Raw genomic sequence first — 57,671 nt, 5'->3', positions numbered from 1 at the left:
GAGAGTAGCCATTTACCAGGCGTGATCAGTCGATAACAGAACAGAGAAATCCGTATCGAGGCATCTCATCATAGCAAAAGAAACTTCTGGGTGCTGCTCCGCGTCAGATTCCAGGATAAGCCGCAACCAAGACAGCTCGACGTGGTAAACTTTGCGAGTCTTAAAGTCTGAAGGCTGATATTAAGCCCCAGCGTTTTATCCCTGTTTATCTCTGTGTTTCGGGTCTGCATCTTTCCGGTCGGCGGAAGTGACGCAGTCCGATCGTTCACCCCACTCATTGATTCCCAGAAAGATGCCTGTATCTCGCTTTTCTTCCAATCGTGCCCCCCTGATCCAAGATGCCGATGCGGAGACGCTTGCTAGACTGCCCGCCGCAGAGGATCTGCTGAGCGATGAGGAGCGCGATCTGCTTGTCGCCCAACCCCTGGCAACGAAACCTCCCAGCCCTCCCGGTATTACTCTGATTGGAACCCAACGTGACGATGTACTGCGCGGTAGTGACAACGCCGATCGCATTGAAGGACGGGCAGGCGACGATCGCCTCTTCGGTGAAGGCTCGGATGATGAGCTGCTCGGAGGCACTGACAACGATCGCATTTTTGGTGGACGGCGGGACGATCGCCTCTCTGGCGAAGCTGGACGCGATCGGCTGGTGGGCAATCAGGGAGACGATCAGCTCCTGGGCGGCAGCGATGCAGATGATCTGCGCGGCAATGCGGGCAATGATTTGCTGCAAGGCGGAACGAGTCCCGATACCCTATCTGGAGGGAGGGGCAGCGATCGACTGTTTGGGCAGGGCGCGAGAGATGTGCTGCTGGGCGGACGCGGTGATGACCTGATCGTGGGCGGACTGGAACGCGATCGCATGAGTGGCGGCGGTGGAAGCAATCGCTTTGCTTACAATTCATTCGAGGATCGGGGCGATACGATCGTGGATTTCGATCGCCGTCGCGATGTGCTGGATCTGAGCCGTCTGTTCCAGGGCGACGATTTCACCAGCTCTGATAAATTTGAGGACTATGTAATTGTCGTGCTCGAGGATGAGGATGTCACAATCATCCGGGTGGACGCAGACGGCAATGGCAGCGACGCACCCTTCAAAACGCTGGTAACGCTGGAGAACGTGGAGTTTGATGATATCGAGCGGCGGAATTTCGTGTTTTAGGGAACTGCACTTTAATGCTCGTTAACTCTAATGCTCATTAACTTTAATCCTGATTGAATTTAATGGGCAATTTGTACCCTGATTGCAGACTTAAGCGTTGATCAACCGTGATCGCTCCTGAATTTCATCAAGCGTTGCGCTGGGAATGGCGCGAATGAGCTGGCGGGTGTAGTCGCGGGTCGGGCTAGTATAGATTTGGTCAGCCGTGCCAATTTCTTCGATCTTGCCCTGGTTCATCACCATAATGCGATCGCTCACGAACTTGACCACGCTCAGATCGTGCGAAATAAAAATGTAGGTCAATCCAAAATCTTGCTGAAGGTCTTTGAGCAGGTTAAGCACCTGTGCCTGCACCGAGACATCCAGCGCAGAAACCGACTCGTCGCAGATAATAAAGCGTGGATTGCAGGTGAGCGTCCGGGCAATGCAGATCCGCTGCTGCTGTCCGCCGGAAAACTCGTGGGGCATTCGGCTCATTGCGCTTTCGTCTAAGCCGACTCGTTCCAGGAGAGCTACCGCTTTTTGGTAACGTTCCTGATGGCTATGACCGATATGGTGAATCATCATCGGTTCGATCAGGGCAGAGCCAATACTCTGGCGCGGGTCCATTGAGCCGTAGGGGTTCTGGAAAACAATTTGCATTTCCTGGCGCAGTTTTCGCAGCTCGGACTCGTTGAGCTGAAACACCGATTTGCCGTCAAACATTACTTCGCCTGCGGTCGGTTCTACTAAGCGCAAAAGAACACGGCTCAGCGTCGATTTACCGCAGCCCGACTCGCCGACTAAACCGAGCGTTTCCCCCGGATATACATCAAAGCTGACATCATCGACTGCATTAAAGAAAGTCTTGCGACCAAACAAGCCTGATCGCACCGGATAACTTTTGCTTAAATGGTGGACAGACAGCAGGGGCAATCGCTGAATTAATTGCTGATAGCGATCGGCTTGCTCGGCAGCAGAGACAGGCGTAAAGCGCGGATTATTATCGATGACGCTGCGCGGCTGGGGTTCAATTTGAACTGTGCCCTCTGGAGTCGCTTTTACCTGCATAAAATCAGAAACCGTGGGCAGCCGATGCAAGCGACGTTCGGGCGTGGGGCGACAGTTGAGCAAGCCTTTGGTGTACGGGTGCTGGGGCTGGGCAAACAAATCGTAGGCGTTAGCAACTTCCACCACCTTGCTGCGATACATCACAACGACGCGATCGGCAACTTCAGACACCACGCCCATATCATGGGTCACAAACAGCACCGACATCTGACGGCGAGAGCGAACTTCGCGCAGTAGCTCCAGAATTGTTGCTTGAATGGTGACATCCAGTGCGGTTGTGGGTTCGTCTGCGATCAGCAGCGCCGGGTTGCCGCTGAGTGCCATTGCGATCATGACGCGCTGAATTTGTCCGCCCGAAAGCTGGTGCGGATAGCGTTCCATCATCGCTTCGGGTTCCGGCAGCTTCACTTCGCGGAACAGATCGATCGCCTGCCGATGGGCTTCCTCCTCGGAAACAGGACTGTGTAGCCGAATCGCTTCCACCACCTGAGAGCCGCAGGTATAAACCGGGTTGAGCGAAGTCATTGGCTCCTGAAAAATCATGGCTATTTGTCCGCCCCGGTAAGCCCGGCGATCGTCCGGTGGCAAGCCCAACAGATTCACGGGAGCCGCATTTCGATTCGGATTTTGAAACCAGATTTCGCCGCGCAACTGAGCAGTGGGAACCAGTAGCCCCATAATTGCCAGCGACGTGACCGATTTCCCCGACCCTGACTCGCCAACCACGCAAACGGTCTCTCCCGGCATTAGTTGAAAAGAGACATCTTGAACAGCAGGAATCAAATCTTTTTCCTGCCGAAAATCAACAGACAAATTGCGAATATCAAGAATCGGGGTGGACATAGAAATTTAGAGTAAAAAATTTAGAGTAAAAGACAAAATAAACGGTTAGACCTGTCAGGAAATCACAAGATTTAATACTCTCTTAACATTAGCAAAAGAGCGATTTCGACAGGAATTCTAATCTGCAAGCAGACACAATACTGTTAGAAATCTATCTTTTGAAAGAGATATTTCCCCCTGGTGAATGTGAGATTCTATCGACAAGCCTGAATTCCTTAACCGACCTGCCTTACCAGGAAATTCGCTTACAGTAATAGCCTAACGCAAGCCTAACGCACCAGTTTTTGTTTAATTATTGCTAAGAATTAAGCTGGGTTTGAGCTTACGGCATACTGGTAAAAGCAGATTAAAAGTAAATTGAAAGTAGATTGGGTGGGGTGTTGCGATCGTCCCTCAATCATTCCGATAAACTGATGCTTTTGTAACAGATTGTCAGTTTATTGGGGCAGGACCTTAAAAAAATATCTGCAATTTAGACTGACGTGAATCGCAGTCGCTACTGTTTTCAGGTGTATCAAACTTTAGGTATATCAAATTTGCTTAGAGGTTGCTTAGGTTCGGCTTTGTGTTTCGGCTTTGTGTTTTGAGAACGCTTGAGATAATACAACGCCTTTCGGCAGGATTTTACTTTCTATGATTGGGCGACTTAAACGAGGGTGGCTTGTCCTTTTTGCTTTAGCCGCTACCGTGACCGTAACGCTTTCTAACTGCGGGACGGCTCCCCCTCAAACTGCTGCAAATCCGGCTGCAAATCCGGGGGGCAGTCCTGCCGCCGATGCCAGTACGCTTGTGTTTGGCTCGGTCGGCGATCCCGTGACGCTGGAATCGGGCAACGTTACCGATGGTTATTCGATCGTTGTGCAGCAGCAGATCTATGATCGCCTGTTAGATGCCCAACCGAGGACAACCGAGCTGGCTCCGGCACTGGCAACCGAATACTCCGCTTCTCCAGACGGACGCACCTGGACGTTTAAGCTGCGCGAAGGCGTGACTTTCCACGATGGCACTCCCTTTAATGCTGAAGCCGTCCGCGCCAATGTCAATCGCTGGTGGGACGAGCAAGACCTGCTCGGATTCCGCGATGCAGGCAAAACCTTTGAAACCTGGGTCAGCCTGTTTGGCGGATTCAAAGGATCGCCTGATTCACTGCTGCAAGACCTGAAAGTGGTAGATGACACAACGCTTCAGTTTGTCTTGAAAGAGCCGTTTGCAGCATTTCCCGCAGCGATCGCCTCTGGCTATTTCGGCATTGCCAGCCCGAACGCGATCAAAGCAGCAGGCGCAGACTATGGCATTGCAGGATCTCCGGCAGTGGGAACAGGTCCCTTTCAGCTAAAAGAATGGCGCACAGGCGATCGGGTGGTTCTGGAAAAAAATCCCAATTACTGGCAGGCAGGCTTACCGAAAGCAAATCAGGTTGTGTTTCGCACCATCAAAGAAGCCTCTTCGCGACTGGCAGAACTCCGAGCAGGCACGATCGACTTTTCCGAAAACCTCTCGCCCCAGCAGCGGCAGGAAATTCAGAGCGATCCCAATCTAAAGGAATTGCGTCGTCCTTCGTTTAACACGGGCTATCTGGCACTCAACCCCAGCTATGAGCCGTTGGCAAAAAAAGAAGTGCGGCAGGCAATCGCGATGGCGATCGATCGCAAGCAGTTGGTGGAGGCGTTCTGGTCGGGTCTGGCAACCACGGACGCACACTTTACGCCCCCCTCAATGCGGGAATTCCAGGATGCTAGCCTGGGCGACTACGAGTACAACCCGGACAAAGCGAAAAAGATGCTGGCAGATGCTGGCTATGCCAACGGCTTTGACCTGGAACTGTGGTATCCCGCGATTAACGGCGCATCCTTTCCCAACCCAAAACCGACTGCCGAAGCAATGGCAGCAGAACTGAGTTCGATCGGCATCCGCGTTCAGCTCAACACCAAAGACTGGGCAGGCTACCTTGCTGATCGTCTTAAATCCCCCGGATACCAGGCATTCCTGCTGGGCTGGACGGGTGACTACGGCGATCCGGATAACTTCCTTTACCCCCACTTTGGCAAAGGCTCCACAACCGACATCGGCAACTGGAAAAACGATCGCGTCTTCAGCCTGCTGAGCCAGGCACGGACAACCGCCAACACTGCAGATCGGGTAAAGCTGTACGCCGAAGTCGATCGCATTTTGTTTGAGGAAGCGGTGCGGCTGCCGATCGTCCACTCCGAACCGCTGCTAGCACAGCGATCGAACCTGGTTGGCTGGACACCAAGCCCGTTTGGCTCAGAATCCTGGGCGGCAATTACCAAGCAGTAAATTTCACCTGATTTTTTACTTGATAAGGACAAACGCATGATCCAACGATTTAAACGATGGCAGGCAGCATTGATTGTCCTCACGGCTGCCCTGACCGTTACCCTCTCGAACTGCGCGACTCAGCAGCCCACTGCAACTTCTGGCGCAGGCAGCCCGGCAGCCCAAACGTCAGAGGCCAGCACGCTGGTCTTTGGCTCAGGCGGCGATCCGGCAAATCTGGAACCGGGCAACATTGAGGACGGCAACTCGATCTATGTGCAGCACCAGATCTACGATCGCCTGCTCGACTACAAACCCGGAACCACCGAGCTGGAACCTGCCCTGGCAACCGAATACGCTTCGCCCGACAACGGCAAAACCTGGACGTTTAAGCTGCGCGAGGGCGTGACTTTCCACGACGGCACTCCGTTGAATGCTGAAGCCGTTCGCTTTAACTTCAATCGCTGGTGGGATCCTCAAGATCCCCAGGGCTTCCGCAACGCAGGCAAAACCTATGCAGTGTGGGAAGGGCTATTTGGCGGCTACAAAGGCAGCGATGCCTCGATTCTAAGAGACATCAAGGTTGTAAATGATTCTACAATCCAGTTTGTTCTCAATCAGCCATTTGCCGCCTTTCCGGCAGCGATCGCCTCTGGCTACTTTGGCATTGCCAGCCCGGATGCGATCAAGAAAGCAGGCGCAGACTACGGCATTGCAGGCGCCCAAGCAGTCGGCACGGGTCCGTATGTGTTCAAAGAATGGCGCACGGGCGATCGCATTCTGTTGACCCGAAATCCCAACTACTGGAAGTCTGGCTTCCCGAAAGAAGATACCCTTGTCTTTCGCTTTATCAAAGAGCCTTCGGCACGTTTAGCCGAACTGCGCGCAGGCAACATTGACTTCACTGTGGATATCGCGCCGGATCAGCTCAACGAACTAAAATCTGACACCAACCTGACCGAAGTTCGTCGTCCGCCGTTCAACGTCGGCTATCTGGCACTCAACCCCAGCTATGAGCCGTTGGCGAAAAAAGAAGTGCGGCAGGCGATCGCGATGGCAATCAGTAAACAGCCGATCGTCGATGCTTTCTGGTCGGGACTGGCAACCACCGACGCACATTTCACACCCCCGTCGCTGAAGAACTTCCAGGATGTCAGCCTCAAGGACTTTGAGTACAACCCTGATAAAGCTAAGCAAATGCTCGCCGCCGCAGGCTATCCGAACGGCTTTGATCTGGAACTGTGGTATATGCCTGTGTCTCGCCCTTATTTCCCCACGCCGAAACCGATCGCCGAAGCAATCGCGTCTGATCTGAGTACGCTGGGCATCCGGGTCAAGCTGAATACAAAAGACTGGGCGGCTTATCTAGACGATCGCCTCAAGCCACCGGGCTATCAAGCCTATATGCTGGGCTGGACGGGTGACTACGGCGATCCCGATAACTTCCTCTACTACCACTTCGGCAAAGGCGGCACCAAGGACATCGGCAACTGGCAAAACCCCCAGGTCTTCCGACTCCTCGATCAGGCACGCCAAACCGCAGACCAGACACAGCGGGCTAAACTCTACGGCGAAGCGGAAAAACTCATTGCCGACGAAGCCGTCCGCGTCCCGATCGTTCACTCAGAACCTTTGAACGCTCAGCGAGCGAATGTCAACGGTTGGTCACCGAGTCCACTGGGTTCAGAGTCGTTTGAAACTGTAGAGAAGAGCTAAAGAGGTGAATGGGTGGATGGGTGAATGAGTAGATGGGAGGTGAGGGAGTGAGACATCAGGGAGTTGTGCCGCCCGTATTCCTGGCAATATTGGACAGAACAAAAAGCAACTCAGCCCCACTTAACCTCTACCCCAACCTGCGATCGCATCTAACACTCCATCCAGCCACCCACTCCCCGACCCCTCCACTCACCTAACCTCCCGACCCCTCCACCCTGCTCCCCCAAATGCTCCGCTACATTGCCAAACGCCTCCTCGATCTGTTTCCTGTTCTTTTGGGCATCACGCTCCTCGTCTTCCTCTTCCTTCAGCTCATTCCTGGCGATCCGGCGATCGTTCTTCTGGGTCAACGGGCATCGCCGGATCAGATTGAGGCACTGCGGGAGCGGCTAGGACTGAATCAGCCTTTGCCGGTGCAGTATCTTGCCTTTCTGGGTCGCCTGATTCGGTTTGACCTGGGCAGAAGCATTATTAGCGGCATTCCGATTACTCAGGAAATTGCTACCCGCTTTCCGGCGACGTTTGAGCTGTCGCTCGCGGCGATGATTGTGGCGATCGTCCTCGGCGTTCCGGCGGGAATTATTGCAGCCGTGCGGAAAAATGGCTGGATCGATAACATCGCCATGAGTACATCGCTGTTGGGCGTGTCGATGCCTGTGTACTGGCTGGGGCTGCTGCTGGTGTATCTGTTTGCGGTAAATTTGCAGCTTTTGCCGCCAAGCGGTCGTTTGGGCGTTGCCGTCGATCTTCAGCCAATTACCGGATTTTATTTAATTGACTCGCTGCTGCGGCTCAACTTTCGTGCCTTTAGCGATGTCGTCGCGCATTTAATTCTGCCTGCAATCACGCTAGGCACAATCCCCTTAGCGATTATTGCCCGGATTACCCGCAGTGCCATGCTGGAAGTGCTGTCGCAGGACTACATTCGCACTGCCAGAGCAAAAGGACTCATGGAACGCTGGGTGATCAATAAACACGCGCTAAAAAATGCCCTGCTACCTGTGGTCACGATCGTCGGCTTACAGTTTGGCACTTTGCTCAGCGGCGCAATTCTCACCGAAACGATCTTTTCATGGCCCGGTTTAGGTTCCTGGATTTATAACGGCATTCTCACCCGTGATTATCCGGTTGTTCAGGGAGGCGTTGTGTTTGTGGCGATCGTCTTTGTACTCATTAATCTTTTAGTTGATATCTCCTACGCTTTTCTCGATCCGCGCATTCAGTATAAATAATTGATGATTCTTAAATTATTCATCCTAGAATGTGGCAGTACAGCGTAACGCATCAGTTTCAAGGTTCAATATTTCACATTCAGAGTTTAATGTCTCACATTCAGAATCGTTCAAAAAGATTTATCTAATTTGATCTAATCAATTCATTTGATTACTTCTTAGCTTCATTATTTTAATTAGCTTCATTGTTTCAATTAGCTTCACTGTTTCAAATTAATAGGTTAGAGCTTTTGCCTAACACAGTCTACAGTTTCTCAAAATTATCTCCGGTCGATTCACAGGTTTATTCTCATGGAAACTCTGCCTGCTCGTCCGATCGTTCATCAATCTTCGTTTCAAAAAGCCAGCAAGCGGTTCTTCAGATCGATTTCGGCGCGGGTTGGCTTAATTCTCACGGTGGCGATCGTTCTGCTGGCAATTTTAGCTCCAGTGCTGCGTCCGTTTGATCCGGCAACGGCAAGGGATTTTGCGGCCCGGCTAAGTCCACCCAGCGGCACTCACCTCTTCGGCACCGATGGGCTGGGGCGAGATATGCTGAGCCTAGTCTGGTATGGCATTCGAATTTCGCTGCTGATCAGTATTGTGTCCGTCGGGCTGGGACTGATCATCGGCACGTTTCTGGGGCTAATTGGGGGTTATTTTCGCGGCTGGCTGGAGCGGGTAATTAGCTGGATGAGCGATATTCTGCTGGCGTTTCCTTCGATTCTGCTGGCGATCGCGGTGGCAACCGTCGTCGGACCCAGTTTGCAGAGCGTGATGATTGCGGTGGGCGTGGTGCAGATTCCAATCTTCATTCGCCTGACCCGCAGCATGGTGCTGTCTCTGCGCGAACAGGGATTTGTGCAAACCGTGCGGGCATTTGGCGCGAAGCCAGGACGAATTATTTTTAACCATATTTTGCCTTCCAGTCTTGCTCCCCTGGTCGTTCAGGCAACTTTGGCGATCGGTACTGCCACTCTCGAAGCCGCAGGTTTAGGCTTTTTGGGACTGGGCGCAAAACCTCCCACACCGGAGCTGGGCACATTGCTCTCTGACTCGTTCACTAACGGCTACGCCCTTTCTGCCCCCTGGACTATCATTCTGCCAGGACTGATGATCACGCTGATTGTGCTGGCGTTTAACCTGCTAGGTGATGGTCTACGAGATAGTATCGACCCGCGATCGAATCGGTAGGGTCTCTTTCGATCGCACTTCAAGTTCTTATCTCAAAGTCCCCCAGAATTGGGGAATTTAGGGGGCGACGTAGGGAAGATCATTCGGCTCAAACCGCTTCAAGGACGATGAGTTCGCCGCAACTCCGTAATTTGATCTGCCCGATCGAGTAGCGCAGCAGGCATCTCTGGACCCGTTAAAATCACATCAACCTGAGTAGGACGGTTCTCTAGAAACTCGACGACCTCTGCCTCAGAAATTAAACCAAAGTGGATTGCCAAGCTCAGTTCATCCAGCACCACCAGCGAATACTTGCCCTCAGCGACGATCAAGCGCGTATGTTCCCACAGCTCACGCAGGGCAACGACTTCAGATTCTTCCAGGTCAGGGGTGTCAATACAGCGCGGCAAGTTACACCGCACCCAGTCAAGATTCTGCCCAAGCTGTACCGGATGCTGATAGCCCTGTCGAATCCCGCCTTTAAGAAATTGCACAATCAGCACCGAGGTTCCCTGTCCAGCAATTCGCAGGGCTTGTGCCATAACACTCGTAAAAAAGCTACGGTGCGGAGAGGTAAACACCTGCACCAATCCTTCAACCGTATGGGGCAGGCAATGATTACTGTCACGGGCGGGGACTTCGAGTTGGGAAACCATGAGTCGTTCTGGAATAAACGTTAAACAGTCATGCGGCAAGGGCTAACGCACGATCGATCCTTCTCACCCTGATTTCAAAGCACATCAAGCTTAGTACAAATTTAGTACAAAACGATGAAATTGACCAGAGACAATCGATCGCGGAACAAATATAGCGTATCTCAAATTAGAATTCCAACAACCCACGCTACATATAATTCATTCATCACGCTTATAAAAACTTAGCCGGGCAACTTTCCCAACCCAAAACCACCCTCAAAACTACTCCCCATCCCCTCACCCCCTTACCGACCCACCTATCCTTCCCCCTCAATCACGAGTATCCTGATTAAGAATTGTGAGGCACTTCTCTATGACTTTGCATCGTCCCGATGGTCGGCAAGCCGATCAGCTCCGTCCCGTTCGTTTTGATCGCAGCTTTACCCGCTATGCGGCTGGCTCTGTGCTGGCACACTGCGGCCATACCCAGGTACTTTGTACTGTGAGCATCCAGCGAGGCGTTCCTCGCTTTCTAGAGGGCAGCGGACAGGGCTGGCTCACCGCCGAATACCGAATGCTGCCGAGCGCGACCCAGCAGCGGCAGGCAAGAGAGTTTATGAAGCTGTCGGGACGCACCCAGGAGATTCAGCGACTCATTGGGCGAAGCCTGCGGGCAGCCCTGGATATGCAGGCACTGGGAGAACGGACGCTAACCATAGATGCTGACGTGCTGCAAGCCGATGCCGGAACCCGCACAACGGCAATTACAGGCGGCTATGTTGCTCTCTGTGATGCGATCGGCTCTCTACTCGAATCGGGAGAATTAGAACGATCGCCCATTCGCCATCAAATCGCAGCGGTGTCGGTTGGCTTGCTGGAAGGTCAGCCTTATCTGGATTTGAACTACGAAGAAGATGTCGCCGCAGAGATTGACTGTAATGTGGTGATGAATGATCAGATGAACCTCATTGAGATTCAGGGAACCGCAGAAGCAGGAAGCTTTAGCCGCAGCCAGCTCAATCAAATTCTGGATGTTGCCGAGAAGGGAATTAAGGAGTTAATGAACTATCAGCAGCAGGCGTTACAGTGAAGCAAAGCAACACGCTCAATCATTGATTTTTACGCTCATCTCACTCAAACTTGATGGCTCAACCCTAGCACAGGAGCCAAAGTGAGAACAAAATGAGCTGAATCTCAAACATAAAGTAAAATTTCCCGATCGATTGGAAGGCAGGCTAGCGTTCCGGTTGAGTGGCTGCTAGTAGCTTTTGCATCCAAACCAAGAACTTTCGGCAGTCCGCTCCGACCGGATTGTTATGCCAGTATTGTCTAGTTTACCTAAGGAGCAGAAACGTCTCACCCTGCATATATGGGTGCAAGTGGTTCTCGACAACATAAGGCACAGCACGAGAGAGCCATTCATGTTCCTGTGGGTTGGCACTGAGAAAAGCAAAGTTTTCCACTGTTGAACCGACAAAAAATGCTTCAACAGCGCTTTGATAATTTGCTGGTAATGTCCTAACACTGGAGTAACCCTCGAAGAAATGCCAACGCAATGATGCCTCAACATCTCCAAGCGATTGACCAATATCGTAAAGGTAAAAACCAAAGCCACAGCGCGAAAAGTCAATTGGGCGAACTTCTTTACCACAAAACACGTAATTGCCTTGGTGCAAGTCAGCGTGAATTACGCCCCAAGTGTCGCGCGTTCGATGAAGACTATGCATAAACTCTTGAACTTGCATAGCAGCCTTTCGGAACACTTGGTAATCGTCCAGTGAAATTGTGCCGTTTTGCACCAACATGCCAAGTTGAGACGTTGCGGCTTTTAGCTGCTCTACATCATGGGTGGGGCGAGAAAAGCCAACTGGCAACAACCAACTGCTTGAATGCTGGTGCAATTGCGCCATTAGTACACCCAACTGTCGGATTTGCTGTGCTGTCGGTTCACCATTGAGATGTTCACCTTCTACCCACTGCAATAATGAACAGAATATTGAAGCCCCTAATTTTGCCCCAGCAATGCTCGTTACCCATTCACCCAAACGATTCTGCATGGGTTGAGGCACTGTCAACTCGGTGTCTTGAGCGATCGCATTCAACCATAGCAATTCAGACTGAATCGCGGATGGTGCTCTCCAAACCTCTTGCCAACCCTCGCCAGCAGCCTCAATACCAGCATGAAGGCGAAGCAAAAACTTGTCTTCTGTTGCTGTCTCAACTCGAAATGTTGTGTTTTGGCTTTGTCCCAAAAATGTCAGTTGAACACTCGGCAAATCGTATTGGGTCAGAGCAGCTTGAGCAATTGCTTCATCAATAACCATGTCTAGGACTATTCACAACCTTTTACTGCTTTGAAACGGGACGGAGTAGCATAAGCCCCAAATCCAATTGCTGCAATCAATAGTCCAAAGAGTAGAACAAACCATTGCATCCTGCTTATTCCGTAAACTTACATACGGTTGCGAACGATTTCCACTGCTTCTTCAAAACAGCGATCGCCACTATTTTCACATTCAATAATTTCAATATCGGGCTGTACCCCCTTGCCTTCGATCGCATTGCCCTCAGGTGAGACGGTGTAAGCGATCGGAGCAAGAATAACAAATCCTTGCCATCTCAACTTAAAAACCCCTCCCCCTAAGACTGAGCCACTGGTCCGAGCCCCTAAGATTTGAGCAGATCCATGATCTTGAGCGGCAGCCGCAAATACTTCACAGGCAGATCCGCATCGGTGATCAACCAGTACAAAGTAAGGTCTTGGATCACGTTTGGCTTCAAATCGCGTTCGATATTCAATAAAGTTCTTCTCCTGAGTTAACTTGATTTCAGCAAGACCAATGTTTTTCACAGAGTCATCAAAATATCCTCGAAAAATATAGGGTTCCTGCATACCAATTCCATCTCGCGTTCTCTCTACTGCAAACACTTTGTCAGGACCGATGATGTCTTCAATCAAATAACTAATGGCAGATTGAACACCGCCACCATTTCCACGTAGATCGATGAGAATTGCTTTCGCTTGAGAAAGTTCAGCTTTTGCTTGCTCAACTGCACGTCTGGTAATTTGAGGCGTAACAAAACTTTTGACCTGCAAAATTCCAACTTGATTGCTTATCTGTGCTGAAACAACCTCCGTTTCAGGTGTTGATGGAGATTCCTCAGTAAATAGACGAAACAGTTGTTCGCCCTCTACCGGATCGAATACTCTCGCATGAGAGATAGCAAGCTTCTCCAAATATTGGTTGGTGAGTTGTGTTAACTCTGCCCTTGACCAGCTTGATTTCGTATCAACTTCAGCAATTAATTCCTTGAGGGTTTGTTCTCGAAGATTCTCTTTAAAGGTCGGATCAAAAATATTGGCATCCAGTTTTTGATAAACGTCATTGACAAACAGTTTGGCTTCTGAGGAAGAAACCGGATCTGTATCGCTTAGCGTTGATGAAGTAAACCAGTCTAATGAAACGTCTTCCTCTGTATCCTGAGACATGGAAGATTGCACTGAAGGTTGTGATGACTGCCAAGGGGTAAATCTACTACCCGTGCAGCTTACTAGGTTGAGCAGCATTGCTGTCGTTACAGCAAAAAACGCCATCCTTATCGATTTAACTCGTCTTGATCGCATCTTCAAGTATTCCTCAATCGGAGGATGATTGTCAGATTGCCGCATTTGCAATTTCGATCGCCTTTTCCAGACATTGGTTCCCACCGTTTGCACATTCAGGAATTTCAATATCGGGTTGAACGCCTACTCCCTCAATCAGGTGCCCTTTGGGTGAGATAACCTGAGAGATTGGAACAATTAGGGCAAAGCCCTGCCATCTCAATCTGAGGGCATCACCTCCTAACAGGGCACCCATTGTCCGGACTCCTAAAATTTTGGCGGAGCCATAGTCTTTGATAATTCCTGCAAACAAATCGCACGCTGATCCGCACTGGTGATCAACTAGAATAAAGTGAGGTCTTGGATCGACCTGGGCTTTTAACCGTGTCCGCCACTCGATATAGGGATGGGTTTCTGAAAGCTCAATTTCTGCCTTGGCTTCTGCGTTGATCGCATCATCAAAATACCCTCGAAAAATGTACGGCTCCTGCACCTTTAAACCCTCGCGAGTTCTGTCTCTTGACACTACTTTGTCAGGTCCAATGATATCCTCAACCAAATAACTAACGCTGGACCCAAAACCTCCCCCATTTGCACGAACATCAATGAGAATGACTTGGGCTTGAGCCAGTTGAGCCTTAGCTCGATCAAGTTCTGCCTTGGTAATGAGAGGAACAATGAAGCTTTCGACTCGGAGAATTCCAACCTCCCCCCTCATCTCGGCGGAAACTGATGGAGTCGGTGTGGCATCAGGTAATGGTTTTTGCTCAAAGATGCGAAATAGTGTTGCACCTGCTGTCGGATCTAAAATCCTCAAGTGAGATACTGAAAGCTTGTTCAGTTCATTGCTGATACGTTCAGTCAATTCTGCCCTTGACCAACCTGATTGAGTATCGAGCGTCGCTAAGAGGTCTTGCTGTTGCTGGTTACGCTCTGCTTTCTTGAAGGCAGGATCAAAGATTTGATCGTCGATCGTTTGATAAACGTTATGAACAAATGCTTTTGCTTCAGCAGCAGAAACGGTATCGGTCGGCTTTAGTTGCGAATCTGTAAACCAATTGAGGGAAACATCTGTCTCCTCAGTTGATGTCGCATCGTTAACTTTTAGCGGCTGATTGTTGCTTTGGGAAGGGTTAGAGAGTTGGCAGCTTGTCAAATTGAGGAGTGTAATCAGCAGCACAAGTCTCTTGATAAACTCAGTTTTTTGCATAACTCTACCTGCGATCGCCTAGTGTCTTTGGTGAACTCAACCAAAGGTGTCTATTATCGATATGTTGCTAAACAGTTGTCTGTCAGATTCTTTTGAAATTTATCGAAATTCCTTGATGTTCTATGCCAATGTGTCAGTGAGATCAAAGACATGTCTCCCCAATCAGATTGCCATTCAGCGGAGCTAACTCGCCCAGAGCGGGTGATATCTAGCCAAAGCCTCCACTCAGGCGAATTTATCATTGAACATCAGATTCAGCCTGCTGGCGAATGTGATGTATCAGGCGGATTAACCCATCACGTTCTGCTGCTTGAATTGAGCAACGTTTCACGACAAATATTCTGCATGGATGGGCGATCGCATGATGACTCACTGCACCGAGGCGATCTTCTGTTAATTCCCGCAGGGGTTCCTTTTTCTGCTGCCTGTGCAACACCAGACGAAGTACTAGCGTTCACCATTGAGCCAGCTTTTTTAGAACGATTGTCGCTAGAAGCCGATTATCCTCATGCGATCGAGCTAATCAGCACCTTTAAACATCGCGATCCACACATTGAAGGAATTACACAATCCATTCAACAGGAAATCCAGATCGCAGATTGGGGAAACCGATTATATCTAGATTCATTAGCGAACCTTTTAGCGATTCATCTGCTCCGAAACTACACATCACAACCCCTGAGGCGATCAAAGCCTGAACCGGGGCTGGGGAAGTTGGCGTTAAACCAGGTATTAGACTACATTGATGCTCATCTTGAACAAGAGATCCAGCTAGCTGATTTGGCGCAAGTAACAAATCTCAACCCCTGTTACTTTTCCAGTCTTTTTAAACACTCTATGGGAATTTCTCCCTGGCAATATGTCATGCAGCAACGAGTTGAACATGCAAAGGAATTGTTAAACCAGCACCATTTTTCAATTTCAGAGATTGCTATTCAGTGTGGTTTCAATAATCAGAGTCATTTTACCCATCAATTTCGCAAGCTAACAGGGGTTACACCCAAGGCATATCGACAAAGACGTTGAATTTTTTAAATATCCCCACGTCGATCTCGAAACAGCACTGAGCTTGCCTCTATTAATCTTGAATTATTAGGGATGCATTAGGATAAGCAGAACGCAGCCGCATAACGATCCCAATCACCCGCCGCAGATAGTCCTTAATTTCCACAGATAACCTCTCGACGGTCGGTGTGCATTGAGGTTATTGGGCTACTGGCTATACTTACGTTATGAAACTGGATAGCCTTTCATAAAATTTTTGACATCTTCGATCAACTCCCAAACTTCCTCCTTTGAAGCAGGATTGGCGACTGAATGACTACAACGATTGCGAATATCACCCATTACTTGAATACGACGATGTTGCGTTTGGTCATAAATCTGAGCAGATTTTAGCGTTTCGCTTAATGGATCAATCGTATTGCCACGTAGTTTGAGCGGTGGGTTTTGGCTTTCACACAAGGCTTTTAAGTGCTGCTCAAGGATAACGCCAGCCATTGCACCAGCCGCAGGAAAGTAACCAGTCTTAAAAAGGATTTTTGCTTCAAACAAAGGATCATTCGCCTCTCCTACATTAGCAGGACTACTGAGAATTTCTTGAACAATAGTTTTGAAACCAAACCATCGCGTCTTTGTAGCTTCTGTCCCCGCTGGACGGCGCGAAATTGCAGTGCGAATTTGAGGATTGGTTGCAATGTAGAATTTGTAGGCTTCAAGAATAGATTTCGCTACAGGTTGAACTTTTAAGGGTGCATGGCCTATAAGTGCCGATGCTTGAATGTCGAGAGCAGAGATAGAAAATTTTTTCTCCCATCTTCCTCCCTCTTGTGAAATACCATCATCCACCGAATATAGACGCCCTGCATTCTCACCAAATACAGTATTCACATTTTGCATAGTTTGCCGAAACGTCGTTCCAAGTTCGGCAACTTGTACTTTATCTTTTGGAGCGTATTTCCCCATGTAATCGTTGAGAAATCGCTTTAAATTTCCTGAATAGTGATCAATCCGGTTCGTAAACGAGAAAAAACGTAATATCATTTCACGCTCAACAAACCGTGCTTCTGGAGAATCATGACCTTTTATTTTTCGCCAATTGGCATCTTGCTCTAATTCAGCTAGCAAGTCACAGAATAGACCCCGATAAACACAGTTTCTAATCTCTTGTTCATTCAGTGCCATTGATCCGCGATTTAATCGCTCAAAAATCTCATAGCGTAGATCCTGATTAGTGCCTGCATCAATGACAATGCTACGGATGGGTGCGTCAACAATTTTCTCTTGCTCCTGTTCAGATAAGTCTTGAAACAGTTTGCCGTTCAAGCTACTTAGCTTTTGTAGTTTCTTCAACTTAAACTGGTTTGTGACAAACCGAATTAAAGTTGTTAATCGTTGTTGCCCATCAACTACCTCAATCTTGCCTGTCTCAAGACGTACAAAGTAAAGGGGTGGAATTGGTATTTGTAGCAGCAGTGATTCTATAAGGCGTGATGGTAACTCAGGCTTCTGATCCCAGACATACTCACGTTGGTAATGAGGTTGTACATTAATTTGCCCTCGATCGTACTTATCACGCAGAGTCGAAATAGTCCAATCATGGGGCTGACTGGCGACAGGACGAGCATCAGGCTTGTCAGCAACCTCTTCAACTTCGGGTTCAAGCTCTGCATATTCCTGGTCAATTTCGTAATTTTCTGTCATTTTGCCCTGACTGATGACACTATCCTCTGATTTCTAGCATTTCAGTATAGAACTTGCCAACAATGCTTCACACACCCCAACTACTAGCAGGTACTCTTTACTGTCTTCACCAAGATATGAAGCAACCAACTATTAATAGACTGAAAATTTCCGCATAAGATCCCATAATGGGTGGATAGGCAGAATGATTCTGCATAACACCCCAGATTTACTATTTATGCAGATTATTTCCGCATCATGCTACTGCCGTGGATTAGGGAGTTATGCTGAGCTGTTTGAGTATGATGCTGGTGAGGATCGATTATACCGACCAGAGCGAGTTGAAGCGGGAAGCCGTGAATCCGAATCACTCACAAAATTGTTTCCTGGGAAGCATTCCGGCTGGTGAAATAAACGCTGTCAGGAAAAGGATTAAAAACAGTTACAAGTCAAAAATGGTTACAAGCCACTGAGCAAAATGGGCGATCCGCTATGCTGCTGGGGCGCGATCGCCTGCTCAGCCGTTACTGCAACTTTCGCAACGAGATTGCGCTGTCGATAAACTTCAGGCATGGTAATGGTTTGCGAAAAACTGCCACGATCGTCAACCTGAAATGCTTTGGTTAAAATTGCGCCTTTTGCATCCGTTGTGAAGGGCGCGTTCGGCTGGAGAACAGTCCAGAGAACATAGGTTTGACCCGGTGGCAGCGGCGGTAGGTTTTGAACCGCGATCGTGCCTTCGAGCGTTGCAGGGTTCACCTTTACTGTTGCAGTTGCGGGATTGTTGGCTGCTGTCGCTTGCAGCGAGTAAGCCAGGGCAGCTTGCGTTGCTTGCGTTTCATTTTGTGCAGTTTGAAGTGCGTGCCACAGGCGATAGTTGGCAATCCCTAGTGCGGCAATGAGGGCGGCAGCGGCGACTGCGATTGCTTTTCCCCAAGTTCGCCAAGAGGAATAGCCAGCGGATGGAGTGGCAAACGAATCTGCAGAAGGACCCGCATAAGCTTTTGCCAAGATTGCCGATCGCAGCCGAGCGGGGGGGAGCACTTCGGGCGGCGCATAAGCAAGTTCCAGGGTTTTTTGCATCTGGGCAATTCTTGCGGCGATCGTCGCATCGACGATTAGGAGCTGCTCCAATTCTTTAGCTTCTTCTGAATCGAGTGTGCCGAGAACGTAGCCTGCAATCAATCGCTGTAAGGATTCTGGAGACGACATAGGCAACTAGCGAGTGAGGTGAGCAAGGGTTTGGCGTAATTGAATCAATCCTCTTCTGGCTCTCGCTTTCGCTGTTCCAAGCGGAATGTTTAGGCGATCGGCAATTTGTGACTGGCTCAAACCATCGTAGTAAGCCATCTTCAGAATCTGCTGCTGCTCTTCCGAGAGTTGGGCGATCGCAGCCTGCACTTCCTGGGATTGCTCCTGTTGAAATACGGATTCGAGCAGTGGATCGGATGCACGTTCAGCCTGGCTTCCTTTCCAGCGAGCCAGAAATGCAAGGGTTCTGCTGCGCGATCGTACCCGATCGATCGCCCGCGATCGCGTTAGAACTGCAAGAAATGTCCTGAGCGAGCCACGCTGTGGATCATAAGAACAGCCTCGGGCCAACATCAGAAAAATGTCTTGAGTCAGGTCTTCTGCTTCTTGAGGATTGCCAAGCACTTTGAGCGCAAGCCCATACACTAACCCGGCATGGCGATCGTAGATTGTGCTCAATGCGTCTATTTCACCCGCGCTTAATGCGATGAGTAATTCTGCATCTGTTGGGGCAGCCAGAGCTTCTCTACTAGTCGGTTGTTCAGGACGCATACGTTACAGAAAACCTGTGAGAACGAGTCCAAAAGAGCATTGGATAGGCTGTGAACAGCCTAGTTTGGACATCCTAGTTTAGGACATCATATTAGATTCTCAGTTCGATTCTTAGCGGCTGGCTGGAAAGAGAGCTTGAGTGGCTGGTGAGATTCGGCAGATCCTCCCTAGCCTTCCTTCAAAGAAAGTCAATTCACACGAATCAGAAAGCTGCCCAGACCTCCTTCTAGAGCCTGAGCAGGTCATATTGAACTCAAGCCGTCACTCGCAATCCTTACGTTTTGGGCGTAAGTGAAAGCAGGAGAGCAGGAGATATCAGGATTAGCGCGATCGCTACGGGATCAGCCTTCTCCCTCTAAAAGCGTTCCCTCGGTATTGGCTCCCTCCAGATTCGCCCCGTTTAAATTTGCCTGGTTTAGATCGGCTTCGTGCAAATTTGCCTGTGATAGGTCCGCAACCTCCAGGTTCGCCCCGCTCAAGTCTGCCTGTTCGAGGTTTGCCGCAGATAAATTTGCCTGGCTCAGATTGGCTTCGCTTAAGTGAGCTTCGGTAATGTTTGCCACTGCCATTTCAGAGTGGCTCAAATTGGCATGATCAAGCACGGCTCCCTGTAAAATTGCCCCGTCGAGAATGGCATCTTGCAAGTCGGCTCCCTGCAAATTCGTGTGGCTCAGATTCGCACCATTCAAATCGGCATGTTGCAACCGCACATGGCTTAGATTTGCATGACTCAGGTTTGCACCGTTCAGGTCGGCATGATCCAGAATGGCACCGCTCAGATTGACGCCGACCAAGCTAGTTTCACTCAGGTCAATTCCGGTGAAGTCTCTTCTGCCGTTGGCATATTCTTCCAGGATTTCTACGAGTCCCATTGACTGACCTCCAAAAACGAGTTGTTCTGGTTCAAGCGCAATCGATTAACTCACATTCAACTGATGGTTAACTCTAACTGGTTAACGCCAACTGGTTAACTTGATGGTTAACTCACAGCTGCAAAGTCTCAGATGCAGAATATCAGATGCAAAATATCAGAGCCAGAAGCAGGAATGTTGCCATTCACCCCGGTGGGCAGCACCCGTCCTGTAGTCGTATCGTTACCGGGATCGTTATCGGCAAAGTTGACCCTGCTGCAATCAAAGCAATCGCTCCCATGCCTCTATCAGCCCATCACCCAAAGCCGGACAAGTAGCCAAGCGGCGATCGCAAACCCCATTCCAAAACGGGAATCCGCCCAAAAGAGGAATCCGCAAAGGGAGTTCGGAACACAGTTCGATCGTATTTATCGTATTTACAGTAGCGGTCTGCATAAATAAGCAGCATCTAACCTTAGAAATGGATTAGATGCACAACCTGCCCTTCCTGAGTAGGAGAAACCGCTCAGCAGTTTTTAGTTTGCTGATGGTGCTATAACCAACTGCGCCATATCGGCTGGCGTGAGGCGATCGTACATCACCTGCCCATCGCGGAACCAGACAATGCGCTTCGTTTGGCGGGCAACTTCGGGTTCGTGCGTCACCATCACCACCGTAATACCGCTGGCGTTCAGTTCGCCAAAGATATGCAAAACTTCCTGCGTTGTGTGGGAATCGAGTGCTCCGGTAGGTTCGTCTGCCAGCAAAAGCACAGGACGATTGACGATCGCTCTAGCAATGGCAACGCGCTGCTGCTGTCCGCCGGAAAGCTGAGTCGGTTTGTTGTTGAGGCGGTTTGCCAGTCCTACGCGAGTCAGTGCTTCTGCCGCCCGTTCTCTGCGCTCATTTGTCGGAACGCCTGCATACACCATCGGCAACATCACGTTTTCCATTGCGCTAAGCTGTGGCAGCAAATGAAACTGCTGAAACACAAAACCCAGCTTGCGGTTGCGAATGTGCGCCAGTTCCGAATCGCCAATCTGCGCCACCTCCAACCCATCTAGGTAATAGCTGCCGCTCGTGGGGCGATCGAGACAGCCGATCACGTTCATCGCGGTAGATTTCCCTGAACCCGACGGACCCATAATCGCGCAGTATTCGCCAGACTCCACCACCAGATTCACATCTTGCAGCGCATGGACGATCGTATCGCCTGCGCCATAAGTCTTTTCGATATGTTCGAGTCGGATAATCGCTTGCATCTGTTCTCCCTATGCACTCCGCAGTGCCACGATCGGATCGAGTTTTGCTGCCTGACGCGCCGGAAACACGCCGAAGAATAAGCCAATGCCGCCCGACACACCCACTGCCAGCACGATCGCGATCGGCGAAACACCTGCCTTTAAGGGAGTCACGGCTGAGATGAGCGTCACACCCCCCACTCCGATCGCCGTTCCAACCACACCCCCGATCGCTGCCAAAATAATTGCCTCGATCATAAACTGGGTCAGAATATCCTGCTGCGATGCCCCGATCGCCTTTCGCAGACCAATTTCCTGGGTGCGCTCCCGCACGGAAACCAGCATGATATTCATAATGCCAATGCCGCCGACAAACAGTGAAATTCCGGCAATGGCAGCCAGCATCAGGGTGAGTGCGCCCGTCACATTGCCGACAATCTCCAGCGCGTCCTTCTGGTTGCGAATCGTGAAATCGTCTTCGGTAGTGACTTTGTGCCGGAGCCGCAACAGGTTCGCGATCTGAAACTGTGCCGCATTAATCGTCTTTTCGTCCTTTGCGCCGACCGAGATAAAGGTGACTTCTGTGCCGTAGGGCGATCGAGCACCCGTAATCCGGCTCGACATGGTGGTGAGGGGAATAAACACTGTATCGTCCTGGTTATTGCCCAGAAACGCCCCTTTTGCCTCCATCACGCCGATCACTTCAAAGCTAATGTTTTTGACGCGAATCTGCTGCCCCACCGGATTGGTATTACCAAACAGCTTGCGGGCAGTATCCGCTCCCAAGGCTGCCACCCGGTTACTGCGCTCTACGTCCTGCTCGGTGAAAAAGCGTCCGCGATCGACTTCATAATCTCGCACTTCTGTGAAAGCAGGCGTCGTTCCCAGAATCAAAATACTGCTGCGCTTGCTTCCGGCGGTCACAGGCTGCTGGCTCTGAAGCTGCGGCGCAACAGAAGTCACAGTCGGAACCTGCGTTGCGATCGCTTCTGCGTCTTCCAGGGTGAGCGTTCGGGGAACATCGATCGTGCTACGGTTTGCTTCTTCGCTGCCCGGAATAATAAAGAGCACGTTTGGACCCAGCGACTCAAACTGTCCTGCCGCATATCGCTGCGCCCCCTGACCCACGCCGACCATCGTGATCACCGACGCATTGCCGATAATAATGCCCAGCATCGTGAGCGTACTGCGGAGTTTGTTGGCAGTTAGCGTCTTCACTGCCATATTGACGCTTTCTAGAATATCCATCTCAAAGGATTGATGAAGGTAAGTTAGTCGGAAGGGTCAGGGGTCAAGGTCAGGAGCCAAGGTCAGCAGCACGACTGACGCTATTGACGTTTCGGCTTATTCCACTCAGAGTCCGGCGGAATGTCGGTAAACACCCGCTCTCCAGGCTGAACGCCTTCTAAGATCTGCGTCTGGTCGCCCACTGTGGTTCCCAGCACGACTGGGCGGAACTGGGGCTGTTCCCGATCGTTCGGAACCAGAACTCCCGATTCGCCGTTGTTTGTCACGATCGCCACCGTGGGAACCACGACCGCATTCTTCACCGAATCGCCCAGGAAAGTGGTGTCTACGTTCATGCCCGATCGCAGTTTGTCTAAACCGTTGGTCAGCTCGATCCGCACCTGGAAAGAAGTTACATTTTGCCGTACCACTGCTTCTGGCGCAATCAGGCGCACCCGTCCCTGAAACACCTGATCCGGGTAAGCATCTGCCTGGATCTCGACTGCCTGACCGATGCGCAACTGCCGCACATCCACTTCGGGCACTTCTGCCAGCACTTCCAAGCCTTCTGCCAAAGCGACGATCGCCGTTGAAGTAGCTGAGGTTGCTTCGGAAGCGGACGTGGTGGGGGTGACAAATGCCCCTTCAGTCGCAAACTTCTGGGTAATAATGCCGCTAAACGGAGCGCGAATCAGCGTATCCTGATACTGCACTTCGACGCCTTCCAGATTGCCCCGTGTTTCCTGGAGTTCTGCCTGGGCGGCGGCAATGTCTTCGCTGCGGTTGCCGCTTTGCACCAGATCCAAACTGCGGCGGGCTTCCTGCACACTCGCCTGGTTTTGCTCCAGAGTTGCCTGAATATTAGCGGCATTGCTGATCACTTCATCCAGCGCATCCTGGGAAATTGCACCTTCGTCTGCCAACTGCTGGTTGCGAACTACCCGGTCTTGCGCCAGTTGCAGCCGTGCCTGAGTTGCATTCACCACCGCTTCTGCCTGCCGGACTCTTGCCTCTGCCTGAGCAATTTCCTGCGGACGGTTGCCTGCTCGCTGGCCTGCCAGCCGCGCTTCTGCCTGAGCCACTCTTGCCTGAGCCTGAGTGAGCTGCGCCTGAATGGTGCGAGACTCCATCCGCGCCACCACCTGACCCTGCTGCACACGCTCGCCCTGTTCCACCAGCAGTTCTGCTAAAACGCCAGAAGTTTTCGGACTCAGATTCACCGTCTGGATGGGCTGTACTGTGCCGCTTGCCGTAATTCGCACCCGCAAAGATTGAGACTCGACCGGAACCGTCATGGTCGCAACGTCAGGCGTTCCTGTATTGCGCTGCATGACTGCATAGGTAATTCCGCCTGTACCGAGCAATCCGGCGGCAAGTAACCCGATCGCCCAGGGAGCAGGTTGACGGACTTTACCAATCAAAGGAAGTTGCATAGTCATGGTAGGCGGATTGTATTTTGAGCAGAAACAATACAGATACAGGACAGAAATACAGAAATAAAGACGAAAAAGGTGAAGTCAAAAAGCCAGGGCAGATAAAGCTGCTCTAGCTAGAAAGATTCAGCACAGACTTGCCCTACAAGGTAGCGATACAAGAACCTGAAAGGAATCATCCAAATGACCGGAAACTAATCATCCGATTGATTGGAATGCTGCTCTTTATCCCACCGTTGGTCGAGCAAAGGCAGTTCTCGTTCCCAGAAAGCGTGAATGTCACGCATTTCTTTAAGACGCTCTTTCAGCGGAGAAGGAGCATTGCCCATCAGATCCATTCCGCGCTGAGCCAATTCCTTAAAAGCAGTAATTTGAACAATTCGCTGCTTAGTGAGCTGCGTCCACGCATGGGGCTTGATCTGAAAATAATCGCGTCGATCGCCCGGCAGACTAATTCGTTCAATAAAACCAATCTGGATCAGCAGCCGCGTCATCGTACTGATCGAGCCTTTACTCGCTTTGAGGACATCAGCCAGCTCACTATGAGACTGCTGGGGCGGCTCACAGATCAATAGCCAGCCAAAGATGCGCCCTGCCATGCGAGGAAAGCCAACCAGCTCGAACATCAAGCCAACTTCTTCAATAAAACGAATTTTTTCAAACGGCGGGTCGCTGCTCAAGGGTTCAGAGAGATCATTAACGTTACTTAATTCTAAGGATACCATCTTTAATCCGTTCAGCAAAAACTGAACTTATTGAACGTCGAAGGCTTAAAAAAGCTCCCCACTTCCACTGAACTATAATCTAGCTCAGTCCTCTGCTGTCTCACCTCGCTCTAACGGGCTAGTTATTGTAGGTGAACTTGCTTTAGGCAGCAAGGAAACGTTTGAGAAGTGTTAACAGAGGAACCCGAACCGCCCCCCTAGCCCCCCAATTCTGGGGGAAACCTGGCTCGCTTTAAGGAATTCAAAGTTCCTCAAAGTTGAGAGATTTAGGGGGCAATGTAGGACACTGGATACTTTTCAACCATCCTTATTAGGCTAAGCAGAACTACACACCTACCTGTTTAGTGCCCTGTTTAGTACCCTGCTGGGTGCAAGTTACTGTTTGGTATCAAGTTATTCAGCTCAGGCGGATTTCCCAGCCGCGTCTTCCTCCGGCTCGATCGCCTCATTCTCAAACAGGCGCACCACTTTTTCAGACTTACTGAGTTTCAGCACTGGATCACCTGCATCGCTGCGTTTCAAGAGGGGCACTTTGTCGATCGGCAGTTTCGCAAGGCGATCGTCACTGGTCAGCACTGTGACTTCTCCATTCGGCAACGCTAGCCCAACGGCAGCCAAAGTGTCAGATCGCGATGAGAACTGGATTGCCTGAACGCCCAACCCACCGCGAGACATGAGCTTGAGCGTGGAAACCGGGATACGCTTTGCATCGCCCTGTGCAGTCATTAGCAGCAGATCATCTTCCTGCAGGGCAGTGATGCAGTCTACGAGCTGCTCGTTTTTGTGGAGGCGCATGGCTTGCTGTCCCTGAGCCGATCGCCCCATCAGAGGAATTTGCTCGTCGTTGACTTCGAGCCGCAGCAGTCGTCCGGTTGAAGTTGCCAGAATGAGCTGCTCTCCGGCTTGCGTCAGGCGAACAAAGCGCAGTTCGTCATTTTCCTTGAGCTTGAGGGCAGTAATGCCGCGTGCGGTGAGGTTGGTGAACTCTGACAGAGGCATGCGCTTGATGCGTCCCTCGCAGGTCAGCAGCACCAGATCCAGCCCTTCCAAATCTTCGGGCGCTGAAGGCAGGATGAGCTGAGAGACGATCGCCTCTGGATCGGTTTGCGCCGTCGCAGGCAGCAGCGTCACTAAAGGCGTTCCCTTTGACTGGCGGGCGGTTGCTTGAATCGCGGCAATACTGGCACTGTATGCCTTACCGTCTTTGGTCAGCATCAGCAGCGAGTGTCCGGTATTGGCGGTTTCCGTTTGCACCGGGAAGTCTTCGAGTTCGGTCAGGGTTTGGGTCACGGGAGTTTCCTGCTTTTCCTGCCGTTTCTGGTATGCCTTGGGCGTGAATCGCCGCACATAGCCTTTCTGGGTAAATTCCAGTACGACTTCCTGTTCGGCTGCCTCTTCGTCGCCGCCAAACTGCGCCAGTTCTGCCTGTGCCGATGCTTGCTCGGCTGCAGAGACTAAGCGAGTGCGGCGATCGTCCGCAAACTTACGCTTCAGGGTTCGCAGGTCTTTTTTGAGGGATTTCAATAACTCCTTGCGGTTATTCAGCAGGCGATCAAGTTCTTCCATTCGATTGTTGAGCTGCTGATATTCGTCTTGGATCTTTTGCCGCTCCATGCCAGTCAATCGACTGAGGGGCATTGCGAGAATTGCGCTCGCCTGTCGATCGCTAAAGCCAAACCGTTCCTGCATTTGCAGCTTTGCCGTGGAACCATCAGGCGATCGGCGCAGGATTTCGATCACGCCATCCATATTTTCAAGCGCACTCAGCATTCCTTCCAGCAAATGGGCGCGGGCTTCGGCTTTTTCCAGTTCGTAGCGATACTGGCGGGTGAGCGTTTCTTCCCGGAAGCTGAGGAACTGCTGAAGCAATTCGCGCAGGGACATTTGACGCGGCTGACCGTCGGCGATCGCCAGCATAATCACGCCAAAGTTCATTTGCAGAGGCGTGAGCCGATACAGTTTTTCGAGGATCTGGGCAGGTTGCGCTTCCCGCCGCATTTCGATCACCACGCGCATTCCTTCTCGGTCGCTTTCGTCGCGAAGATCGGCAATGCCGTCGATCTTGCCCTGGTTTACCAGTTCTGCAACTTTCTCGATCCAGCCTGCTTTGTTGACCTGAAAGGGCAGTTCAGTGACGATAATCGCCAAACGCCGATGTCTACCGCGTCCCAGGTTGATTTCTTCCAGCTTAGCCACACCACGAATCGGAATGCTGCCGCGTCCGGTGCGGTACGCCTCAAAAATGCCGGACGTATCGAGAATCTCGCCGCCTGTGGGAAAGTCGGGTGCAGGAATCAGCCGGAATAGCTCGTTGTCGGGCAGTTCGGGGCGATCGATCAGGGCAATCAGTCCATCGACCAGTTCCCCCAGGTTGTGGGGCGGAACATTGGTTGCCATGCCCACCGCAATGCCGGAGCAGCCGTTGAGCAGCAGGAAAGGAAGCTGGGCGGGGAGGACGATCGGCTCTTGCTGCGAGTTGTCGAAGTTGCCGATAAAGTCTACGGTTGCTTCGCCGATTTCCGAGAGTAAGCCTTCGTTGCCCACAGCGGCCAGACGGGTTTCGGTGTAGCGCATTGCCGCAGGCGGGTCGTCGTCTACCGAGCCAAAGTTGCCGTGTCCTTCCAACAGCGGATAGCGGCTCGAAAAGGTCTGCACCATTCGCACCAGGGCATCGTAAACCGCCTGATCACCGTGGGGGTGATATTTACCCAGCACATCTCCGACCACACGAGCACATTTGCGGTAAGGGCGATCGGGGGTTAAACCCAGTTCGTGCATGGCGTAGAGAATGCGTCGATGCACAGGTTTTAAGCCGTCTCGCACATCGGGCAACGCTCGACCCACGATTACACTCATGGCGTATTCCAGGTACGATCGCTGCACTTCGGTGTGCAAGGCGGTGGCAATCACCTGTCCTGAATTTAAGATGTTGAGTTGTTCAGCCATGAGTCAGATTCCTTTGCAATTCGCGAGTCATAAAATCACGACGGTTGAGGCGTGCATTGCCAATGGTCGTGAGCAAGTTGTAAGCGTGTTTTGGGGAAGCAGGGGCACTGTCCCCTTCTGAAGCGGGCTTCTCACACCTCTGCTTCATTTAATTATTCATTGAAACGACCAGATGATTCGACGATCGGACATGACGATCCTCTACGCTTGAACTAAGGTTAGATAAAGAGCTAACAGAGAGAAAAACGATGAAGACCGTTCTAATTGTGGAAGATGATTTGATTAATGCGCGAGTATTCTCCAAAATACTGACAAAACGAGGCGGGCTAGAAGTTAAACATACCGAAAATGTGGATGAAGTTATGAAAATTGCCCAGGCACAAGAGGCAGATATTATCCTAATGGATGTGTCTCTGTCACACAGTATGTATCAGGGCAAGCCCGTAGACGGCATCAAGATCACGCAAATGCTGAAGTCCGATCCTCAGACGGCTAGTTTACCAATCATTTTGGTCACGGCACACGCGATGGAAGGTGATCGAGAAAATTTCCTTCGGCAAAGCGGCGCAGATGACTACATCTCGAAGCCGGTGGTGGATCATCAGCAGTTTGTCGATCAGGTCATAGCATTGCTGCCACAAGACTAATTCTTCAAACAGACGCGACTGGGTCTACGAATGCTCAAACTGAGTATATACGTACTATTCCATTTTGACAAAAGTTTGGCAAAGTGACCGTTCAACCGAGGCTTCAACCCAAGCTTCGACCAGAGCTTCGATCGGAAATTCGTTCAGGTATCTCGTCAAACCATGCTCAAGCGTCTGAAACTTGAGTCGCTCCGTTGCTTCGATCGCAAACAAACTACCTCAGAAACAGTTCGGGCAGATCGCGTGGATTGACAAAAATTGAGTAGTTGAGCTTTGGATAGGCGATCGGCGGACGCTGCCAAAAAAAGGTAAAGCACATGCCACGATCTGCCCCTGTACCAAATACGGTGTGCTCCCAGTGATCGGGTAGAGTCGATGGAGCTTCCAGCAAGTAATAGTGACGGCGAGTGACTCGTTTCGATTTCAGGTCACAGCGATCGACCGTTCCCAGCCTGCGAACAATTTGCAGATCGGTTAGACCGCTTTCTTCTGCTACTTCCCGATACAGGGCTGCTTCGATCGACTCTCCGGGATCAACCCCGCCGCCCGGAATCTGGACGGGAGCCTCCACACAGCGCGGATGGCGAAACAGCAGCAGCTCATACTGGCTACAGGCATTCTGACGCAAAATAAAGGCGCGAACTCGTTCGGAAATTGAAGCGGAATTAGAAAGATTCATGCCGATCGGATTCATGGAATGTAGGGGAATCGGATTCGCTCTAGTCCATTGTGCTATATCGCCTCTGCAAATCCTCAAAACGAAGGAAAGGACAAGCCTTCATAAGCCTTAATCGCTCTACCCAGCCCGTTAAGTACTGATGCAAATGATGAAGACCGTAAAAGCAATCACCAACCGCGCCTACAAACCAGAAGGATTTGGCAACGCGCCAATTGCTAATTCCAAGAAGAGCAAAAAGAAGAAAAAGAAATAGGCTTGGAGGAAGTTTGACTCACGATCGTAATTAAACCACTTCACAGTTCGCTGCTGCCCCCACCGGGAGAAAAGCCATTTTGCGTCGCATCAACCGTCTTTGCAGAGCCAGAATAAATGGGCAGAAGCACCGCAAACAGGGTTCCTTCGCCTGGCTTACTCTTGACGCTAATCGACCCGCCACAGCGCGTTACAAGCTGCTGCACGATCGTTAGCCCCAGTCCCACACCGCTATCTTCTCCGGATTGGCGACCCCGATAGAAGCGATCGAAGATTTTTGGCAGTTCACTGGTGGCAATGCCGACTCCGGTATCGCGAAACTCGATCAAAAGGCGATCGTCTTGCTGTCTGACTCTGACCCAGACCTGACCCCCACCGGGCGTAAATTTGATGCTGTTGTGCAGCAGATTAATCACAATTTGCCGTAGCCAGTGGAGTGAGCAGGCAACCGGAGGAAGTTCTTCTGGCACGGTATAAGCCAACCGCACGCCCTTTTCCTCAGCAAGCGGCTGATAGGTGCTGACCACACCCGGCACGACTTCGCTCAACCGCAGCGGTTCCTGCGCGACTTCGGCAGTATTTTCAATTTGCAGCAGCGACAAACCACTGGAGATCAGGGAGTTTTGTCGATCGCACTCGCGACTGAGCATTTCCATGTATTTTTGACGCTGAGGCGGTTTAAGGCTGGGCGAGTTGAGCAGCGACAGAGCAGTTTTCATGGTGGCAAGCGGCGTACGGAGTTCCTGCCCCAGGTTTTGGACAAAATCATTTTTCTGCTGAAGGAGAGCAAGTAACTGCTGGTTTTCCTGCTGAAGTTCTGCTGCCTGCTTTGCCCGCTGTCGATCGATCGCCCCACTGCGCCACAAGTCTTCCTGTCGCTGCACCTGTTTGGTCAGGAGTTGGGCAAGCAGCAAGGGATCAAGACTCTGAGCCATGCCCTGTGCCTGAAGCTGCTCCCAGGTCAGCGGCATCACTTCCGGCGATCGAGCGGTTTCTTCGCAAATCACCGCCTGATTCACCCCTTGAAGCACGGACTTCAGCAGCGCAGCATCAAACGAATACAGCGTCAGGAGCGGATGCTTGCGTTCCAGCCCTTCGTCATCCTGAATCCCGGCTGGTCTTCCTGCCAGTCGATCCGGCTCACTCCATGCCAGCCTATCCATGCTGCTGTTGCGGTTCAATCGAGGGCGATGCGCCAGAATCAGCCCATAAAAATGAGCCGTCGCTGCCAGCACAAAGTACTCTCGTTTAAGCTGGGCCTCGGCGGCAAGCGTGAGGGAATAAATCTTGACATTGCTGCTGCCCGCTGGCTCAGGGTCGGCTTTGGAAACAGGCGCGCCAATGACGGTTATGTCCATCATGTCGTCTGTCCAGTCGGTTATCTGTTGAGCAGGAGGCTGCGGAGCCGATGCCAATCGCTTTGCATGAACTGATCTGTCTTTTCTGGCTTGGGCGGCTTCCTGCACCATTTCAGCCTGGGTTTGCAGCAGGTAGATCTGATGCGGCAATTGAGCGGTCTGGCAAAAACGATTGAGTTCTGCCTGCCAGGCTGTTCCTCTTGGCAGTTTGACCCAGACCGCCGCAGGGGATGGCTGTTCCAGCAAAAAATCAAACATCAGCCCTACCATCGATTTAAATGTCGTGGGACTGAGTTGCAGCGGCGAGGAAGCAGAGGCAGCCTGACTTGCTAACTCATAAAGCGATCGGTTAACGGGGGGCAAAGCTGTCATGATTATGAGGATAGAAAAAGGAAAGAGATCAAGGGTGGGGCTACCTATACCGATTGTGCAGCCCTCTGGACAAATTCGTACTTTTTCTGTTAACTTTCTCCATCCTTCCCCCTGATCAGCGTTAATGCTGCAAATCTAGTTTTCTTTGCCTCATTAATTTTGCCTTACTGATTTTGCCTCATTGATAAGGACAGCCGCGCCTGTTCTCGATCGTCAAAATGCACCTTTTCCGTTCCCAAAATTTGATAATCCTCGTGTCCTTTTCCGGCAATCAGCACCCCATCTCCGGGCTGCGCCTCCAGAATTGCCGTTTCAATCGCTAAGGCACGATCGGCAATCACCGTGGGTTCTACCGTTTCAGGAATTCCGGCGAGAATGTCCTGCAGAATGCGATTGGGGTCTTCAGTCCGCGGATTATCAGAGGTAACGACTGCCCAGTCTGCTAGCTCGGCGGCAATGGCTCCCATCTTCGGACGCTTGGTTCGATCGCGATCGCCCCCGCAGCCAAACACGCAGATCATCCGCCCCGAAATAAATGGACGCGATGCCCGCAGCAAGTTTTCCAAGCTATCCGGCGTGTGGGCATAGTCCACAATGACACTAATATCTTGCTGGAGATTAGTCTGCACTCGCTCCATGCGTCCCGGTACGCCGCCAAACTGAGGCAAAGCCTGGGCGATCGTCGGAAGATCTACGCCGAGATGCAAAGCCGCACCGATCGCCGCCAGCACGTTTGCAATGTTGTACTGTCCCACCAGCGGCGACTGAAAAGCAATTTCTCCAGCAGGCGTATGCAAAACGCCCCGCACTCCGTCGGATTCGTATTCCAGATCGCTCGTCCATAAATCCGCAGAGGAATCGGTGACGCTGTACGTCCAGACTCGATCGCGCTCAATTTGCTCGATTAAACGACGACCGTAGGGATCATCCTGATTCACGATCGCCCGTCCCTTCAAATAATCAGGGCTAAACAGCAGAGCCTTTGCATTGAAATAATCTTCCAAATCTCTGTGATAGTCGAGGTGATCCTGTGTCAGGTTGGTGAATACGCCAACCTCAAACGGACAACCCCAGACCCGACCCTGTGCCAGCGCGTGGGAACTCACTTCCAGAACGGCAACTTGGGAGCCTGCATTAGCTGCTTCGGCAAGCTGTTCTTGCAGTTCGACGGCAAAAGGCGTGGTGTGAACTGCCGTCTGCTGATAGCCTGCCCACCGAGCATAGAGCGTTCCCAGCAGGGCAACCGGTTGCCGTGCCTGAAGCAGCAAAAACTCAATCAGATGCGTCGTCGTCGTTTTGCCGTTAGTTCCCGTGACCCCCACCAGATTCATCTTCTCAGCAGGAAACTGGTAGAAAGCTGCCGCGAGCCGGGCACAGGCTTGCCACATATCCGGGTAGGGAATGACGCAGTGCGATTCAATGGCTGAAGCTGATTTTTCTGCGGCCCCAGGGGAGACGATCGCCGCAACCGCCCCCGCCGCCATTGCACTGTGCCAAAACTCGCCCCCATCCACACGGGTTCCGGGCATCCCGATAAACACATCTCCGGGATGGCAGGCGTGGGAATTGGTCGTTAATCCTTTGACCTCAGCCTCTAGTGCAGGGTGATTGGGCAGCACAGACAGGGCGGGAAGGTGAGACAGCAGTTCTTTCAGCTTCATATCGACAGCTCCTCCTGGACTGGAATTGCGATTATTCTGCCTTATTTTTCGAACTCTGCAATAGGATCTTTTGCAACAATCGATCGATTTGCTCGATCGAAGCACGGGGCGAAATACGCGGAACCAGAACAGGAGTTGGGTCAGACGAGGCAACCAGATAAAGCACCGGAATTTCGTATTGATATGCCTGAAACCAATCGTCGCGGGTGGTAATGTCGCGCACTTCCAGATCAAATTGCAGGCTCTGGATTTGCTCTAGCTTCTCCTGGAGTCCTTCACAGAGGTGACAGCCCGGCTTGCTAAAAAGAATGAGTTTCATCGTAAGAATAAAGTTAAGCTTTGCGGTAACGTTGTTCCACCTGCAAGCAGGCAAAAGAAAAGAGGCAACATTTGCGGCGATCTTTGCTGGCAAGGCAATCTTCCGGCAAGGCGATCGCTCCTGCAAATGGCAAGACTCCTCAGCACAGATACTTTGCTCTTTTACGCAGATCTTTCATGCAGATCTTTCACGCACACCTTCTACGGAATAGTACAAGTAGCCAGGCAATTAGCCAGGCTCTCCCACCGGGACATACTGCCGCGATCGAAATTCTGGCGGAATCCTGGCGAAATAATCATGGCAGAGAGACAGATAAAGCATGCGCGTTGCATGAGGAATTCTGATCTCTCTCAGCATATCGTTATCAAACTCCTAAGCCGATCGGCTTATGTGCCTTTCTAAGATAAAATAGGTATCAATACACAAGAGTAAATCAGCCTGAAAGAACGGGTTATGACAAGTTATTCCCCTGAAGCCGACGCTGGACAGCACGTTGTCGATATCAGTCAGTTTGATTTGGAGGAGCTAAACCGCCGCTTTGATACCGCTACCCCCCTGGAAATTTTGTCCTGGTGTGCTGCGAATATTCCAAGCGGGCTGGTGCAGACGAGCGCCTTCAATATCGACGATTTAGTGATTACAGACATTCTGTATCGCCAGCTCAAGTTCGTCCCGCCTGTGCCCGTCATCTTTCTGGATACGCTGTACCACTTCAAGCAAACGCTGGAACTGGTTGAAAAAGCAAAGGAACTGTACAGCCTGAACCTCCAGACCTACAAAATTCCAGATGTCGATTCGCGTGAGGCTTTTGCCGCTAAGTACGGCGAGGCTCTGTGGGATACCGATATCGCTAAGTTCCACCAGCTCACCAAGATTGAACCGCTTCAGCGCGGACTGGACGAACTCAATACGATCGCCTGGATTACCGGACGCAGACGCGATCAGGCAGTTACCCGCGCCGATATGCCCGTCTTTGAGCTAGACAACCAGCAGCGGCTCAAGATTAATCCACTAGCAGCCTGGACGCGCAAACAGTCCTGGGAATACGCGATGGAACACAAAGTCATCTACAACCCGCTCCACGATCAAGGCTATCCCAGCATTGGCGATGAACCGATCACGACTCCGGTTGGCGAGGGCGAGGATGAACGGGCTGGACGCTGGCGCGGCACCGGCAAAACCGAGTGCGGTATTCATATCTAGAGATTTTGATTTAGCTCGATTCTGACTTCTATCGCAGGAGTGCTACCGATCGGGTCGAATTACGACTAATTTTCATCAGGTGGGCGGTTGGTCCACCTTTTTTTATGGCAATTTTTATGGCAATTTTTTATAGCAATTAACCAGAGCAAGTTGGGCATCGTACCTCGATCACCTAGCAAACCCATCACGCCCGATCGCATACCCGGTCGCATACCCGATTGCAAAAGTACGGCTCCTACCCGGTTTTGGTGATCCGTATCCCTTAATGCTAGACAGGAATGCCAGATAGAAATGCCACGCAAGCAGGAAATGATCAAGCGTTGGGATTTGTCGCATTCGCTAGGGAACGATAAAGCCACTCTTTCTTTGTCTATCGAGCTATGGCGATCAAAGTTCTGGAGCGGCGGTTTATAGTCAAACAGCTACCATTACGCCTAATCCTAATCATTCCCTTCGTGCTGCAAATCTTTCTGGCAGTTGGCTTGACGGGTTATTTCGCGATCCGCAACGGTCAAAAATCAGTTGAAAAAGCAACATCCCAGTTACGCAGTGAAATTAGCGATCGCATTAATCAGCAAATTCTCAATTATCTGGAAAAGCCCTACATCATTAATCAAGTGATTGCGGCTGGAATTGCAGGAGGGCAGCCTGATGTAACAGACATCCCCGCATTAGAGCATTTCTATTGGCGTTTGGTGAACCAAAACACAGTCGATTTCCTTCAGATTGCCACTCCTAGCGGGACTAACATTCTTATAGATCGCCTGGAAGAGGGACTCATTGTAGCTCGCACAATCGAAGAAGCAAACCGACTCGATCGCCAGAGCTATCGCCTTGATGAACGAGGTAGACGGGCTGAATTACTGCAAACTCAGCCGTTCGACGCACGGACGCGCCCCTGGTACAAAGCTGCGCTGGAAGCGGGTCAGCCTATTTGGAGCGAAATTTTTGTCGGGGCTGCAACCTCAAGAGTTACCATTTCTCTATCTCAACCCATCTACAGCGAAACAGGCAATCTTTTAGGGGTGCAAAGCAGCAACTTTCGCCTTTCACAAATTCATGAGTTTCTAAAAAACGTGGCAGTCGGACAGACCGGACAAACGTTTATTGTCGATCGTACTGGCAATTTGATTGCGAGTTCAAAGGTTGAGCAACCCTTCAAAATACATGATCAGAAACTAGAACTCGTTCCAGCTGAAAATTCTGAAAATCCTGTCATTCAGGCTACCGCAAAAGCCTTGAGCGACCAATTTGGGAGTTTCAGTCAGATTAATCAAATTCAGCAGTTTGAGATTCAAACGGATAGCGGTCGTCAATTTGTACAAATCTCCCCGCTTCAAGACGGGCGCGGAATTAATTGGTTCAGTGTTGTGGTCATTCCCGAAGCGGACTTCATGGCAGAAATCAATGCCAACACCCGCACCACCATTCTGCTCTGTTTCGCTGCACTGATTACGGCAACGATTCTAGGTATCTATACATCAAAATGGATTTCTCAACCCATTCTGCGCTTGAGCCAGGCATCTGAGGCAATTGCAGATGGAGCATTCGATCAAACTGTGAATCCATCGAATGTTCGAGAGTTAGGAGTTTTGGCTCGTTCGTTTAATCAAATGACGCAGCAGCTCCGCGAATCTTTTACTGCGCTAGAGCGAACCAATGAACAGCTAGAACAACGAGTTGAAGAACGCACCACAGAGTTGAGCAATACACTTCAAGAACTTCAGCGCACTCAATCTCAAATGATTCAGGCTGAGAAAATGTCAAGCCTGGGGCAATTAGTGGCTGGAGTTGCTCACGAAATTAACAATCCTGTGAATTTCATTCATGGAAATGTGGCGCATGTAAGCCAATATAGCCAGGATCTTTTAGAGCTGATCCAGCTTTATCAGCAAGAATTTCCGGTTCCACCTTCAGCAATTCAAGCCAAACTTGACGATATAGAGCTGGAGTTTCTCACAGAAGATGTTCTGAAGCTGCTTGCCTCCATGAGAGTTGGAACAGAGCGAATTCAAGAAATTGTCAAATCTCTCCGCACCTTCTCCCGCTTAGATGAAGCGCAGGTCAAAGAAGTCAATATTCATGAGGGATTGGATAGTACCTTGATGATTTTGCAGCATCGACTGAAAGTGAACACCAACCGTCCAGAAATTCAGGTAATTCGGGATTACGGCGAGCTTCCTTTGGTGGAATGTTATCCCGGACAGCTCAACCAAGTCTTTATGAATATTCTGGTAAACGCGATCGATGCTCTCGAAGAAAGTAACACAAAGCGCACTTATCAGGAGCTAAAAGATCATCCGAATCAAATTACAATTCGTACTTCAACTGTCAATACAGATTGGGTAGAAATTACGATCGCGGACAATGGCTCTGGCATGCCGGAAGCGATTCGTCAGTCTATCTTTAATCCCTTTTTCACAACCAAACCGATTGGCAAAGGAACGGGCATGGGAATGTCTATTAGCCATCAGATTATTGTCGAGAAGCATGGTGGTAAATTAGACTGTTTCTCGACGGTTGGAGAAGGAACCGAATTCATAATTCAGCTCCCAATTCAACTGGAAGCCCATAAAACAACTGAACTCACCTCAGCAGAGCGATCGCCTTTACCGCGTTTCTAGAGGCAGGAAAACTGTTAAAATCTCGCCCTGTTGCGGGTGATGCTTCACGATCAGCTTGCCGCCCAACACCTGAAAAAGGTTTTTGGTGACGCTCATATTCAGGCTAAGATTGCCCGTCTCCGGCTGGAACATCAGCAGTTGACCGATCGATTTCAGCGTCGGCACCACGCCAAACTTCATGCCTTCTTCTTTGCCGTCTTTGGATTTGCCTTCCGGGTAAGACTCAAATTGCAGCTTGAGCTGATGTCCTGCCAGGGTGACGCACACATGGATATGGCTTCCCGGCGGCAGGCTGTGGGTAATGCGATCGACCAATCCCGTGAGTGCCTGATCAAGCATTGTGGGATCGGTGATGACCATTGGCAGCTTTTGCGGCAGGCTGACTTCGAGCGTGTGGCTATGCTGAGTGGCTTGCTGCTGCCAGCGATCGATGTTTTGCTGAAGCACCTGTGCCAGGGAAATCGGTGAAAGCGGACTGAGCGGAGCGCGAGTTTGGGTCGTCTCCAGTTCGGCAGCGCGAAAAATCAGGTTAAAGCGATCGATTTGCTCGGTGCATTCGCGATCGATCGTTTGCAGTCGCTTGATCACGTCTGGGCTGAGTTCTTTGCGCTTCAGCAGCAGTCGAGTCAGGGTACGAATCGTAGTCAGGGGAGTCCGCACTTCATGGGCGATCGCCTGAAGCAGTTCGGTATCAGGGCAGGCATTGCCCTGGTTAACAACCGTCTCCGCGGCATGGGAAAGAATCGGCTCAACGGTGAATACCCTCTCACCGGGATACTTTGACTTCTTCCCGTGATGTTTAGGCGGCACAGATACTTTAATCGGCTGAACGGTTTTGTAAGCGGGTGGCTTCACGCTGGGTGCAGCAATGCTCTCAACCCGTTTGCGATCGTCTGCCTCCAAGTCTGCCGGGTCGGGAAGGTGGGTTAGCATCAGCCGCGTGAACTGAATCACTGTGCGATAATCGGGCGCGACCGGAGCAAACTGCTCGACCAGAGATTCCAAATTGCTAAGCGCAGGAGCAAACGCAAGCTTCAGCCTTGCCTGAATCGATCGCCATGCTTGCCATACGGTTTCGGGTTCAAAGGAAAACAGAAAAGTCGGAGTTCCGGCAGGGGTTTCGCCAACGGCCATTACCAAACTCAGGGTCGGGGTAAGCACCAGGCAAAACTGCTCGGCAGCCAGCGGGTCGCTCGCCATCAGTGGCAGGGTAGGCGGCGTGGCATAGGCAGAGTCGATCGGCAAATTCTCAGCAGCCGGAAGCTTTAACCGCTCCTGAGTCGAACTCACCGTTAGCGTCCAGGCAGCAAACTGATGCACCAAACACTGATCCAGCACGGCAACCGGACCCGACAGCACCACCCCTGACACTTCTTTGCCCAAAGCAGCAGAGCCTGAAGCAGCCTGGAGTTGCAGAAGTTCGTTTAAGGCAGCGATCGCCCCACTCCATTCCCGCTCTGCACGCACCTGCTGCTGTGCCGGAAAGCGATTCACAGAGTTTGGATTCGCAGAATTTGGCGCAGAAACAGGCGATGTACTCAACGCCAGAATTTCACTGAGAGTTGGCAGATACCACTTATACACAACACTTTACCTATCTGACCGACGGCAAGAAACAGGCAGAGACACTGGACATTGAATGACACTGGGAAAGCTTGCCGAGAAGCCTGACGATAACGTGGGCTGTCCAGTTCAAAAGAATAATCTTTGTCCTGCTACTACGACGATACCGAGATTTCCGCGATCGAAACAACCTCATAACCGTACTCCTGAGGTCGCAATCTCCCCCCGTACTGTCATTTTGAAGAGCAGGAAGTTACAAAATTAACAGAATTAAAGAAAAAACCAGCAGCTTCAGTACGACTGAGAACAGTTGGCGTTTGGGTAATCCGATCGGTGGTCGTCTTACAAAGAGGACACAGCCGCCGCCTAAATGATCCTGTTCGGCGATCGCTACCTTCATCCAAGTAGCAGCCCGTTTCGTCGCTACCAATCCTGCCGACCCTGCTCCAATAATCAATCGGTCAAAATCAAGCCAAAATCGCAAAACATGAGCTGTCTTTGAATAATGCTTCCGATCGATCGCGCATATTTCACTTTTGTACTGCTTTGGTAAAACTGGATGATGCAAAATCTGATGGTGCAAAAACCGAATCATGCAAAACTCGATGTAGAGCTTGATGGTACAAAAACGAATGCAGAATTAATGCAAGATTGAAACGATATCCAAGGCTCCCTGATACGGCAATGCAAAGCGATTTGGTGTTGCTGCATCGGGGAATGGGCGTTGCTGAATTGGAGTATGATTAGCCTCCCTAGCCCCCCTAGCCCCCCAAAATTGGGGGGAACTGATCCTCAAAGTCCCCCAGAATTGGGGGATTTAGGGGGCGATGCAGGCTCTCAAGTTATGTCTTCATACTTCGATTCAGCAACGCCGGGGAATGAAGGGTTCAGGGTGACATCGTTAGGTAGTCCCCTAAAGGGGTCAATTCTGGGGGGTTGCGCCGGAAGAGCGAGTTTCGTTTGATTCCTACCACGGCAAAGGCTTACCATCTCGAAAAAAGCCGCCTGTGGGTCCGTCATTCGGCAACATCACCGCCCACACTACACTGGCTGCCCCATCTGTCACGGGTCGTCCGCCTGAACCTCCCATGTCTGTCGCCACCCAGCCCGGACAAATTGCATTTACCAAAATGCCAGCATCCTTTAGTTCTGCTGCTAGGGTACGAGTCAAGGCGTTGAGTGCCGCTTTCGAGACGCTATAAGCAGGGGTGCTCTTGCCCATACTGGCGATCGACCCGGCTTCGCTGGAAACATTGACAATGCGACCGTGCTGGCTACGACGAAGCAGGGGCACAAAGGCACTGCACATCCGCCAGGGTCCGAGCGTGTTGGTGTTGAATGCCTCCTGCACCGTATCAAGGTCAGCGGTGCTGGGCTGCTGCCAGGTATCATACAGAATGCCTGCGTTGTTCACCAGCACGTCTATCTTTCCAAACTCCTGGTCGACCTGAGCCGCAAGCTGAGCAATAGTGCCAGAATTTGTGACATCAAGCTGGCGCGGCAGCACTTGTAATCCTTCATCGCTCAATCTTGCGGCTGCCGTTTTGCCTTTTTGCGGGTCACGAGAACCGAGAATCACTGTCATCCCCTGCTGAGCAAGCTGACGAACAACTTCCAGTCCAATGCCCCGATTGGCTCCCGTGACAAGTGCGATGCCTCCTTCGGGAAACTGAAAATCAAGCGATCGAGCTTGGGTCATAGCTTTGCCTTTGGCTCAGGGCTATCCTGATTCTACTGATTTCCAAAATGGTTTCAAGCGATCGGCTATCCCAAGCTGTTCTTCTATCCTAAGAGGCTGTTTGGAAAGCGTTAAATGTTCTATAGTGCCCCCTAATTTGGCGACTTTAAAATGAGGAGGCGATGTTCTCCTCAATTAGCGAACTGGGGGAAGGTACAGTTTAGGCAAAAGTTTAGATACAGCTCAAGCAAAATCCAGGCAAAATCTAAGCAAGATGAACTTAGGCAAATGAACCCAATTCCACGGCAATTACTGCAACTTTACGCTGGAGACCATAAAGGCAATCGAGAACGTCATGCGACCTGGCTAGAACTCTTTTTTGACCTCGTATTTGTCGTGGCGATCGCAGAACTTGCCCATCTGCTTCATGACCATCTCGATTGGGGCGGCATTGCCAGCTTTGCGATCCTGTTTATCCCGGTCTGGTGGCTATGGATTGACTTCAGCTACTATGCCGACCAATTTAATGTCGAGCAAGGCTTTTATCGCCTGATTATGCTGGGCATTATGTTTGGCATGATTGTGCTGGCGTTAACACTGTCAGAGGCATTACAGGTTGAGGGATCAGCCCAATTTGCCAGCGTTTATACAGCACTACGTCTGGTCATTGTTGGCTTATATTTCCAGGCGTGGCGGTTGGTGCCTCAATCACGAGAATTAACAAAGCGGTACACGCTCAGCTTTTCGGTTGCGCTGTTGCTGTGGCTGGTGTCGATCGTCCTTCCTCCGCCGATTCGCTTTTTGCTCTGGGGTATTGCGCTGCTGATTGAAATCATGACAGGACCTATTACCTATGCAACGATTCGTTCTGTGCCCCAGCAGGTCTCGCACATGGATGAACGGTTTGGACTATTCGTGATCATTGTCCTGGGGGAAGCGATTATTGCAGTTGCCACCGGAGTTGCCGACCTTCAGTGGCGGTGGTACGAAGTGTTGACGGCGATCGCTGGATTTATTGCCGCCGTGAGTCTGTGGTGGATGTACTTTGAGCGAGCCGATGACTCTGTTATTCACTCAGCTTTGCGGGGCGATCGCCGGGCGTTGATGCGTTCGTATGTGTATGGCTATAGCCATGTTTTTTTGTTCATGGGTATTGTGGCGATCGGGGTGGGAATTCAAGCGGCGATCGAGGCAGCAGCGGCAGCGGAAGGGCTATCTCCTGCGCTCTCTGTGATTTTGGGTGGCGGAGTGGCGTTATATTTGCTGAGTTTGACGGCAGTTCAGTGGGCGACTCCACGCTCGCTTTCCCGGCGCATCATTGTGCTACGTGGAATCGCCGCGATCGCTTGTGCAGGGCTGGCAGGATTAGGCACTTTCCTCACGCCTTTCCTCATGGTGGGGTTACTTGCCCTCATTCTGATTGGACTGTCGCGGATCGAGTGCCTGCGCTCAAAATGAATTTTCAAGCATCCTACTTTTCAAGCATTCTCATGATGCGTCGGCTCCCAGTGTGAAGCTTGTCTTGAATAAACCCTGTCTTGAACGAACCTTGTCTTGAATTGCCGCAGCAATCATCTACGCTGCCATATCAAACATCAGCACTTCTGCATTCGGGGTCGTTCCTCGCAGCATAATCAAGGGTTCATCTGCGATCGCTGCACCGTCGCCCGCAGCCAATTGCTGACCGTTTAACTCAACCGTTCCTCGCGCCACTTGTAACCAGGCAACTCGTCCATTCTCAAATTGATGGTTAACTTCATCGCCTTCGTGTAGCGTGGCAGCATACAAGTCAACATCCTGGTGAATCGTAATCGAGCCATTTCGACCATCCTGCGAACCAACCAAACGCAACTGACCCTGCTTTTCCGCAGTGGTAAAGGTTTTCTGTTCGTAGCCGGGTGCAATACTCTTACGCTCTGGCAAAATCCAGATTTGCAAAAAGTGAACTGGCTCAGTCTTAGAAGCGTTATATTCGCTGTGCAAAATGCCTGTTCCCGCAGACATCCGCTGCACATCTCCGGGACGAATCACCGATCCTGTACCAATGCTGTCTTTATGTTCTAATGCGCCTTCAAGAACATAGGAAATGATTTCCATATCGCGGTGTCCGTGGGTGGCAAACCCCTGACCGGGAGCAACTTTGTCTTCGTTGATCACACGCAGGTTTGCAAAGCTCGTGTGATTGGGGTCAAAGTATTCGCCAAAAGAGAAAGTATGGCGGCTATCAAGCCAACCAAAATTCGCGGCACCTCTAGCTTCGGCAGGTCGAAGGGTAATCATTTGTTTAATCTCCTGTGATAGGTCACGTCTCCTAGAATGGGTCTTCTGGAATGCGTGGAAAAGGATATCGCAAATCGTGGTTTTGATCGTCCTTTCCTTTTCGGCATACTATGATTATGAACTGAATCCAAACAAAAGACAATACATCATTTTATAAACGCACTGCATCCATTTACTCTACAATGTCAGCATGGATAAGTTTGATAGCCTGCGTGCCTTTACCCAAGTCGTGAACTCAGGTGGTTTTGCAGCGGCAGCTAGAGAAATGGGACTGTCGCGATCGGCGGTCAACAAGCTCGTCATTGCCCTGGAAAACGAATTGGGCGTGCAGCTTTTGCATCGCAGTACGCGCGTTGTCACTCCCACCGAAACCGGGCTCGCCTTTTACGAACGCTCTGTAGAAATTCTGGCGAGTCTAGAGGAAGCCGAGCGATCGATTACCCAGCTTCAAGCAGAACCCAAGGGACGACTGCGCGTGAATGCTCCCATGTCCTTCGGCACGATGCACCTCGCGCCTGCCCTGGCAAACTTTCTGGCGCAATATCCCGACCTTCAGGTGCAGCTCACCCTGAGCGATCGCTTTGTTGATCCGATCGAAGAAGGTTTTGATATCACCGTGCGAATTGCAGAACTCCAGGACAGCGCAAGTCTGATCGCGCATCGGCTCACTTTCGCTGAACGAGTTCTCTGTGCTGCCCCAGCCTACCTGGAAGCACATGGTATTCCCCAGTGTCCCGATGATCTACGCCATCATTCCTGCTTGCATTACGGGCAATTGGCGATCGAAAATCAGTGGACGCTTGTTGGACCAAACGGAGAACAAACCATGACGGTGCGCGGGGCACTGTGTTCTAACAATGGAGAAGTCCTGAGAGATGCGGCATTCGCGGGCTGGGCATTACCCTACTACCGACGTTTATCGTGTCGCAGGAGTTAGAGCAGGGAACGCTGAAGCAGATATTGCCCAACTATCACGCGCCTGAGCTTTCGATCTCGGTGCTTTATCCCGTTAATCGTCATTTGTCTACCAAAGTTCGGTTGCTGGTCGATTTTCTGCAGGAGCAATTTGCTCAGAGCTAGGCGTTCCAGCAGGAAATTCGGTAAGATTTGAGGGGCAATTTTCACCTCAATATTCCGCAGCAAACGATGGCAGACGCATCTCAAAAGAACACAGGGCAGAAAGACCAGCAGCATCCGCTCTGGAGTAGCGATCGGGCGATCGTCAATTCCCTACTGGACGCTGAGCCAACGGATTACAATCTAGCAGAACTGGCGCGGCTGCGAATTCGGTACAACGGGTTTCCGGGAGCAAGGGATATTCAGGCAGATCTCGAGCGTGCTCTAGAGCAGTGGTCGATGACCGAGGAAGAGCTGTTTACCCGGACACGCCAGATTCATCAAGTGGCGCAGGTCTATCGCGGCCGTGGCTCTCAGCGCGACGACTGGAGCTAGGCTGGGGCGATCGCTACTGAATCAACACGTCATAGACCGACAGCAGCACCTCAACCACAATCAGAACGACCACATACCACTCTACCCGTAAGCCCGTATTATGCTGAAGCAGATCCAGCACGGTTTCTGCAGTTTGGGTAATCAGGTTGAGCTTGCGTTCAAGTGCCTGATGGCGTTCGCGAATCTCGTATTCATCTTCAAGACGGAGATACATTCTTTCCAGGTCGGGCGCATCCCAGAGCAAGTCGGGCTTATCGGTAATTTCGACCCGTCCCACCATTCTGTGCTGAATTGAGAGCGTTCTGCCTAATTGCCGCAGCAGTTCTTTACCCCAGCGTTCGTCTTTGGTAGTGCGCTGAAGCCCATCTGCCAGGGGTTCGAGCTGGTCGAAAATGCGGGCGGTTCCCGACTCATAGTGCGCTAACACAACACTTTTTGCCAGCACTTCCGCCACAATTTGCAGTCGCTCAATGCTGAAATCCTGCACCCAGATCACGCCATTTTCGACACGCCCACCGTTCACTACATCGAGCTGTAGCACGGCTTCCTCAGTTTCTGGCTTAGAAAAAGGCTGGGTGACAAACGGCGTCAGGTTATTTAAGAAGGAAGCCTCCTCGACTGGACTCAACCCAAACAGGGTAATGGCACCGTAGCGAAAGAAGACGGCACAACCCTGCTCACCCGCCGGAACGACTAGTGGCAGCTTACCGAGGTAATCGGTGGTTTCTAGTGCTTTAAGTTCCAGGCTTTCGCCCAGAAAGATCGCCCGCACTTTGAGCGTTTCTTTGTCTGTAAAAAGTAGTTTTCGCATATTTATTTTGATTATGAAGCCTCTCCCCCAGAGTAGAAAAGCCTCAATCAGAAAGCTCCTGCACCCACGATCGCAAAACGCGCAGTGCAGCTGCCAAACTCATCGAGTCGCTTTGCTCTAGAAATTGCTGAATGCGATCGGCGGGAAGGAAGGGAAAGTGAAGGCTGTGAGACTGCTCAACGTAGTCTGAATCGTGCAGATGATAAATGTGGAGTTTGCCCTTGAGAACATCATCGCCTGCGGTTGTCAGGTATCGCCAAACTTCGGTAATCCCTAACGTGGCATAGAGCGGCAGTTTTTCGATCGCGCTTTTGGTTAGAGAGACTTCGACCAGCACATCAGGCGGTGGTTCATCAGGAAGCACAATCGCGGGCTTGCGTTTCTGAAGCGCGTTGGTTTGAAGGTAGTAGCCCGTATCGGTTTCGGTTGCATAGCCGTATTCCGGGTGCTTCAGCAGCACAGGCGCGATCGTCGTCAAGGGAATTTGTTTTTCTTCTGTCAGCACCAGCAGCAGCGACTCGATCAGCTTACTGCATCGCTCGTGTGCGTCGATTGGGGTCATCATTTCTAGCTTGCCCCGACAGTAGGTGAGCCGTGTTTGTCGCTCTTTGCCGAGTTCTTTTAAGAGCTGCTCATATTGCGCCCAGTTTACATCTTGCAGGATGACCCGTTGTTCGGTTGCGATCGGTTTTTTGGGCATGACGCATTAGTTCCCTTCGATCGGCGTGGCTGGAACGGTTCTTTCACTTCGCACCCGCCACCAAGCAAGCATTGTACTGGCAATGAAAATGCTGGAATAGGCGCCGGCAAGGAAACCAATAATCAGAGCCAGCGCGAAATACTTCAGCGTATCGCCGCCCAGGAAGAAGATTGCCGTCAAAGGCAGCAGTGCCGTCAGCGTTGTGTTAATTGATCGCGCCAGGGTTTGATTCACGGCATCATCCACAATCTCATTAATCGAACGATCGCCGTCAATCTGAGTTGTCTCTCGAATTCGATCGTAAATGACCACGGTATCGTTAACCGAAAAGCCCACGATCGTCAGCAGTGCCACGATAAACAGGCTGTCTACCTCAATGCCCAGCGTCAGTCCCAAAATGGCAAAAACACCAACTGTAATCAGCACATCGTGAAACAGGGCGACGATCGCAAACACCGCAAAGTCCGGCTGAAAGCGAAAGCCCACATAAACCATGATCCCAACAAACGACAGCACCAACGCCAGCAAACCAGAGGTAAACAACTGCCGTCCGATCGTTGGCCCTACGGTGTCAATCTGAGTTTTTTGGGGATCAAATGCGCCGAGTTCTTTAGATAGCGCATCTTGAAGCTGGGAACGTTGATCAGGACTGAGGAAAGAAGTTCGCAGCGACACGGCTTGCTGATCCTGCCCCACGATCTGAATGCTGCTGCTTGCCAGATTTTGCGACTCTAACACCTGACGCACAATTGCCGGATCGATCGGCTCTGTACAGTTATTGGGCTGAGCGCAATCACGCTCAAGCTGCAGCCGAGTTCCGCCCACAAAGTCGAGACTGGGACGCAGTGGCGCACCGATTTGCTGCCAGGAAATCAGCATGGCAATCAAACCCGCTAGAATGACGACTCCAGAGATTGCCCACCAGATCGATCGCTGTTGAATGACTTTCAGTGTCATGACGTTTTTTCGGCTTGAAGAGAAGGAGAAGCAGAGAGGTTCGGACAGTACCAGTTCCGATTCCGCAGACTGGGCAGACTCAGTGCCAGCAGCAGCAGCGTCCGGCTACAGGTGAGTGCCGTAAACATACTCACGCCTACGCCCAGAGCCAGCGTCAGCGCAAAACCGCGCACCAGTCCAGCTCCCAACCAGAATAGGGCAGCACAGGCAATCAGCGTGGTCACGTTACTGTCGAGAATGCTGGAAAAAGCGCGATAAAAGCCGGATTCGACCGATCGGTACAGCGTTTTGCCTGCTTTTAGCTCTTCCCGCGTTCGCTCAAAAATCAGCACGTTTGCGTCTACCGCCATACCGATGCTGAGAATGAATCCGGCAATTCCTGGCAGGGTGAGGGTCACGCCGAGCAGGTCAAAAATTGCCATCGTAAACAGGGCATAGAGTACCAGGGCAATATCGGCGATTAATCCAGGCAGACGGTAATAAATCACCATAAAAATTAGCACCAGCAGCAGCCCGGCAACTCCGGCATAAATGCTGCGCTGAATGCTGTCCTGCCCCAGGGTTGCGCCCACAGTGCGGTTTTCCACAACTTCCACCGGAACGGGCAACGCACCGCCGCGAAGCTGAACTGCCAGATCGTTGGCAGATTGAGTCGTAAAGTTGCCACTAATGCTGGCAGTACCGCCTGTAATTCCGGTTTCGGCATAACGTGCATCCACGACCGGCGCACTCAGAAGCCGCTGATCCAGGAAAATTCCCAAGCTGCGTCCGGTTCCTGCCACATCTTTTGTAAGCTGGGCAAACTGCTCCGCTCCCTTATCGTTAAACACTAGCACCACTTCCCAAGTATTGCTTCCCTGCCCGAGCGGCTGCGGATAGGCATTTCTGAGACTGTCGCCTGTGAAATCAGTTTTATCAAATAGTTCTGCGATCGCTTTACTGCTGCGATCGATCGCTTCTTTATTCTTCTGAATCGCTTCCTGGTCGTTGCCCTGGCTCAGAGCAACCTGTTCCTGAAGCAAGCCCCGCAAGACCTGATATTCTACGCTCAACTGGGCCTCGGTTCCGGATCGCTGACGCCGGAAGTCAAGCTGCGCCGTTCCACCCAGAACCCGCTCTGCCTGAGCCGGATCGCTCACGCCCGGAAGCTGAACGAGAAGCTGGTTTTCACCCACCGTTTGCACTACGGCTTCGGAAACGCCCAAACCGTTAATTCGGTTTTCGACGACGCGCTTTACGCCGTCCAGCTTTTCAGGCGTAATCTGCGGGACGGCTTCGGTGGTTCTGACCTGAAGCGTAATTTGCGAACCGCCCTGCAAATCCAGTCCAAGCTGGAGCGGCACTTTTATTAGTACGACGATCGCGGCGATTGCCAGCACGAAGATAAATGCGAGGATCGAACGTTGTCTGCCCATATTGACCTGTATCGGTAGCCCATGCAACATGATAGCCGCATTTTCGGCGGATTCGCTTGGGTGTTTTTGGGAGAATCGTAAGTAGGGAGGTAAGGGAAGTAGAGGGAACGATTTTGCTTCTAATTTTGCTTTTAGGTCACTGAGAAACAACGACGGGGGCGGCAGGATACTAATATTCTCTAGTTTTTGATATAAAATGCTTTCGATAGTTTGTTTCTTGCTGCAAAAGAGAATTTTATGCAGCACAGATTTAGGCTGATTGGGTGTTAAGGGCGAGGCGATTCCCCCGAGGGGAAACTGCTTTTGATCAGCAAACACCGACTCCCTTTGATTCCCTTTTCTTACGTTTCAGTCCATAGAACTTAACAATTTTACGAGAGGACGAACACGATGGCTTACGAACTAGCTCCCCTTCCTTATGATTACAAGGCTCTAGAACCTCATATCTCCTCCGGTACGCTGGAGTTTCACCATGACAAACACCATGCTGCCTACGTCACTAACTACAACAAAATGGCAGCCGAGCAAGGCATGGCAGATAAGCCGATCGAAGAGGTGATCAAAACATCCTTCAACGGTGATGCAGCAAAAAGCCAGAGCGGGCTGTTCAACAACGCAGCTCAAGCCTGGAACCATACGTTTTACTGGAACTGCATGAAACCCAATGGCGGCGGCACTCCGACCGGGGCACTGCTGGACAAAATCAACGCTGACTTTGGCAGCTATGATGCGTTCAAAGAACAGTTCGTTACGGCTGGAACCACTCAGTTTGGTAGCGGCTGGGCATGGCTGGTGCTGGAGAACGGTACGCTCAAAATCACCAAAACCCCGGATGGAGTGACTCCGCTGGCGATGGGTCAAACTCCTCTGCTCACAATGGATGTCTGGGAACACGCCTACTATCTGGATTACCAGAATCGCCGTCCCGACTACGAGAAGGCGTTTGTTGAAAATCTGGTCAACTGGGACTTCGTGGCGCAAAATCTGGCAGCAGCGACGGCTTAGGATCGTGACTTACAGCCTTGTTCAGGCTATTGAAGTACAAAAAATGGGGTGCAGGGGCTGTGCCCCTGCGTGGGGGCGAAGCCCCCACACCCCCCGTACCTTACAGGAGTGAAAAACGCTGTAACTTAAATGAATTGTGGGATGGAAATGGATTTGGGATGGGTGTCCTTGCCTGCCTGGATCTAAAAATGTCCGTCCCACAGAGGTCTATCTCACAATAGATAGAGCGAATCATTCAGAAAATTCCATGACTGCCGCTCAACCCTTTGAACCGTTGATTCTCCCCAACGACAACTACAATCAAGCTCTGGTGGCTCAGGTGCATCCACTGAACTGGAAAAATCCAACCCCGCAGGCTTGCTATGATCTGGTCGTAATTGGTGCGGGAACAGCTGGACTGGTCATAGCTGCCGGAGCTGCCGGATTAGGGTTGGGGTTGAAGATTGCCCTAATTGAACGGCATCTAATGGGCGGGGACTGTTTGAATGTGGGCTGTGTGCCCTCGAAAAGTTTACTGCGATCGTCCCGTGTCATTGCAGATCTCAAAAAAGCATCAGGTTACGGAATTGGGGTAGACGAACCCTCGGTCGATTTTGCAGCAGTGATGGAGCGGGTGCGGCGCATTCGATCGCAAATTAGCCCTAACGATTCTGCACATCGCTTTCAGTCGCTTGGCGTGGATGTGTTTTTGGGCGAGGCGAAGTTTGTAGATAGACGATCGATCCGGGTAGCAGGGGAAATTCTTCGCTTTCAGAAAGCGGTCATCACCACGGGCGCAAGAGCCGCAGCCCCCAATATTCCCGGGCTGGAAACAACGGGCTACTTAACCAATGAAACGGTTTTCAGCCTGACCGATCGCCCAGATCGATTGGCAGTGGTTGGTGGAGGTCCGATCGGCTGTGAACTAGCGCAGGCATTTCGACGGTTTGGCTCAGAAGTGGTGCTGCTAGAGCGGGGAGCGCAGGTGTTGACGCGAGAAGACCCGGATGCTGCCGAGATCGTGCAGCAGGTTTTTCGACAGGAAGGAATTCAGCTTGTCCTAGAAGGTGAAGTGCTACGGGTGGAGCGAACGGCAGCAGGCAAGGTCATTACCTACCGCAGTGAGGGCAGGGAAGCTTCGGTCACGGTGGACGAAATCTTGGTCGGGGCAGGACGTGCGCCAAACGTGGAGGAGCTAAATCTAGAGGCGATCGGCGTAGAGTATGACTTGCAGCAGGGTATCCAAACTAACGACTATCTGCAAACAACCAACCCCAAAATCTATGCAGCGGGGGACATTTGCATGAACTGGAAATTTACTCATGCTGCTGATGCCGCCGCCCGGATTGTGATCAAGAATGCGTTATTCACTCCGTTTGGAATTGGGCGATCGAAGCTGAGCGATTTAGTCATGCCCTGGGTGACGTACACCGATCCAGAAGTAGCGCGAGTTGGCTTATCCACTCAGGAAGCCCAACAGCAAGGGATCGCAATTAAAACCATTGTCATTCCCCTTGAAAAAATCGATCGTGCCATTACCGACAGCGAAACCGAGGGCTTTGTCAAAATCCATTACCAACCCGGTACGGATCGGATTTTGGGAGCGACAATTGTGGCAAAACACGCCGGAGAAATGATTAGCGAAATCACGACGGCGATCGTGGGAAAGGTGGGGCTGAGCAAGCTCTCCAGCGTCATTCATCCCTATCCGACTCAGGCAGAAGGAATTAAAAAAGCCGCAGATGCCTATCGCCGCACCCTGCTGACACCTCGATCGCAAACCCTTCTGGGTATTCTTCGTTGCCTGACCCGCTAATCGGGCTGAAACAATTGCTTAAACGATGGGCAGTAGACAGTTCAGCAGCGTAAAGAATTTGGCGAGTCAGTGGCACAAGGTCAGCAAGTTTGCTGTCTTGAACACAGTAGAGTCTGTTAGTAAGCTTCATATTGGAGCTTAATTCCTTTGTTTACCTCCTTTTCGGCGATCTCTCATTCGATCGGGTGACTCCGAAAAGATGATGTCTTTTCCTAGTAACTGTTTGACACTAGGAGGATACCGTTTAGAACCATCTAGCCTAGCTATTGACATACTCCTTATTAATATGGCTTCGATCGCTCGCCGTAATTTATTTGAAGATATTCCCCGCTTTCTGGTTGCGCAAGCTGGGATTATGTTTGCGGTGAGTCTGGTGGCAATTCAGGTTGGCGTTTTGAGCGGATTTATTCGCTCAGTTGGGCTGCTGATCGATCGCTCTACCGCCGATATTTGGGTTGCCAATCAGGACATGGTTGAGCAGGAATTGACCCTGCCGATCCCTGCCAGTCTGTTGCCTCAGGCTCAGCAGGTGAAGGGGGTTGATCGGGCAGAAGCCCTCGCACTAGGAGGCGGCATCTGGCGCAGTCCACAAGGTGACATTAGCTCGGTTCGGATTTTCGGCTTCGACCCAAACGGGCAGCTCTTTAGCGATTTCGAGATGCTGTCTGGTGACCTCAAAGATGTGCAGCCTTATCAGGTGATTATCGATCGCAGCAGGCTAGACAGTCTGGATGTCCGGCAGGTGGGTGATACGGCGACGCTTGGTTCCTTACCCGTTAAAGTCGCAGGCATTACCCGTGATTCCCAGTCGATCGCGTCCAGTGCCTTTCTATTCACCTCGATCGAAAATGCAAAAGCTTACGTAACCGGGAACCGAACTGCGAATCTAGACTGTCGTATGAATAACGGACAGTTTCTTTGCAGGAACGTTTATGAGTCATCGCCAGGGAATGGCACGGTTAAACCGAGTCCCCTAGCAGCCAATGATCCCATCAGCTATATTCTGGTCCGTGCCGAGGCTGGACAAAATCTAGACCAGCTCAAGCAACGCCTGGAGAACACGCTTCCGAACACCCGCGCCTACACCCGTGCTGAGATGGCAACTCGCACTCGCAGCTACTGGATTAGGCGAACCGGAGTGGGCTTTATCCTGGGCTTGGGGGCAACGGTGGGCGTAATTGTCGGCATGGTGATCGTCGGACAGATTCTCTATTCGTCGGTTTCAGACCACATCAAAGAATTCGCCACGCTAAAAGCAATGGGCGTTGCCGATCGCGTCATTTACAGCATTATTATTCAGCAGTCTCTCTGGATGGCAGTTCTGGGATATTTCCCCAGTCTGGCACTTTGTTGGGGACTGGGAACCTGGACGTACGCTACTCAGGGCATTGCAATTTTGATTACGCCGCTCACTGCCGCAGGCATCTTTGGCATCACCGTTTTAATGTGTGTGGGATCTGCACTGTTCGCCATTCAAAAAGTGACCCGCGTTGATCCAGCGATCGTGTTTAAATCGTAAATCTACTTAAGGCAGGGTGTGATAGCGAGGACAGATGTTAAAAGATATGAATAACGATCAAGAATCACAACCGATAACTCTTTTCGTTCCCGTTCTTATTGTTCAGGGCATTTGTATGCGGGTTATGCATCTTTGAAGGCTTAAGGCTGTTTCTATGATGCGAAGCAGTTCCTCATTAAAGGCAATTAATAAAGGCAATCCATATCATTTTGAAAATGCTGTCCGAATTTGCAATCAATTCCCGTGAAGCTATCCCAAAGCGCTCCGTGATCCCAGTTTAATTTCTGTTCCTCCTCCACACCCTGTCTGTCGGGCTTCGTTGTTCGGGCTTTCTTTCTGTCTGTTCAGTGCTGCCCATTCCATCCACCGCCCACCCACTCAACGCTTACAGTGAAGATGACAGCGACTCGCGTTAATTTTGAAGTCAATGCTACGGAATCATCAAAAGGATTGCCGCCAATTGGTGATAGCAGTCTGGAGACTCGTCGGGCAGGAGGAAAGGCGATCGTCGTGCGCGATGTGGAGATGGTCTTTAAAAACGGCTCACAGTCCTATCACGCGCTAAAGCAAATCAATCTCGACATTTACCCCGGTGAGATTCAGCTTTTGATGGGACCGTCTGGCTCTGGTAAAACGACGCTCCTCTCGATTCTGGGCGGTATCCTCAAGCCAACGGAGGGGAATGTATCTCTGCTAGGAACAGACTTGACTCGTCTGAGCCGATCGCAGCTTGCCAACTTCCGGCTGAAGCACATCGGCTTTATCTTTCAGGAATTTAACCTCTTCCCGGCTCTGACTGCGCTAGAAAACATTGAGGTTGCCCTCAACTTCAAAGGCATTAAAGGACGGCACGCTCGCCAGGAAGCCAGTCTGCTGCTTGACCAGGTAGGTTTGGCAGACCGAGCCAGAAACCTGCCGCGTGACTTATCCGGTGGTCAGAAACAGCGCGTGGCAATCGCCCGTGCTCTGGCAGGCAATCCGCAATTTATTTTTGCCGATGAACCGACGGCTTCCCTTGATTCTCAAAGCGGTTATGCAGTCATCACCCTGCTTCGTAAACTGGCAAAAGAAGCGAATCGAACGGTGGTCATGGTAACGCACGATCCGCGCATTATTGACGTTGCCGATCGCATTGGGTCGTTAGAGGATGGCATTTTGGGCGAGGGTCACAGTGCAACAACCAGCCCGGTCTGGCAGTTCACCTGATGCGATAGTTTACATCTGAGGTGCAGGGGCGGGTTCTGGCGTTGCAATTATGGGATGACTTTCACCTCCCTAGCCAGGCTCACCTTCATCCATTGCCGTTCTGAATTCCTGGAATTCTAACCCTTCAAGCAATCTCTCAGCGTTTCCTCTACCGATCGCGGCTGCCAACCTAGTTCCCGCTGTGCCTTACTTGCATCGACCCGCACACAGCGATCGTAAATGTAGTGAACTCGCTCACGGCTGATCGGAGGTTGCCAGGAGAAGAGTTGCCCGATCGGGTCAAGCAAAGTTCCGGCAAGACGGACGATTGGCTGGGGCACTTCACGCGGAGCAGGCACCCCGGTTTCCTGACTGACAAAATCAAACATTTCGCGGGTGGAAAGCTCTCCGGCAGAGATAATGTAGTGCGAACCGGAAGGGGCTTTTTCCGCCGCCAGCAACATCGCACTCACTAAGTCATCAACGTGAACGATCCCCGTAATGCGATCGCCCCCTGCCCAGACTTTCAGCTTGCCCTGCCGAAACGTCTTCAGGACAGGACCAAAATGGGGATCGTCCGCACCAAAAATCCCGGAAGGCATGACGCTCACGACTGGAAAACCGTTTGCTGCCGCCTGATCGACAAGCTGCTGTGCAAGATATTTGGTGCGATCGTATGCCGAGGAAAAGCCCTGCTGCTGCCGCTGAAAGGTTTCGTCGATCGATCGCCCCTGCGTATCGCCATACACGCCGATCGTGCTGCAATAGACCATCTTTTCAACATGCGCAGCCTGAGCCGTTTCGAGAACGGCGCGAGTTCCCTCGACGTTGATGCGCTCCATTGCCTCTGCGTCTACCACACCAAGTTCCACATAGGCAGCGGTGTGAAACACCCATTGAACTCCCTGCATTGCGGCTTCTAGGGCAGGGCGATCGGTAATATCGCCATAGGCATACTGTACGGGCAGCTTCGCCAGACGCCATAGATTGCTGGTTTTTCGCACCAAGGCAACGACTTCAAAGCCGCGATCGATCAATGCCTGAACCAGATGAGAGCCAGTAAATCCGTTTGCGCCTGTGACGAGTGCTTTCATAGTTGCGAGGGTCGAGTGAATGCGGAATGCGATCGATTGGACAGAATAACCTAGAGGATAGGTGAGACGAAGCCGTAACGCATCATTCCGAACCTTTACATCCCATGTCCTTTGGCAGAAGCTGCCCGTTTTTCAGATCGTTTGTCTTTGACAAGATGTTCCAGGTCTTGAACATCGTCCCAGTTTTGTGAGTCTTTAGAGAAGTGCGTCTTGGCGGATTGAGCAGCATATCTACCCTAAACTTTTTTCATAAATCCGGTAGGTTTTGTAGATTTTGCCGCCTGTTGCCTCGATCAGTTTGCGGGAGGGCATATTGTCCTCGTAAACGTGCCCCAGCTCTGCGCGTTTATAGGGTTTGCCTTTTTTCAGACCGCCCTGCAAGCCCAGGTAAATTAGCGCAAGGGGAACCCTTTGGCGGCGGTATTCAGGTAAACAGCAGAACAGGAGCACCCGTCCCTGATCAATATTGCGGCGATACCAGAGAAATTTCAGCGTGCCCCAGAGGTCGAGTTTGCCGTTAACGTGCTTCAGGGCGATATTGTAGTCCGGTAAACCAAACCAGTAGCCAATCATCTTGCCGTCATGCTCTGCCACCGGGAACACATCGGGATCGATCAGGGTTTGCATCGATCGAGCTTCTTCCAGAAATTCCTCTTGAGGGCGGGGTGTGGTGCTGTAGTTATTGGCAAACATTTGCGTTGTCAGGTTGTAGACGCTGATGGCGTCCTCCTCGAATGCTGCGCCTTTGGTGCGAATCGGGCGAAACGTGATCCCGGCTTTGGTGGCGATTCGGTATGCTTTTTCAAACTCCTCCGGCAGAACGCTTGCAATCGGAAAGTCATAGGCATAAGCATCTTTCGCTTTGTGCCAGCCATCCTTTTCTACAAACTCCGGGTAATAGGGCGGGTTGTAGGGCATCATGATTGTGGGCGGCGTGTCAAAGCCATGCACCAGAAACAGGCAGCGATTGTGGGTAAACAAATCAATCGGTCCCCGCACGATCGTCATTCCCTGTTCTCGCAGCCAGTCGCAAGCCGCTTTCAGCAAAGCCTCTGCTGTGTCAAAGTCGTTGATGCACTCAAAATAGCCCATCAGTCCGATCGGTTGCCCTTCGCGTTCAATCAGGCGATCATTTACCGCCGCGACAATCCGACCAACTGCTTCCTGGGTTTGCGAATCCACTGCAATAAACTGCTGAAGCCTGCCGTACTGCCGAAACGCATTATCCGGCGCAAGTTGTTTGGCAATGCTGCTGCGAAAAGGCGGAACCCAGTTTCGATCGCCCTTGTAAACTCTGGTAGGCACATCCAGAAATAATTCCTGATCCTGTGGGGTTTGAACAGAGCGGATCTCGACCGTAGAAGAAGCGTGGCCCATGGCAGAAGCAGCGTAGATTCACATAGAGACTTTACCGCCTTCACGACATTAGATCCAGGGTTCGTCGTCCAAGTCGTCAGCATCGGCAGTGGGCAACTGTTCCTCCTTCGGGGTCATCGGATGAGGCGGAGGGACAAGGGGCGGAACCAGAGGGCGACCTTCTTGAACAGCAGGCTGGCTCTTTTCGGAGGCTGGCTTTGGGGTGACGGGTGCAGAAGACGCAGGCTCATCACTCCAGAAATCATCATCGAAGTCAAAATCGTCGATCGCATTGGAATCAAACGGATTACCGGGATCTTCTACCCCGCTCGTATTCGATGTTCCTGGCTGCCAGGAGTGAGACGGAACGCGATTCCCCTGCACAGAAAACGGGTCCGCATCGACAAACGTATTAAAGCCCCGACTGCGCTGAGAAGCGGATTGGTCTTGAGGATTGCGATGCAAAGCAGTTTCCCCTTCGGGGTAATCGCCAGAAGGTTCCTCGTCTAGTTCATCCCAGTCCCAATCGAAATCGGCTTCTTCATAGGAATACTGGCGCGTCTCTGGTTCATCGCTGCGATCGAAGATTTCTTCCGCCTGCACAGTCAGGGTTTGAATTCCTTCCTCAAGCTGTCTGCTGAGGATTTGACTTTGTTCCTTGACCTGCTCTGCCAGGGTCTGACTCTGCTCTTTCGCCCGTTCTGCCAGCGTTTGTGCCTCTTCTCGCAGCCGCTCTGAAACTTCCTGACCTCGCTCCTTCACCTGCGATCGAATTTGCTTGATCTGTCCCGTGGCTTTTTCAGTGATCGATCGCCATTCCTGCACCGCTTCTTCTTTCAGAGTTTCAGCCGTTTTCGTAATCTTTTGCGGCAGGCTTTCCTGATAAGGTTCAACGATCGCAGTCACCGACAGCAAAATTCGCTTCTCGCCAATGCTACCAATCCATCGGGGCGAAACCTGATAGATACTGCCCAGAATTCCAGAAATATCGCTAGAAACGAAGAGATAATGCGTAATTTCGCCCGTTTTCAGGTTAAACACACAATCGGTTACTTTCCCCAGCCGTTCCCCGCCTTCCGTCCAAACTTCGTGCTGCATCAAAGACTCAAGCCGTTTAACGCGATCGGGTGTCGTTGTTTCGGGCTGTCCCTGCGTCACGATCCCCCCTTCGCCAATAGCTTGCACTTGCTCTAGCTTGAAGGCAAATTTCTTGTTGCCCAGCAACCCACTTTTCCCCACAAACCCCAGCACTCGATGCTTCGGCACATACATCCACAGAACTTCGACCCGCCCCAGTTCTTCAGTCGTGGTGCGATCGATGATGACCTGATTGAGAAAATTGCTTTGCCGGACTCGATCGGGAAGTTGCGTCATGGAGGGCAATGGGAAGAGAAGGCAATGGAAAGAAAAAAGGTAAATCCAGTCTCAAAGTCCCCTAAAAGTGGGGAATTCAGGGGGCAAGGTAGGACACATCACCCAACTACCAAAACCTGAATAGCAGGAAGCTTTTCCTTCAGTTTAATCATTTAGCTCAAGCCATTCACCAGCAAAATTGATACGGATTCCCCAGCAGCAATACGAGTTGTCCCTACGGGTACGATCGCTAGCCCACTCGTCTGTGCCAGATTGATCAGATTGCCTGAATTCTGCGCTCCCCCTGCGACTTCAAAAGCCAATTCACCCGCGCTCAACTGCACCTGTCCCCACACATAGCTTTCCCGCTTACCATCCGATCGCAAGTCTTGCAGCACTTTTCCTTGAACGATCGCAGGTTGCCATCCTGCCTGTAAACCGGATAACTTACGAAGCGCAGGCTGCACGAATCGCCAGAAGCTCACCAGCGCAGAGACGGGGTTTCCGGGAAGTCCAAAGTAGAGAACCGGACGGCTTGAATTGGCTTTAGGAAAGGTGGCAACGGTTAGCGGCTTTCCGGGCTTGACCGCGACCGATCGCA

General features: G+C 51.3%; 48 protein-coding genes and 1 pseudogene (1 of these 49 cut by a window edge). 17 read left to right on the top strand and 32 right to left on the bottom strand.

Going from position 1 to position 57,671, the window contains the following annotated elements:
- Window positions 1-292 precede the first annotated feature (292 nt).
- Window positions 293-1,165 (top strand): type I secretion C-terminal target domain-containing protein, encoded by an 873-nt coding sequence (locus NDA02_RS08165; RefSeq protein ID WP_190790999.1) that lies wholly within the window; start codon window positions 293-295, stop codon window positions 1,163-1,165.
- Window positions 1,166-1,255: 90 nt separating this feature from the next.
- On the opposite strand, the gene NDA02_RS08160 is transcribed toward NDA02_RS08165, so the two are convergent.
- Complete coding sequence (locus NDA02_RS08160) at window positions 1,256-3,058, bottom strand: ABC transporter ATP-binding protein (protein WP_348254763.1); 1,803 nt, start codon at window positions 3,056-3,058, stop codon at window positions 1,256-1,258.
- Window positions 3,059-3,745: 687 nt separating this feature from the next.
- Between NDA02_RS08160 and NDA02_RS08155 the strand changes: the two genes are divergently transcribed.
- The 4 genes from NDA02_RS08155 to NDA02_RS08140 all read left to right on the top strand — a co-directional run bounded on the left by NDA02_RS08155 (window position 3,746) and on the right by NDA02_RS08140 (window position 9,456).
- Window positions 3,746-5,356 carry an ABC transporter substrate-binding protein gene (locus tag NDA02_RS08155; RefSeq protein WP_348254761.1) on the top strand — a complete coding sequence of 537 codons (1,611 nt, stop codon included), beginning with the start codon at window positions 3,746-3,748 and terminating at the stop codon, window positions 5,354-5,356.
- A 36-nt stretch (window positions 5,357-5,392) separates the two neighbouring features.
- The gene (locus NDA02_RS08150; RefSeq protein WP_348254759.1) at window positions 5,393-7,051 is read left to right on the top strand and encodes an ABC transporter substrate-binding protein; all 1,659 of its coding nucleotides are present in this window, start codon (window positions 5,393-5,395) and stop codon (window positions 7,049-7,051) included.
- 227 nt (window positions 7,052-7,278) lie between these two features.
- Window positions 7,279-8,283, top strand: a complete 1,005-nt coding sequence (locus NDA02_RS08145; protein WP_348247434.1) for an ABC transporter permease — start codon at window positions 7,279-7,281, stop codon at window positions 8,281-8,283.
- Between the two features lie 291 nt (window positions 8,284-8,574).
- Window positions 8,575-9,456, top strand: coding sequence for an ABC transporter permease (locus NDA02_RS08140; RefSeq protein ID WP_190793021.1), 882 nt, complete (start codon window positions 8,575-8,577; stop codon window positions 9,454-9,456).
- A gap of 98 nt (window positions 9,457-9,554) precedes the next feature.
- On the opposite strand, the gene NDA02_RS08135 is transcribed toward NDA02_RS08140, so the two are convergent.
- Window positions 9,555-10,091 carry a P-loop NTPase family protein gene (locus NDA02_RS08135; protein WP_190793020.1) on the bottom strand — a complete coding sequence of 179 codons (537 nt, stop codon included), beginning with the start codon at window positions 10,089-10,091 and terminating at the stop codon, window positions 9,555-9,557.
- Window positions 10,092-10,443: 352 nt separating this feature from the next.
- On the opposite strand from NDA02_RS08135, the gene rph reads away from it, so the two are divergent.
- Window positions 10,444-11,160 (top strand): ribonuclease PH, encoded by a 717-nt coding sequence (gene rph, locus NDA02_RS08130; protein WP_190793019.1) that lies wholly within the window; start codon window positions 10,444-10,446, stop codon window positions 11,158-11,160.
- Between the two features lie 244 nt (window positions 11,161-11,404).
- Here the strand turns inward: rph and NDA02_RS08125 are convergent, their stop codons facing one another.
- The 3 genes from NDA02_RS08125 to NDA02_RS08115 form a co-directional block, all read right to left on the bottom strand.
- Entirely contained in the window at window positions 11,405-12,394 is a 990-nt protein-coding gene (locus NDA02_RS08125) for a phosphotransferase (protein ID WP_190793018.1), read from the bottom strand.
- Window positions 12,395-12,522: 128 nt separating this feature from the next.
- A complete protein-coding gene (locus NDA02_RS08120; RefSeq protein ID WP_190793017.1) occupies window positions 12,523-13,560 on the bottom strand; it encodes a S41 family peptidase in 1,038 nt (345 codons plus the stop codon).
- Window positions 13,561-13,726: 166 nt separating this feature from the next.
- Window positions 13,727-14,884, bottom strand: coding sequence for a S41 family peptidase (locus NDA02_RS08115; RefSeq protein WP_348254756.1), 1,158 nt, complete (start codon window positions 14,882-14,884; stop codon window positions 13,727-13,729).
- Window positions 14,885-15,034: 150 nt separating this feature from the next.
- On the opposite strand from NDA02_RS08115, the gene NDA02_RS08110 reads away from it, so the two are divergent.
- A complete protein-coding gene (locus tag NDA02_RS08110) occupies window positions 15,035-15,910 on the top strand; it encodes an AraC family transcriptional regulator (protein WP_190792874.1) in 876 nt (291 codons plus the stop codon).
- A gap of 204 nt (window positions 15,911-16,114) precedes the next feature.
- Here the strand turns inward: NDA02_RS08110 and NDA02_RS08105 are convergent, their stop codons facing one another.
- From NDA02_RS08105 to gyrA, 10 genes are all read right to left on the bottom strand, one after another.
- Window positions 16,115-17,587 carry a DUF262 domain-containing protein gene (locus tag NDA02_RS08105; RefSeq protein ID WP_190792873.1) on the bottom strand — a complete coding sequence of 491 codons (1,473 nt, stop codon included), beginning with the start codon at window positions 17,585-17,587 and terminating at the stop codon, window positions 16,115-16,117.
- A gap of 438 nt (window positions 17,588-18,025) precedes the next feature.
- Window positions 18,026-18,778 carry an anti-sigma factor gene (locus NDA02_RS08100; protein WP_242067427.1) on the bottom strand — a complete coding sequence of 251 codons (753 nt, stop codon included), beginning with the start codon at window positions 18,776-18,778 and terminating at the stop codon, window positions 18,026-18,028.
- A 6-nt stretch (window positions 18,779-18,784) separates the two neighbouring features.
- Window positions 18,785-19,369, bottom strand: a complete 585-nt coding sequence (locus NDA02_RS08095) for a sigma-70 family RNA polymerase sigma factor (protein WP_190792871.1) — start codon at window positions 19,367-19,369, stop codon at window positions 18,785-18,787.
- A gap of 341 nt (window positions 19,370-19,710) precedes the next feature.
- Window positions 19,711-20,241: a pentapeptide repeat-containing protein gene (locus NDA02_RS08090; RefSeq protein WP_190792870.1), complete on the bottom strand. Its 531-nt coding sequence runs from the start codon at window positions 20,239-20,241 to the stop codon at window positions 19,711-19,713.
- 295 nt (window positions 20,242-20,536) lie between these two features.
- Entirely contained in the window at window positions 20,537-20,689 is a 153-nt protein-coding gene (locus tag NDA02_RS08085; RefSeq protein WP_190792869.1) for a hypothetical protein, read from the bottom strand.
- 67 nt (window positions 20,690-20,756) lie between these two features.
- Window positions 20,757-21,482: an ABC transporter ATP-binding protein gene (locus NDA02_RS08080; RefSeq protein ID WP_190792868.1), complete on the bottom strand. Its 726-nt coding sequence runs from the start codon at window positions 21,480-21,482 to the stop codon at window positions 20,757-20,759.
- Window positions 21,483-21,491: 9 nt separating this feature from the next.
- The gene (locus NDA02_RS08075) at window positions 21,492-22,709 is read right to left on the bottom strand and encodes an ABC transporter permease (protein WP_190792867.1); all 1,218 of its coding nucleotides are present in this window, start codon (window positions 22,707-22,709) and stop codon (window positions 21,492-21,494) included.
- Between the two features lie 80 nt (window positions 22,710-22,789).
- Window positions 22,790-24,127: an efflux RND transporter periplasmic adaptor subunit gene (locus NDA02_RS08070; protein ID WP_348254754.1), complete on the bottom strand. Its 1,338-nt coding sequence runs from the start codon at window positions 24,125-24,127 to the stop codon at window positions 22,790-22,792.
- A 188-nt stretch (window positions 24,128-24,315) separates the two neighbouring features.
- The gene (locus NDA02_RS08065; protein WP_190792866.1) at window positions 24,316-24,846 is read right to left on the bottom strand and encodes a MarR family transcriptional regulator; all 531 of its coding nucleotides are present in this window, start codon (window positions 24,844-24,846) and stop codon (window positions 24,316-24,318) included.
- Window positions 24,847-25,248: 402 nt separating this feature from the next.
- A complete protein-coding gene (gene gyrA / locus NDA02_RS08060) occupies window positions 25,249-27,792 on the bottom strand; it encodes a DNA gyrase subunit A (RefSeq protein ID WP_190792865.1) in 2,544 nt (847 codons plus the stop codon).
- Window positions 27,793-28,040: 248 nt separating this feature from the next.
- On the opposite strand from gyrA, the gene NDA02_RS08055 reads away from it, so the two are divergent.
- The gene (locus NDA02_RS08055; RefSeq protein WP_190792864.1) at window positions 28,041-28,439 is read left to right on the top strand and encodes a response regulator; all 399 of its coding nucleotides are present in this window, start codon (window positions 28,041-28,043) and stop codon (window positions 28,437-28,439) included.
- A 54-nt stretch (window positions 28,440-28,493) separates the two neighbouring features.
- Here the strand turns inward: NDA02_RS08055 and NDA02_RS08050 are convergent, their stop codons facing one another.
- The 5 genes from NDA02_RS08050 to NDA02_RS08030 form a co-directional block, all read right to left on the bottom strand.
- Window positions 28,494-28,652, bottom strand: coding sequence for a hypothetical protein (locus NDA02_RS08050; RefSeq protein WP_190792863.1), 159 nt, complete (start codon window positions 28,650-28,652; stop codon window positions 28,494-28,496).
- Window position 28,653: 1 nt separating this feature from the next.
- A complete protein-coding gene (locus NDA02_RS08045; protein ID WP_190792862.1) occupies window positions 28,654-29,118 on the bottom strand; it encodes an NUDIX domain-containing protein in 465 nt (154 codons plus the stop codon).
- A 293-nt stretch (window positions 29,119-29,411) separates the two neighbouring features.
- On the bottom strand, window positions 29,412-31,100 hold the full coding sequence (locus NDA02_RS08040) for an ATP-binding protein (RefSeq protein WP_190792861.1): 1,689 nt from the start codon (window positions 31,098-31,100) through the stop codon (window positions 29,412-29,414).
- Window positions 31,101-31,264: 164 nt separating this feature from the next.
- Window positions 31,265-32,761 carry a UDP-N-acetylmuramoyl-L-alanyl-D-glutamate--2,6-diaminopimelate ligase gene (locus tag NDA02_RS08035; RefSeq protein ID WP_190792860.1) on the bottom strand — a complete coding sequence of 499 codons (1,497 nt, stop codon included), beginning with the start codon at window positions 32,759-32,761 and terminating at the stop codon, window positions 31,265-31,267.
- 31 nt (window positions 32,762-32,792) lie between these two features.
- Window positions 32,793-33,080, bottom strand: coding sequence for a glutaredoxin family protein (locus NDA02_RS08030; protein WP_190792859.1), 288 nt, complete (start codon window positions 33,078-33,080; stop codon window positions 32,793-32,795).
- Between the two features lie 453 nt (window positions 33,081-33,533).
- Here NDA02_RS08030 and cysH point away from each other — a divergent pair, with 453 nt between their 5' ends.
- Together cysH and NDA02_RS08020 are read left to right on the top strand one after the other, a co-directional pair.
- Entirely contained in the window at window positions 33,534-34,283 is a 750-nt protein-coding gene (cysH, locus tag NDA02_RS08025; RefSeq protein ID WP_190792858.1) for a phosphoadenosine phosphosulfate reductase, read from the top strand.
- Window positions 34,284-34,663: 380 nt separating this feature from the next.
- On the top strand, window positions 34,664-36,907 hold the full coding sequence (locus NDA02_RS08020) for an ATP-binding protein (protein WP_190792857.1): 2,244 nt from the start codon (window positions 34,664-34,666) through the stop codon (window positions 36,905-36,907).
- Here NDA02_RS08020 and NDA02_RS08015 read toward each other — a convergent pair.
- From NDA02_RS08015 to NDA02_RS08005, 3 genes are all read right to left on the bottom strand, one after another.
- Complete coding sequence (locus NDA02_RS08015) at window positions 36,893-38,491, bottom strand: HAMP domain-containing sensor histidine kinase (RefSeq protein WP_348254752.1); 1,599 nt, start codon at window positions 38,489-38,491, stop codon at window positions 36,893-36,895. The two genes, NDA02_RS08020 and NDA02_RS08015, sit on opposite strands and share 15 nt — an antisense overlap.
- 232 nt (window positions 38,492-38,723) lie before the next feature.
- The gene (locus NDA02_RS08010) at window positions 38,724-39,065 is read right to left on the bottom strand and encodes a hypothetical protein (RefSeq protein ID WP_190789964.1); all 342 of its coding nucleotides are present in this window, start codon (window positions 39,063-39,065) and stop codon (window positions 38,724-38,726) included.
- A 372-nt stretch (window positions 39,066-39,437) separates the two neighbouring features.
- Window positions 39,438-40,169 carry an SDR family oxidoreductase gene (locus NDA02_RS08005; RefSeq protein WP_190789963.1) on the bottom strand — a complete coding sequence of 244 codons (732 nt, stop codon included), beginning with the start codon at window positions 40,167-40,169 and terminating at the stop codon, window positions 39,438-39,440.
- Between the two features lie 267 nt (window positions 40,170-40,436).
- Here NDA02_RS08005 and NDA02_RS08000 point away from each other — a divergent pair, with 267 nt between their 5' ends.
- Entirely contained in the window at window positions 40,437-41,606 is a 1,170-nt protein-coding gene (locus tag NDA02_RS08000; RefSeq protein ID WP_348254750.1) for a low temperature requirement protein A, read from the top strand.
- 117 nt (window positions 41,607-41,723) lie between these two features.
- Here NDA02_RS08000 and NDA02_RS07995 read toward each other — a convergent pair whose 3' ends face one another.
- On the bottom strand, window positions 41,724-42,428 hold the full coding sequence (locus tag NDA02_RS07995) for a pirin family protein (RefSeq protein WP_190789961.1): 705 nt from the start codon (window positions 42,426-42,428) through the stop codon (window positions 41,724-41,726).
- A 190-nt stretch (window positions 42,429-42,618) separates the two neighbouring features.
- On the opposite strand from NDA02_RS07995, the pseudogene NDA02_RS07990 reads away from it, so the two are divergent.
- Both NDA02_RS07990 and NDA02_RS07985 read left to right on the top strand, forming a co-directional pair.
- Window positions 42,619-43,508 (top strand): annotated as a pseudogene (locus tag NDA02_RS07990) (LysR family transcriptional regulator).
- A gap of 66 nt (window positions 43,509-43,574) precedes the next feature.
- Window positions 43,575-43,880, top strand: coding sequence for a DUF3288 family protein (locus NDA02_RS07985; protein WP_190789960.1), 306 nt, complete (start codon window positions 43,575-43,577; stop codon window positions 43,878-43,880).
- Between the two features lie 13 nt (window positions 43,881-43,893).
- Here NDA02_RS07985 and NDA02_RS07980 read toward each other — a convergent pair whose 3' ends face one another.
- Genes NDA02_RS07980 through secD form a run of 4 tightly spaced genes read right to left on the bottom strand, consistent with a single transcriptional unit; the run spans window position 43,894 to window position 47,763 of the window.
- Entirely contained in the window at window positions 43,894-44,691 is a 798-nt protein-coding gene (locus tag NDA02_RS07980) for an RMD1 family protein (RefSeq protein ID WP_348247451.1), read from the bottom strand.
- A gap of 43 nt (window positions 44,692-44,734) precedes the next feature.
- Window positions 44,735-45,391, bottom strand: a complete 657-nt coding sequence (locus tag NDA02_RS07975) for a Uma2 family endonuclease (RefSeq protein WP_190792384.1) — start codon at window positions 45,389-45,391, stop codon at window positions 44,735-44,737.
- A gap of 6 nt (window positions 45,392-45,397) precedes the next feature.
- Complete coding sequence (secF, locus tag NDA02_RS07970; protein WP_190792385.1) at window positions 45,398-46,348, bottom strand: protein translocase subunit SecF; 951 nt, start codon at window positions 46,346-46,348, stop codon at window positions 45,398-45,400.
- The gene (secD, locus tag NDA02_RS07965) at window positions 46,345-47,763 is read right to left on the bottom strand and encodes a protein translocase subunit SecD (protein WP_190792386.1); all 1,419 of its coding nucleotides are present in this window, start codon (window positions 47,761-47,763) and stop codon (window positions 46,345-46,347) included. Before secD ends, secF begins: the two co-directional genes overlap by 4 nt.
- A 390-nt stretch (window positions 47,764-48,153) precedes the next feature.
- Here secD and NDA02_RS07960 point away from each other — a divergent pair, with 390 nt between their 5' ends.
- The 4 genes from NDA02_RS07960 to NDA02_RS07945 all read left to right on the top strand — a co-directional run bounded on the left by NDA02_RS07960 (window position 48,154) and on the right by NDA02_RS07945 (window position 53,288).
- A complete protein-coding gene (locus NDA02_RS07960) occupies window positions 48,154-48,768 on the top strand; it encodes a superoxide dismutase (protein WP_348247455.1) in 615 nt (204 codons plus the stop codon).
- Between the two features lie 247 nt (window positions 48,769-49,015).
- Window positions 49,016-50,563 (top strand): mercuric reductase, encoded by a 1,548-nt coding sequence (locus tag NDA02_RS07955; RefSeq protein WP_190790844.1) that lies wholly within the window; start codon window positions 49,016-49,018, stop codon window positions 50,561-50,563.
- A 286-nt stretch (window positions 50,564-50,849) separates the two neighbouring features.
- On the top strand, window positions 50,850-52,082 hold the full coding sequence (locus NDA02_RS07950) for an ABC transporter permease (protein ID WP_190790843.1): 1,233 nt from the start codon (window positions 50,850-50,852) through the stop codon (window positions 52,080-52,082).
- Between the two features lie 525 nt (window positions 52,083-52,607).
- The gene (locus tag NDA02_RS07945) at window positions 52,608-53,288 is read left to right on the top strand and encodes an ABC transporter ATP-binding protein (protein WP_347277837.1); all 681 of its coding nucleotides are present in this window, start codon (window positions 52,608-52,610) and stop codon (window positions 53,286-53,288) included.
- 116 nt (window positions 53,289-53,404) lie between these two features.
- Here NDA02_RS07945 and NDA02_RS07940 read toward each other — a convergent pair whose 3' ends face one another.
- The 4 genes from NDA02_RS07940 to glp all read right to left on the bottom strand — a co-directional run.
- Window positions 53,405-54,361 carry an NAD-dependent epimerase/dehydratase family protein gene (locus tag NDA02_RS07940; RefSeq protein WP_190790841.1) on the bottom strand — a complete coding sequence of 319 codons (957 nt, stop codon included), beginning with the start codon at window positions 54,359-54,361 and terminating at the stop codon, window positions 53,405-53,407.
- A gap of 231 nt (window positions 54,362-54,592) precedes the next feature.
- Window positions 54,593-55,738 carry a hypothetical protein gene (locus tag NDA02_RS07935; protein ID WP_190790840.1) on the bottom strand — a complete coding sequence of 382 codons (1,146 nt, stop codon included), beginning with the start codon at window positions 55,736-55,738 and terminating at the stop codon, window positions 54,593-54,595.
- Window positions 55,739-55,786: 48 nt separating this feature from the next.
- Window positions 55,787-57,091: a PRC-barrel domain-containing protein gene (locus tag NDA02_RS07930; RefSeq protein WP_190790839.1), complete on the bottom strand. Its 1,305-nt coding sequence runs from the start codon at window positions 57,089-57,091 to the stop codon at window positions 55,787-55,789.
- 152 nt (window positions 57,092-57,243) lie between these two features.
- Window positions 57,244-57,671: the end of a gephyrin-like molybdotransferase Glp gene (gene glp / locus NDA02_RS07925; RefSeq protein WP_190790838.1), read on the bottom strand. The gene runs 826 nt beyond the window's last position; only the last 428 of its 1,254 coding nucleotides appear in the window; its start codon lies off the right edge, out of view; its stop codon occupies window positions 57,244-57,246.

The organism is Leptolyngbya sp. ST-U4 (genome assembly GCF_039962215.1).
GTDB lineage: Bacteria > Cyanobacteriota > Cyanobacteriia > Elainellales > Elainellaceae > Leptolyngbya_A.
The sequence above is the reverse complement of the archived record's forward strand: the minus strand, read 5'-3'. Positions and strand labels throughout refer to the sequence as shown.

What these genes read in the sequence shown, in the direction of transcription:
- NDA02_RS08165 (WP_190790999.1), top strand. Translation starts at nt 293, where the DNA reads ATGCCTGTATCTCGCTTTTCTTCCAATCGTGCCCCCCTGATCCAAGAT.
- NDA02_RS08160 (WP_348254763.1), bottom strand. Translation starts at nt 3,058, where the DNA reads ATGTCCACCCCGATTCTTGATATTCGCAATTTGTCTGTTGATTTTCGG.
- NDA02_RS08150 (WP_348254759.1), top strand. Translation starts at nt 5,393, where the DNA reads ATGATCCAACGATTTAAACGATGGCAGGCAGCATTGATTGTCCTCACG.
- NDA02_RS08145 (WP_348247434.1), top strand. Translation starts at nt 7,279, where the DNA reads ATGCTCCGCTACATTGCCAAACGCCTCCTCGATCTGTTTCCTGTTCTT.
- NDA02_RS08140 (WP_190793021.1), top strand. Translation starts at nt 8,575, where the DNA reads ATGGAAACTCTGCCTGCTCGTCCGATCGTTCATCAATCTTCGTTTCAA.
- NDA02_RS08135 (WP_190793020.1), bottom strand. Translation starts at nt 10,091, where the DNA reads ATGGTTTCCCAACTCGAAGTCCCCGCCCGTGACAGTAATCATTGCCTG.
- rph (WP_190793019.1), top strand. Translation starts at nt 10,444, where the DNA reads ATGACTTTGCATCGTCCCGATGGTCGGCAAGCCGATCAGCTCCGTCCC.
- NDA02_RS08125 (WP_190793018.1), bottom strand. Translation starts at nt 12,394, where the DNA reads ATGGTTATTGATGAAGCAATTGCTCAAGCTGCTCTGACCCAATACGAT.
- NDA02_RS08120 (WP_190793017.1), bottom strand. Translation starts at nt 13,560, where the DNA reads ATGTCTCAGGATACAGAGGAAGACGTTTCATTAGACTGGTTTACTTCA.
- NDA02_RS08115 (WP_348254756.1), bottom strand. Translation starts at nt 14,884, where the DNA reads ATGCAAAAAACTGAGTTTATCAAGAGACTTGTGCTGCTGATTACACTC.
- NDA02_RS08110 (WP_190792874.1), top strand. Translation starts at nt 15,035, where the DNA reads ATGTCTCCCCAATCAGATTGCCATTCAGCGGAGCTAACTCGCCCAGAG.
- NDA02_RS08105 (WP_190792873.1), bottom strand. Translation starts at nt 17,587, where the DNA reads ATGACAGAAAATTACGAAATTGACCAGGAATATGCAGAGCTTGAACCC.
- NDA02_RS08100 (WP_242067427.1), bottom strand. Translation starts at nt 18,778, where the DNA reads ATGTCGTCTCCAGAATCCTTACAGCGATTGATTGCAGGCTACGTTCTC.
- NDA02_RS08095 (WP_190792871.1), bottom strand. Translation starts at nt 19,369, where the DNA reads ATGCGTCCTGAACAACCGACTAGTAGAGAAGCTCTGGCTGCCCCAACA.
- NDA02_RS08090 (WP_190792870.1), bottom strand. Translation starts at nt 20,241, where the DNA reads ATGGGACTCGTAGAAATCCTGGAAGAATATGCCAACGGCAGAAGAGAC.
- NDA02_RS08085 (WP_190792869.1), bottom strand. Translation starts at nt 20,689, where the DNA reads ATGCTGCTTATTTATGCAGACCGCTACTGTAAATACGATAAATACGAT.
- NDA02_RS08080 (WP_190792868.1), bottom strand. Translation starts at nt 21,482, where the DNA reads ATGCAAGCGATTATCCGACTCGAACATATCGAAAAGACTTATGGCGCA.
- NDA02_RS08075 (WP_190792867.1), bottom strand. Translation starts at nt 22,709, where the DNA reads ATGGATATTCTAGAAAGCGTCAATATGGCAGTGAAGACGCTAACTGCC.
- NDA02_RS08070 (WP_348254754.1), bottom strand. Translation starts at nt 24,127, where the DNA reads ATGACTATGCAACTTCCTTTGATTGGTAAAGTCCGTCAACCTGCTCCC.
- NDA02_RS08065 (WP_190792866.1), bottom strand. Translation starts at nt 24,846, where the DNA reads ATGGTATCCTTAGAATTAAGTAACGTTAATGATCTCTCTGAACCCTTG.
- gyrA (WP_190792865.1), bottom strand. Translation starts at nt 27,792, where the DNA reads ATGGCTGAACAACTCAACATCTTAAATTCAGGACAGGTGATTGCCACC.
- NDA02_RS08055 (WP_190792864.1), top strand. Translation starts at nt 28,041, where the DNA reads ATGAAGACCGTTCTAATTGTGGAAGATGATTTGATTAATGCGCGAGTA.
- NDA02_RS08045 (WP_190792862.1), bottom strand. Translation starts at nt 29,118, where the DNA reads ATGAATCTTTCTAATTCCGCTTCAATTTCCGAACGAGTTCGCGCCTTT.
- NDA02_RS08040 (WP_190792861.1), bottom strand. Translation starts at nt 31,100, where the DNA reads ATGACAGCTTTGCCCCCCGTTAACCGATCGCTTTATGAGTTAGCAAGT.
- NDA02_RS08035 (WP_190792860.1), bottom strand. Translation starts at nt 32,761, where the DNA reads ATGAAGCTGAAAGAACTGCTGTCTCACCTTCCCGCCCTGTCTGTGCTG.
- NDA02_RS08030 (WP_190792859.1), bottom strand. Translation starts at nt 33,080, where the DNA reads ATGAAACTCATTCTTTTTAGCAAGCCGGGCTGTCACCTCTGTGAAGGA.
- cysH (WP_190792858.1), top strand. Translation starts at nt 33,534, where the DNA reads ATGACAAGTTATTCCCCTGAAGCCGACGCTGGACAGCACGTTGTCGAT.
- NDA02_RS08020 (WP_190792857.1), top strand. Translation starts at nt 34,664, where the DNA reads ATGGCGATCAAAGTTCTGGAGCGGCGGTTTATAGTCAAACAGCTACCA.
- NDA02_RS08010 (WP_190789964.1), bottom strand. Translation starts at nt 39,065, where the DNA reads ATGATTCGGTTTTTGCACCATCAGATTTTGCATCATCCAGTTTTACCA.
- NDA02_RS08005 (WP_190789963.1), bottom strand. Translation starts at nt 40,169, where the DNA reads ATGACCCAAGCTCGATCGCTTGATTTTCAGTTTCCCGAAGGAGGCATC.
- NDA02_RS08000 (WP_348254750.1), top strand. Translation starts at nt 40,437, where the DNA reads ATGAACCCAATTCCACGGCAATTACTGCAACTTTACGCTGGAGACCAT.
- NDA02_RS07995 (WP_190789961.1), bottom strand. Translation starts at nt 42,428, where the DNA reads ATGATTACCCTTCGACCTGCCGAAGCTAGAGGTGCCGCGAATTTTGGT.
- NDA02_RS07985 (WP_190789960.1), top strand. Translation starts at nt 43,575, where the DNA reads ATGGCAGACGCATCTCAAAAGAACACAGGGCAGAAAGACCAGCAGCAT.
- NDA02_RS07980 (WP_348247451.1), bottom strand. Translation starts at nt 44,691, where the DNA reads ATGCGAAAACTACTTTTTACAGACAAAGAAACGCTCAAAGTGCGGGCG.
- NDA02_RS07975 (WP_190792384.1), bottom strand. Translation starts at nt 45,391, where the DNA reads ATGCCCAAAAAACCGATCGCAACCGAACAACGGGTCATCCTGCAAGAT.
- secF (WP_190792385.1), bottom strand. Translation starts at nt 46,348, where the DNA reads ATGACACTGAAAGTCATTCAACAGCGATCGATCTGGTGGGCAATCTCT.
- secD (WP_190792386.1), bottom strand. Translation starts at nt 47,763, where the DNA reads ATGGGCAGACAACGTTCGATCCTCGCATTTATCTTCGTGCTGGCAATC.
- NDA02_RS07960 (WP_348247455.1), top strand. Translation starts at nt 48,154, where the DNA reads ATGGCTTACGAACTAGCTCCCCTTCCTTATGATTACAAGGCTCTAGAA.
- NDA02_RS07955 (WP_190790844.1), top strand. Translation starts at nt 49,016, where the DNA reads ATGACTGCCGCTCAACCCTTTGAACCGTTGATTCTCCCCAACGACAAC.
- NDA02_RS07950 (WP_190790843.1), top strand. Translation starts at nt 50,850, where the DNA reads ATGGCTTCGATCGCTCGCCGTAATTTATTTGAAGATATTCCCCGCTTT.
- NDA02_RS07945 (WP_347277837.1), top strand. Translation starts at nt 52,608, where the DNA reads ATGGTCTTTAAAAACGGCTCACAGTCCTATCACGCGCTAAAGCAAATC.
- NDA02_RS07940 (WP_190790841.1), bottom strand. Translation starts at nt 54,361, where the DNA reads ATGAAAGCACTCGTCACAGGCGCAAACGGATTTACTGGCTCTCATCTG.
- NDA02_RS07935 (WP_190790840.1), bottom strand. Translation starts at nt 55,738, where the DNA reads ATGGGCCACGCTTCTTCTACGGTCGAGATCCGCTCTGTTCAAACCCCA.
- NDA02_RS07930 (WP_190790839.1), bottom strand. Translation starts at nt 57,091, where the DNA reads ATGACGCAACTTCCCGATCGAGTCCGGCAAAGCAATTTTCTCAATCAG.